Origin of the sequence: Streptococcus sp. SP1 (assembly GCF_030440005.1) — a bacterium.
Classification (GTDB): Bacteria; Bacillota; Bacilli; order Lactobacillales; family Streptococcaceae; genus Streptococcus; species Streptococcus parasanguinis.
On record NZ_JAQFJJ010000013.1, the window covers coordinates 1 to 57,671 of the forward strand.

The window sequence follows — 57,671 nt, forward strand, 5'->3', positions numbered from 1 at the left end:
AGTGGTTGAGTGGGCTCTACTACGCTGATTTCATCAGCTTTTACAGCCCTACTCAACTGTGCGGAGGTGGGACGACGAAATCGAATTCTAACGAATTACCGATTTCTGTCCCACTCTCTCTTTTCTTCGATGTTTTTTCAGATCGGTAACAACTTTTAAGTACTTGGTAGTTGGAGCAGATAGGACAATTACGATTTTATCATTTTTTGGGGACCCTTGGTTTACATAGAGTATTTGTTAGGATGTTTTGAGGTGTGCTTGGCATAGAAAAGAAGAGCTTTAGGAAATCCAACATTAAGAAAGAAATCTGAAGTGTAACAAAAAACCCCTATTGCTAGGGGAATTTTTAAAAGATAAAAGATGATAAAAATTTTATTATCAAGGCGGTAGACGGATTTGAACCGACGATCAAGCTTTTGCAGAGCCGTGCCTTACCACTTGGCTATACCGCCATAACAAATATTATTGTAACCTAAAAAATAAGATTGGTCAAGAAAAACTTTTTGGCTCAAATGATTGTAGAAGGAGGAAGTTGAAAAAATCTCTCAAATGGCTTGCGAATTCTAGGGATTTCTGCTATACTTATAGAGTTGTCTAAAACAACAAATACTCATCTCGGATCCATTGTGGCGCCGTTGCCCTTGTGGTCGTGCTGCAAGTTGACGTCTGAGAGAGGAGAAAAAAACAAAAAAGGAGAAACTACTCATGGCAGTAATTTCAATGAAACAACTTCTTGAGGCTGGTGTACACTTCGGTCACCAAACTCGTCGCTGGAACCCTAAGATGGCTAAGTACATCTTCACAGAACGTAACGGAATCCACGTTATCGACTTGCAACAAACTGTAAAATATGCAGACCAAGCATACGACTTCATGCGTGATGCAGCTGCAAACGATGCAGTGATCTTGTTCGTAGGTACTAAGAAACAAGCTGCTGATGCTGTTGCTGAAGAAGCTGTTCGTTCAGGTCAATACTTCATCAACCACCGTTGGTTGGGTGGAACTCTTACTAACTGGGGAACAATCCAAAAACGTATCGCTCGTTTGAAAGAAATCAAACGCATGGAAGAAGATGGAACTTTTGAAGTTCTTCCTAAGAAAGAAGTTGCATTGTTGAACAAACAACGTGCTCGTCTTGAAAAATTCTTGGGCGGTATCGAAGACATGCCTCGTATCCCAGACGTAATGTACGTTGTGGATCCACATAAAGAACAAATCGCTGTTAAAGAAGCTAAGAAATTGGGTATCCCAGTTGTAGCGATGGTCGACACAAACACTGACCCAGATGATATCGATGTTATTATCCCAGCGAACGATGACGCTATCCGCGCTGTTAAATTGATCACTGCGAAAATGGCTGATGCTGTTATCGAAGGACGTCAAGGTGAAGACAGTGTTGCTACAGTAGAAGCTGAATTGGCAGCTACTGAAGGTCAAGCTGATTCAATCGAAGAAATCGTTGAAGTTGTAGAAGGCGACAACGCTTAATTTCATTCAATAAGTAACGAACCTAAGAGGGCAGGGCTCAGCCCGACCCTCTTATTTTATTAAAAAATATAGGAGAATCAAAATGGCAGAAATTACAGCTAAGCTTGTAAAAGAATTGCGTGAAAAATCTGGTGCCGGTGTCATGGACGCTAAAAAGGCATTGGTTGAAGTTGAAGGTGATATCGAAAAAGCGATCGAATTGCTTCGCGAAAAAGGTATGGCTAAAGCAGCTAAGAAAGCTGACCGTGTTGCCGCTGAAGGTTTGACTGGTGTTTATGTTGATGGAAACGTTGCAGCAGTTGTTGAAGTGAATGCTGAAACAGACTTTGTTGCTAAAAACGCTCAATTCGTTGAATTGGTAAACGAAACTGCAAAAGTCATCGCTGAAGGGAAACCAGCTAACAACGAAGAAGCTCTTGCTTTGACAATGCCTTCAGGTGAAACTCTTGAAGCTGCATACGTATCTGCAACAGCTACAATCGGTGAAAAAATTTCATTCCGTCGTTTTGCTTTGCTTGAAAAAACAGATGCACAACACTTCGGTGCTTACCAACACAACGGTGGACGTATCGGTGTTATCTCTGTGATCGAAGGTGGAGATGAAGCACTTGCTAAACAAATCTCAATGCACATCGCTGCAATGAAACCAACTGTTCTTTCATACAAAGAATTGGATGAACAATTCGTGAAAGATGAATTGGCACAATTGAATCACGTTATCGACCAAGATAACGAAAGCCGTGCAATGGTTGGTAAACCAGCTCTTCCACACTTGAAATTCGGTTCAAAAGCACAATTGACTGACGAAGTGGTTGCTCAAGCTGAAGAAGATATCAAAGCTGAATTGGTAGCTGAAGGTAAACCAGAAAAAATTTGGGATAAAATCATCCCAGGTAAAATGGATCGCTTCTTCTTGGACAACACAAAAGTTGACCAAGCCTACACTCTTCTTGCACAAGTCTACATCATGGATGACAGCAAGACAGTGGAAGCTTACCTTGAATCAGTAAATGCTTCAGTTATCGAATTCGTTCGTTTTGAAGTTGGTGAAGGTATTGAAAAAGCTTCAAATGACTTTGAAGCAGAAGTTGCAGCTACAATGGCAGCAGCTCTTAACAACTAAGAATAAAAAAATAAGAGGTTTCGAAGGGAACCTCTTTTTTCTGTGGAAAATATCTTATATCATTGTTTAAGCTGTTTTATAATATTAAACAAACTTTGTTTTCAAAAATAACAGACGTTACCAGAGATTCATCCAAATATTTTCTGAAACTTTCCGCCGTGAGAAAAGTGCCTGAAACTTAATGTTTTCAGGCACTCGGGAGTTTTGAGAGTAAAATAGTTCGGGGAACTGTTTTAGCCTGAGCCTAAAAATTGAAGAGCGAAGGGGTTCAAAACTAATTGAACACGGGCTGCGGATTGTGTCAAAAAGATAAGTTTTCCTAGAATCTAAAGATTCTTCGTTAAACTTCCTATTTTGACTTTATCCGCGGACGCCCTTTGTATCTTGATTAGTCATAGAACTTCATAGAAGTTCGCTGACGTCCGTACTTACCTAAGGAAAGATTCAGAGAAAATATTATGTGAATTGATATCATGGGCTCATTCTTTTGCTTAATGTGCGAAGGTATCGATTCCTAAGAGCAGGGACAGGGTTCCCATGATGAGGCCGGCTAGGATCACTCCCAGCATGACTGCGAGGCTACTGCGTTTGAAGTCCCAGTCAAGGATAGAAGCTGCAAGGGCACCAGTCCAGGCACCAGTTCCCGGAAGAGGAATCCCCACAAAGAGCAATAAGGCCCAGAAGATTCCCTTGTCTCCTGCAGCTTTTTCTAATTTCTGTCCGCCTCTATGCCCTTTATTGAGACACCAGCTAAAAAAGCCTCCGATGATCGGTTTTTTTGCGCCCCAAGTGAGGATATGGCGGGCGAAGAAGAAGATCAGAGGGACAGGGAGAAGATTTCCGATCACTCCGATTAGGAGCGCTGTCCATAAGGGAATACCATTTGCAATGGCAAAAGGGATGGCCCCGCGCAATTCAACAAGGGGAACCATGGAGATTAGGAAGGTAAAGATATATTTCATTGGTCAAGCCTTTCGATTAGTCTTCTTCATTCTATCGTATCTTCTTTCAATTGGCAACAATTCCAGCTTTGGAATGATCTTTTTGAATCTTTTATCTTGACTTTCTGATGGAGGAAGCATATAATAAAGACATAGTTAATTAGAATCATTATAAAAAGGAGAAACGATATGACAACTATGAAACATGAAGCAGCTACTGATGTAGCAACTTTTGCACCTTCTAATAAAGAAACTCTTCCAGAAACAAAAGCCCTCTTGAACCAAGTCGTAGCAGATCTCTACGTCGCTCACATTGCCCTTCACCAAGTACACTGGTATATGCGTGGACGTGGCTTTATGGTTTGGCATCCAAAAATGGACGAATACATGGACAGCTTGGATGCAACCTTGGATGAAGTGAGCGAACGCTTGATCACTCTTGGTGGAGCTCCTTATTCTAGCATGACTGAATTTTTGGAACACAGCAATATTGAAGAACGCCGTGGAACATTTACGAAAAATGTAGAAGAAAGCTTAACACGTGTTCTTGAAATCTTCCATTACCTTGATGGCCTTTACCAAAAAGCTTTGGATGTTACCGACGCTGAAGGCGACGATGTAACTAACGATATCTTTGTTGGGGCTAAAGCAGAACTTGAAAAGAACATTTGGATGGTGGCTGCTGAACTTGGTCAAGAACCAGGATTATAAGAGAAACGATAAAAGAGAGTGGGACAGAAATCGGTAATTCGTTAGAATTCGATTTCGTCGTCCCACCTCCGCACAGTTGAGTAGGGCTGTAAAAGCTGATGAAATCAGCGTAGTGGAGCCCACACAACCACTGCGTCTTGCTCGACAATCCAAAAATAATTGAGAGGCTAGGACTTTTGTCCCAGCCTCTTTTTTGGGTTACGGAGATTTCCACTAATTAAAGGAGTTCTTAATCTAACTATAGTTGGAGCGAAATTGGGACCTATCGGTCCTCTTTTTTTGGTATAGTTAATATGTGATTTTTGGAAGCGTCTACGATTGTAAGAAAGCGCTTACAAATAAGAGTTTTAATCCTAAGAGGAGGTTTTTATGGGAAAGTCTTTTTTTGAAAAGCGTCCTGTTTTTAGTATTCGTAAGCTCTCAGTTGGAGCTTGTTCTGTTGTGATTGGGATTTCTGCCTTGGGTCTTTCAAGGGTCCATGCGGAAGAAAAGCCAACCCTCGAAAGTGAACCGACTTCGATTGAAACACCAAGTGTTGTGACGGAAAACTCAGAAACGGAAGTTCCTGAAGCTGGTGCAAGGGTTTCAGAAGCTCCAGCTGTCATCACCCCTACCAGAGCTGAGGAAAAGCCAGCGCCTCAAGGCGAAGGCCAGCCCGTTTCAGCTTCATCTGAGCGTGCTACAGGAACAGAAGAAACAGCTGCTCCAGATCAAAATCGTGTAGCGGAGGATATTGTGCAAGATCGAGAACGTGATTTTAATAAAGATTGGTATTTTAAATTGAATGCGGCTCCTGGTGCAGAAGGGCGTCAAATGGATGTCAAGGATTGGAAAAAATTAGATCTTCCTCATGACTGGTCTATTTTCTTTGATTTCGATCATAACTCTCCTGCTCAAAATGAAGGGGGGCAATTAAACGGTGGGGATGCTTGGTACCGTAAGACCTTCCGTTTGGACGACAAAGATCTAGATAAGAAGGTCCGCTTGGAATTTGGCGGGGTTTATATGGATTCCAAAGTCTATGTAAACGGACAATTCGTCGGTCATTATCCAAATGGCTACAATGCCTTTTCTTATGATATTACCCCTTATTTGAATGCGGATGGAAGCGAGAATACCATTGCTGTTCATGTGGTCAATCAACAACCAAGTAGCCGTTGGTATTCAGGTAGTGGGATTTACCGGGATGTTAAGCTGAGTGTAACGGACAAGGTTCATTTAGCGCAGTATGGGACTACGATTACGACCCCTCAGTTGGAAAAACAGCAAAATGGGGCAGTGGATACAGTGGTGAAGAGCCGCATTGTCAACCAGGATGATCAAGCCCATAGTATTTATGCGGAATATGAAATTGTCGATCAAAATGGCCAAGTGGTGAGCGAAAAAACGCGCAGTGAAGCACAAGCTGTTCTAGCAGGTCAAGAGATCAACCTTTCTCAAACCTTGCATGTTGAAAAACCAACCCTCTGGGATGTGAAAACGGATCATCCAGCTCTCTATACCTTGTATACGCGGGTTTATCGGGATTCGCAGTTGGTCGATGTGCAAAAGGAACGCTTTGGTTATCGCTATCTGAACTGGACGCCAGAAGGTGGCTTCTTCCTCAATGGGGTGGCGACGAAATTCCACGGGGTATCTCTTCACCATGACCACGGGGCTCTTGGAGCTGAGGAAAATTACAAGGCTGAATACCGTCGTCTCAAACAAATGAAGGATATGGGAGTCAACGCGATTCGGACGACCCACAACCCAGCGAGTGAACAAACTCTGCAAATTGCAGCTGAGTTGGGCTTGATGGTCCAAGAAGAAGCTTTTGATACCTGGTATGGTGGCAAGAAACAATACGATTACGGTCGTTTCTTTGAAAAAGATGCTACTCACCCAGAAGCTCGTAAAGGGGATACTTGGTCAGATTACGATCTACGGACCATGGTAGAGCGGGGCAAGAATAATCCAGCCATTGTCATGTGGTCGATCGGTAACGAAGTCGGTGAAGCAGATGGTTCAGACAAATCTGTCGCAACTGTTCGTCGGTTGGTCAAGACCATCAAGGAAGTGGATGCAACCCGCTATGTCACTATGGGAGCTGATAAATTCCGCTTTGGTGATGGATCAGGAGGCCATGAAAAAGTAGCAGCAGAGCTCGATGCGGTTGGATTTAACTATTCAGAGGCCAACTATGAAAGCTTACGGGCCAAACATCCAAACTGGCTCATTTATGGTTCTGAAACCTCTTCTGCAACGCGGACACGGGGTTCATACTATCATCCTGAAAGAGAATGGGTCGGCAGCAACCAAGAAGACCGCCATTATGAACAATCAGACTACGGCAATGACCGGGTTGGTTGGGGTCGGACAGCAACCGCCTCTTGGACCTTTGACCGCGATCATGCCGGCTATGCAGGACAATTTATCTGGACCGGTACCGACTATATCGGTGAGCCAACCCCATGGCATAACCAAAATGACACACCTGTGAAAAGTTCTTATTTCGGTATTGTCGATACTGCCGGCCTTCCAAAGAATGATTTTTACCTCTACCAAAGTCAATGGGTATCGGCTGAGAAACATCCGATGGTGCATCTCTTGCCACATTGGAACTGGGACAATCCAGAATTAGCCAATCGTGTCATGGATGAAGAAGGTCGGATTCCTGTTCGTGCCTTCTCCAATGCCCACAGTGTGGAATTGATTGTCAATGGGGAATCACAAGGAGTGAAGACCTTTACCAAGAAGACCACAGTTGATGGCCGGACTTACCAAGAAGGGGCAAATCCGGATGAACTCTATCTAGAGTGGTTGGTCCCTTATGTACCAGGTAAAGTGGAAGCCATTGCGCGCAACGAAGCAGGAGAAGTGATTGCCCGCGATCAGATCGAAACAGCCGGCAAGGCTGCGGGTGTTCGTTTGTTGAAAGAAGAACACGCGATCGCAGCGGACGGTAAGGATTTGACCTATATTACCTATGAAATCGTCGATGAAGAAGGTCGTGTCGTACCAACAGCCAATAATTTGGTGCATTTCCATTTGCATGGACAAGGCCAAATTGTCGGTGTCGATAATGGGGAACAAGCCAGCCGTGAACGCTACAAAGCGCAGGAAGATGGCTCATGGCAACGCAAAGCCTTCAATGGCAAAGGGGTTGTGATTGTCAAATCAACTGAGCAGGCGGGTGCCTTTACTCTGTATGCAGACTCAGATCGCTTGCAATCAGACCAAGTCAGCCTCTTTACAGGTAAGAAGGACCAAGCAGAACGCACTGTATTAGGTGTGGAACCTGTTCGACAAAGTGCTTATCTAGGAGAAGAACCAACCTTGCCAAGTAAGGTCAATGTGGTCTATAGCGATGGCAAAGCCCAAGAAGAAGCCGTTGAATGGGATGCGGCAGACTATAGCCGTGCTGGCCAAGTCCGTGTGACAGGTCATGTTCAAGGACGCACGGTTGAAGCTCTGGTCGATGTGATCGGCGTGGAACAAGTCCTTCCAGTCATCAAACAAATCCCACAGGGAGCAAATCTAGCGACGGTGGATAAGGCTGTGCAATTAGTCTTCACCGATGGGACCACTGCCCACTATGAGGTCGATCAATGGACCTTGGAAGCTGGTCAAGAAGATCAGTTGTCCACACCAGGAGCACGCTTGAAAGCGACAGGACTCCTAGGCAATGGGGAAACGGTCCAAGCGACACTAGTGGTTGCAGGAGGAGATGTAGCCGAGGCTAAGAAACCAACGGTTCAGCTAGATGGAGTAGCTCTTCCAAAATTTGGTAGTGGCAACCATACTATTTTCCGTTCCCTCGCTTATGGTCAAGAGCCAGGTCAAGTCACAGCAAGTGCAGAAAATGCCCAAGTGACGGTCCTACAAGCTAGCCGCGAAAATGGTTTGAAAGCTCAAATCTTTGTAACTGCTAAGGATACGGGAGCAGTACAGACCTATGTGGTACAATTCCAAGAAGAAAGTCCACGGATTGAGCGCCTAGAATTGCGTCTGCCAGAAGGGCAAGAACTCAAGGAAGACCAAACGGTACCACTTGAAGTCATTGCCCATTACCAAGATGGTAGTCTAGCGAGTCTGAAAGCAGATCAAATCGATGTGAAGACAAGAGCTGGTAGTCAAGGAAAAGCAGTTACGACTAAGAAAGGTTTGGAATTGCGGGAAGCAGGGCTGGTTCATTTAGAAGCCAACTTCCAAGGACAAACAGGAGAAGTCAGCTTTACCATCACGCCAAATCCAGAAGAAAAGACGGTTGTCAAGGTGCGTCCTGTACGAATCAGTACCGATCGAAACATGTTGCCAGCTCTTCCAGAAACCGTCTTGGTTGAGTATGACAAGGGATTCCCTAAAGAAAAACATGTGACCTGGGATGCTGTAACAGCGGATCAGGTTAGGGATTACCATAGCTTTACAGTCACCGGTCATGTAGAGGGTGTGGAGAAAGAAGCCCAAGCTCAAGTGACGGTTGAAGGCATTATCGCTGTAGAAGAAGTCAGCACTACCACTCCAGTCGGCGAAAAACCAGCTCTTCCAGAAAGCGTACGGACCTATCACTCTAATGGCAAGACCTATACTGCCAAGGTGGCATGGGATGCGGTCGATCCGCAACTCTTGGCCAAAGAAGGAGAAGTTATCCTCTCTGGTCGTGTAGAAGGAACCGATCTTTCAACGCGTCTTCATATTCGTGTTTCCGCAAACACAGTCAAGGGGGCCAACGTAGCAGAGCAATGGACAGGCTCTGTCTTGCCACTCGCTTTTGCAAGTGATTCTAACGATGCGGATCCAGTTGCTAAGGTCAATGATAAGGTCATCTCCTTTACCGATGCTCCAGCTAACCGTTGGACCAACTGGGGGCGTGATAATGCGGAAGATTCGGTTGGGATCTTGTTTGGGGATTCTGGTATCTTGACTAAGCGAGCAGTGGACAACCTCCATGTAGGTTTCCACGAAGACCACGGCGTTGGAGCTCCAAGTGAATATGTGATTGAGTACTATACAGGGGAACAAATCCCAACAGTTCCAAGCAATCCAAATCGTGTTAAAGACGAAACAGACCATCCATTTAACAATCCAGCTAACTGGAAAGAAGTCAGCAACCTAACCGTTGAAGAATCGGTAGCAGCTGGCAAGATGAATCATTTCAGTTTTGATAAGGTCAACACCTATGCCGTTCGTATCCGCATGAAGACACCAGAAGGCAAACGTGGAAGCTCTATTTCAGAGATTCAGATCTTTGCCAATAAGGTTGCGGCAGAAGAAAAGAGCCAGTTGACCATTCGCGTCAATGGCGATGTATTGCCAGGTGTCAACCCAAGTGTGACGGATTACTACATCGATGCGCGTGATCGGGCTTATCCACAAGTGGAAGCGACAGCCAGCCATCACGGCCTTGCAACGGTTGTGCCAAGCGTCCATGAAGGTGAGCCAATCCGTGTCATCCATAAAGCGGAAGATGGGACCATCTTACAAGAATACCGCCTCTATCTCACAAGTGATGCAGAAAAACTGAAACAAGCTGCCCCAGTAGTGGTGGAAGCAGGTAGCCGTTTTGTGAAAGTCGGTCAAGATCTGGTTCTACCATCTACCGTAGGCGTTTACTTCCAAGGGGATACAGGCTATGAACGCAAGGAACTTACGGTGGACTGGAAGCCTCTACCAGCTGATGCACTTTCTCACGAAGGCAGCTTCACGCTAGAAGGAAAAGTCCTCGGCTATGATCTGACAGCTCAGCTGACTGTCCGGGTATCAGAAAAGACAGGAGAAAACCTCTCTGTGAACCGTGACTACAATGCAGAAGATACCAGGGCATTTGCTAGTGAAACCAACGATCTCGATCCAAATCAAATCGACTATATCGATTACATCAATGATGGTGGCTACAATGAGTACTACCGTTGGACCAACTGGAAGAGAGAACCGGATCAAACTGAAGTGTTTGCTGGTCTCATCTTCAAGAAAAATGGTCAAGTAACAGAGCGTTTGGTCAATAAAGTAGCAGTCGACTTCTTTGCAGATCAGGAAACAGGCCTGCCAACGAAAACGGTTCTTGAACGCTATATTGGTCCAGACTTTGATGTTCCGGATGATTATGGCAATCTGAAGAATCTTCCAGATCATCCATTTAACCAGGCCTCTAACTGGGAAGAAATCCCGTATAGCTTGGATTATGCCTTTGAACCTGGTTATATCTCTAATCTCAGCTTCAACGAAACCAGAACTAAAGCCATCCGTTTAAGAATGGTCCGTGATGAACATCTAAAAGGAATCGGAATCATTGAATTGAGCGCCTATGCCCCAACGGAAGAGGCTCAGGCGACAACAGACGTCACCATTCAAGTGAATGGCAAAGAACTAGAAGGATTTAAACCAGATGTGACAGATTATCATCTAGAGTATGAGGGAGAACGTCCAATCGTTTCAGCACTAGGTAAGAATGGAACAGCTGTTACCGTCGTGGATGCTAAAGGAGCCAACGCCCCTGTTCTTGTCAAGGTTGTCTCAGAAGATGGCAAGCTAGAAAAAGTATATCAAATCTTACTCATAGCAAAAGCACCAACAGGAACAGCTATTCCTGAAGATGGTGTGAAGAATCTGGTCCATACCAAGCCAGAGTTGGTGATTGAGCCAGAAGAGATGGACTTTGAACGCCTAGAACGTCCAAATGCGGATCTTCCAAAAGGTAAGAAACGTGTGGTTCAAGAAGGTCAAAAAGGCCGCAAATTGCGCTTAGTGGAAGTCTCTCAAGAAAATGGTGTGGAAAGTCAGAAGGAACTGGATGCCTTTGTAGAGCTAGATCCAGTGGCAGAAATCACAGAGGTGGGCACGAAAGAAGTGCTTCCAGACACTCCACAACCAGACCCGCAACCAGAGCTACAGCCACAACCACAACTAGAGCCACAATCACTTCCGAACCCAGAACGTCCTCAGGTCTCAGAAAGACCAGAGCCAGCAGAAACTTCTAAGCCATCTGTTGGAGTGGAACCTGTCAGTCAGAAAGGAATCGTTTCAGAAGGAAAGGCAGTTGAGAAAATAGCTCAAGCGCCAGCAGTTTCGTCTGCTCCAGTTTCCGAAGGTACATTACCAAATACGGGAACGGAAGAAAGCGTCGCAAGCCTCGTTGCAGGAATCCTAGCGGCAGGCCTTGCCAGTGCTGTGCTGGATGATCAGAAAAAAAGAGCCAATAAGATCAAGTAAAACGGCTAGAGAAACTAGCAAAAAACGGTAAAAAGTTCACAGGTAACAGAAGGAGGATGGGGAAGGCTCCACCCTCTTTACCTGGTGACATAAAAGAATAGAATATGGAAAAAAGATAAGTTGATCAGAGAAATCGATTTGGCATTCGCAAACTTTCAGTAGGCGCCTGCTCGGTAGTCGTAGCGACTTGTTTTTTGGGAGTGACTACCAGTTACGCGGAGGAACAAGCTGAGAGGAGTGAGACTCGTGAAGAACGGGTTGAAACAAGTGATGTCGATCATCAAGGAAAGGAGGAGAAAACTGTGAACGAGCACCAAGAAGAATCAGAGCATTCCTCAGCTGCAACGAGTGAGAAAGAAAACCGCACAGTTAGTGAAGGGACAGAAGCCACCCAACCAGCTACTTCTCTAGATGAGGAGTCTGAGATTGCGGATTATGGACCGCTTCCAAGCAAGGCCCAAATGCAATACCACCGCGAAGAACTGGCGGCCTTCATCCACTTTGGGATGAATACCTACTATGATCGTGAGTGGGGAGATGGGCAAGAAGACCCTTATTATTTCTATCCAGAGCATCTGGATACCGACCAGTGGATCAAAATCCTGAAGGATGCTGGTTTCAAACGGACCATCATGGTCGTCAAGCACCACGATGGCTTCCTCTTGTACCCTTCTAAATACACAGACCATACCATTGCCAAAAGTGGTTGGAAGGAAGGAAAAGGCGATGTCCTAGCCGAAGTTTCTGCTTCTGCCAGCAAGTATGACATGGATATGGGGGTCTACCTCTCACCTTGGGATGCTCACAGCCCGCTCTACCATGTGGATACAGAGGACCAATACAACCAATACTATCTCAACCAGCTCAAAGAAATCCTTGAAGATCCAAAATATGGTAACAAGGGTAAATTTGTAGAAGTCTGGATGGATGGAGCGCGTGGCGATGGAGCTCAAAAGGTCACCTATACCTTTGACAAGTGGTTTGATGCCATTCGCAAGGCTCAAGGGGATATTGCCATCTTCTCAGCTGAGCCGACCAATGTTCGTTGGATTGGAAATGAAAAGGGGATTGCCGGAGATCCGGTTTGGCAAAAGGTCAATCCAGATAAGATCCGCAACAATCCATCCAACAGTTACCTCAATCACGGGGATCCAGAAGGGAAGCAATACTCAGTGGGAGAAGCCGATGTTTCTATTCGCTCCGGTTGGTTCTACCATGACAATCAAGAGCCTAAGTCCTTGCGCGAATTGATGGATATTTACTTCAAATCGGTTGGTCGTGGAACCCCGCTTTTGCTCAATATCCCACCGAACCAAGACGGAAAATTTGCGGATGCGGATGTGGCCCGTTTGAAAGAATTCCGCCAGATCTTGGACCAACTCTACAGCGTGGACTATGCGGCGAGCGCTTTGGTAGAAGCAGACTCGACACGGCGCAATGCTCTCTACAAGGCCAGCCATTTGACAGATAGCGATGAAAAAACTAGTTGGGCACCTGCCGATGATGCCAAGACCGGATCTTTTGTCCTCGATCTTGGAAAAGAGCAACATTTTGATGTGGTAGAGCTCAAAGAAACCATCGAGAAAGGCCAACGGATTTCCGGTTTCACAATCGATGTAGCGGTGAATGGGCAATGGGTTCCTTTTGGGGCTGGCTCAACCGTAGGATACCGCCGTTTGATCAAAGGCCAACCAGTTGATAGTCGCTATATCCGGGTGTCCATCACCGATGCCCAAGCCACTCCGATCTTGAACGGTGTCTCTGTCTATAAGACACCAGCTAGCATCGAAGAAACAGATGGCTACCCGCTTGGTTTGGCCTATCATTCTGACCGGACTGCTGAGCGGGCCAATAGCCAATGGAATGAAGAGGGAGAAGGCGTTCGAGGCACCTCTATGTGGACCAAGGAAAAGGGAGCTTCGGTGACCTATCAGTTCGAAGGCACCAAGGCCTATGTGGTCGCAACTGTAGACCCTGGTCATGGGGAAATAGATGTCTATGTTGATGGCCAAAAACTAGCGACGGTTAATACCCAAAGTCCAACCCGCAAACGCAGCCAAAAGGTTTATGAAACACCGGATTTGAAAGCAGGAGCCCATACTTTGGCCTTGGTCAATAGCAAGGGAGATGCGATCGCAACGGAAGGGATTTATGCCCTCAATAACCAAGAAAAGGGCCTCTTTGAGTTTGCTCAGCCAACTCTAGACATTAAGAAAGGCGACCCAGCGCAAATCGTCGTCAAGAGAAAAGGCGGTTCTAAAGGAAGTGCCAGTCTCAAATTGATTACGGAACCAGGAACAGGGGTACATGGCAAAGTCTACAAAGATACCAACGTTACCCTTGAGTTCGTAGATGGAGAGACCGAAAAAACAATCCAGGTCCCAACTCTTGATTTTGCAGGGAAAGTGACCGATGTCTATGACTTTCAGGTCAAATTGTTGCATCCGGATCAAGGAAGCTTGGTCGGCTTTATTCCAGAGCTGACAGTTCAGGTGATGGAAGAAGTAGTTCAACAGTCGAAATGGAAAGAAGCTTAAACCGATATTCAAAGAAGGATTTTGTGAATTTGGTGAGAAATTCTTGCTTTAGGTTGCTGAGGCGCGGCTGCAAAGAATAGTTCATTCTTCTCATAAGAGGTTAGTTCTCACTAGCCTCTTTTATTTTGCCTTCTTAAGAGATTCCTATTTCCATAGAGTCTTTGCTTTATTTACAGCCGTAAAAATTGTATAATAGTCAAATAAGGTCAATGATGAGAACGAACACTCCAAGGCCATTTTTTATGGGCCAAAAAGTAGAGCATCCATCTAGAAAAAAAGCCAGAAAGGAGCATCATGGCAAATAAGAACACATCTGATAGCATTGAAGCTTATATCAAGGCCTTGCTGGCTCAAGCTGGCATGGCAGAGCTCAAAAGAAGTGAGTTGGCAGATGTCTTTCAGGTCGTACCCAGTCAGATTAACTATGTCATTAAGACCCGTTTTACCGAAAGCCGAGGCTATATTGTAGAGAGCAAACGCGGTGGTGGCGGTTATATCCGCATTGGCAAGGTCCAGTTTTCAGATCACCATCAGATGCTTCAAGACTTGGCAGCCAATATTGGAGAGACCATCAGCCAGCAGGTCTTCAATGATATCCTCCAGATGCTCTATGAAGAAAAATTATTGACAAAACGTGAGACTCAGTTGTTCTTTGCGACGACCCCCGATGAGGTTCTAGGTCGAGATGCTCTCATCATACGAGCAAATATGCTGAAAAAAATCATTCAACAAGTAGATAGAAAAGGAAATACCGACTAGATGAACTATTCAACAGCACTGTTAGAAAGTATAGAAGCGGCCCAAATACTAGCAGGCCACTATCAAGGGAATACCTTAGATACTTGGCATCTTTTGACGGCCATGGCCAATAATCCCTATAGCGTGGCAGGTTCTGTACTCAACGATTATCCTATGCAGATTGACGAATTTCAGGATGCAGCGGAGCATATTACAGGCCAGGCTTTTCAAAGCGACAATCGGTATGAAATCTTCCCATTTTCTTATCGGATGGAAGCGATGATGAAGCACGCAAAGGAGATTGCCCAGGTTCTTCATGCCAAGACCTTGGGAACAGAGCATGTGCTCCTCTCTCTTCTAGCGGACCGTGGGACCTTGGCTAGCCAAGTTCTGGAGTTTTCCGGCTTTGCCTTTACAGAGCAAGACAAGGGTGTTCCCGTTGCTTCCCTTCGAAAGAATCTTGAAGACAAGGCAGGCTGGGACAAAAATGATCTCAAAGCCATTCGGAGTCTCTATCGGGTCCAAAACCCTAACCGCCAAACTATGGGGAATATGATGGGCATGCCCCCAAGTACAAGTGGAGGCCTTGAGGACTACACCCGCGATTTGACAGAAATGGCGCGTGCAGGCCAGCTCGAGCCTGTGATCGGCCGGGATGCAGAAATTTCACGCATGATTCAAATCCTCAGCCGCAAGACGAAGAACAATCCTGTATTGGTGGGAGAAGCAGGGGTCGGGAAAACCGCTCTTGCATTAGGTCTGGCCCAGCGTGTCGCTAGTGGCAATGTTCCAGCTGAAATCGCGCAAATGCGTGTTCTTGAATTGGATCTCATGAATGTAGTGGCAGGGACGCGCTTCCGTGGGGACTTTGAAGAGCGGATGAACAATATCATCCAGGACATTGAAGAAGACGGTCACGTGATTCTCTTTATCGATGAACTGCATACCATTATGGGGTCAGGATCCGGCATTGATTCGACTTTAGACGCAGCCAATATTCTAAAACCAGCCCTGGCACGAGGGACCTTGCGTACAGTTGGAGCAACGACTCAAGATGAGTACCAAAAGCATATCGAAAAAGATGCGGCTCTCTCTCGTCGTTTTGCGAAAGTCACTATTGAAGAGCCAAGTGTTGCAGATAGCATCCAAATTCTCCAAGGCTTGAAAGAGACCTACCAGGACCACCATCATGTGGTCATTACCGATGAAGCGATCGAAACAGCTGTTAAATATGCCCACCGCTATTTGACCAGCCGTCAATTGCCAGATTCAGCCATTGATCTCTTGGATGAAGCGGCAGCTACCGTACAAAACCGCGATTCCAACGGTCACGTAAAAGAAGAGTTGACCGCCTTGGACCGAGCCTTGATGGATGGCAAGTGGAAGAAAGCAGCCCAGCTCTTACAAGTAGAGGATGCTCCCATTGTCTACAAAAAAGAGGTCACTGACCAAGATGTCTTGGTGACCTTGAGCCAATTATCGGGTATTCCAACTCAAAAACTGACCCAAACCGATGCCAAGAAGTACCTAAACTTAGAAACAGAATTGCACAAGCGCGTGATTGGTCAAGACCAAGCGGTATCTAGTATCAGCCGGGCCATTCGTCGCAATCAATCGGGTATCCGTAGCAATAAACGTCCGATCGGTTCTTTCATGTTCCTAGGACCTACCGGAGTTGGAAAAACAGAGCTAGCCAAAGCCTTGGCGGAAGTTTTGTTTGATGATGAATCGGCCCTCATCCGTTTTGATATGAGTGAGTACATGGAAAAATTCGCGGCTAGCCGCCTCAACGGTGCCCCTCCAGGCTATGTTGGCTACGAAGAAGGAGGTGAGTTGACCGAGAAAGTCCGCAACAAACCGTATTCTGTCCTCTTATTTGATGAGGTGGAAAAAGCCCACCCAGATATTTTCAATGTCCTTTTGCAAGTCTTGGATGACGGAGTCTTAACCGATAGTAAAGGCCGGAAGATCGACTTCTCTAATACCATTATCATCATGACCTCAAACCTGGGGGCAACAGCCCTTCGGGATGATAAGACAGTTGGTTTTGGTGCCAAAGATATCCGCTTTGACCAGGCCAATATGGAAAAACGCATGTTTGAAGAGTTGAAGAAGACCTATCGTCCAGAGTTTATCAACCGGATTGATGAAAAGGTGGTCTTCCATAGTCTCTCAAGCGAGGACATGCAACAAGTGGTGAAAGTCATGGTCAAACCGCTCATTGCGACCTTGGCAGAACAAGGCATGACCCTCAAATTCCAGCCTTCAGCGCTCAAGTTGCTAGCAACCAAAGGCTACGATCCAGAAATGGGAGCTCGCCCACTCCGTCGCGTTTTGCAGACCGAAGTGGAAGATCAGTTAGCAGAGCTATTGCTGAAAGGTCAAGTCCAAGAAGGGCAAACCATCAAGGTTGGAACAACAGCCGGAACGATCAAGTTCGAGATTGTCTAGGAGGACGTCATGACGCTTCAGCGATTAACCCGTATTTCGCTTTTGGCGGCCCTTTGTGTCGCTCTACGTCAGGCTTTTGCACCTTTTCCAAATGTCCAACCTATCTCTGCCATCTTTTTTCTCTTGGTGATATTTGAAGGGTATAGCTTTGCCTTTCTTGTTATGATGATCACCATGTTTGTCTCCGCCTTTTTCCTGGGGATGAGCCTGATTGTGTTCTTTCAGATTGTCGCCTTCGGCTGCTTGATGCTCCTTTGGTGTATCGGTTACAAGTGGTTGCCCTTTGTCCTTCAGATCCTTTTTGTGGGGCTACTGTCCTTTGCTTATGGGGTCTTGATCGATAGTGTTTATGCCTTGATTTACCATATTCCTTGGTGGACCTATGCTTTGGTCAATGGTTTTAGTTTTAACCTGGCCCATGCTTTATCAACGATCGCTTTTTATCCCATTATCTATCATATCTTTAGGAGATTTTATGTTGAAAAAAATCATTTCTAGCTTGATGACCTTACTTGCAGCTCTTCTTTTAGCGAGTTGCGCTCCGTCTCATAGCACAAACAATCAAACACCTGCTTCTAGCACAGAAGTTGCCAAGAAAAACGAAATTTCGATTACAATTAGCGTGACGCCAGAAGGTCAAAAAGCGCAATCAAAAACCTTGAAAGTAGCAGAAGAGAGTAACCTCATGAAAGTGCTCAAAGCCAACTACAAGATTGAAGAAAAAAATGGCATGATCACCTCGATTGACGGTCACAGTCAAGACGAAGCCAAAGGCCTTTACTGGATGTACAAGATCAATGGCGAGATGGCTCCTAAAGGGGCGGCAGAAACCACTGTCAAAAAAGGGGACAAGATCGAATTCTATCAAGAAGTGTACAAATAATGAGTAGCCGGATTATGTGTCCGGCTCTTTTTAGTATAGGAACTTACCTAAAACTTCTTTCAAATTAGAAAAATATTTGAGAACTATTGACAACCTCATATAACAGTGTTACAATAATGTTACAAAATATTACAAATATTACAAAAAGAGGTTCGGTTATGAAAAACAAAAAAATCATTTCCCTAGCAGCGCTAGCTCTTACAGCTAGTCTTTTCCTAGGAGCTTGTGGCGGGAATAAAGAAGAAAAGACAACAGAAGCAAGCAGTTCAAAGACCAGTCAAGTCAAACAAACCAGCTCTTCTTCTAAGAAAAAAGTGATCACTAGCAAGGATCCGATTGCATCTTCATCCTCTGATAGCAAATCAGAAGAAAGTCATACCGTTGGTAGCAAAAATACCCAAGCTGCAGCTAGTCAAACACCTGCTCCAGCTAAAGCAGCGACTCCAGCAGCGCCAGTAACAAAAGAAGTGGCCGCTCCAGCAACACCAGCTAAAGAAAAATTGCCCAGTCTAGAAGACGGTCATGCTCATGCTAAGAAGCAAGCCTCTGCTACGGAGAATGCTCAATACAAGGGAGTCTATTCTGTAGCAGCAGGGGACTTCTCCGCAGCAGCAGGGAATTGGTCTGACAAACGCGACACTGGCGTCACTATTGGCCAAGGTGGTCAAGTGACCATCCAACTTCCTGGGGGTCAACCCGTAGCTTATGGCGTCAGTGGTTATAACTATACCTTGGATGACGGCCATTACCATGCTAATCTCTCAGCAGGCGATGGGTCTGCAGCGACTCTGGATATCGTAGTTGGAAAAGATGGCTCTGTATCCAGTGTGACTGTTCTGAAAGACGGGGTCAGCCACTCCCTCACTCGTGAATAAGATTCGAAAGATTTGAAAGGATAAGCTTATCTTTTCAGATCTTTTTTGTTGGTTCGAATAAAAATATATTTTTTTATAAAAAACTATTGACAGATAGAAAATATAGTTTATAATAAAAACATAAAGAAAATCTATTTATAAAAAACTATAAAAAGGAGTCGGTATGAATAAAGAAAGAATCGCTGTGGTATTTGGAACCTTTGCTCCTCTTCATCAAGGGCATATTGACCTGATCCAACGGGCCAAGCGTCAGTGTGATCGCGTTCGTGTCATCGTTTCTGGTTATGAAGGGGATCGTGGCGAAGAAGTGGGATTGACCTTACAAAAACGCTTCCGTTATATCCGCGAAGCCTTCTCTAATGATGAATTGACTCAAATCTATAAGCTAGATGAGACGAAACTTCCTCGTTATCCCTTGGGGTGGGAGCCTTGGTTACAGACAGCCCTAGACACCATCCAGTATCAAACAGAGACAGAAGAGTTGATCTTTTATGTGGGGGAGAAAGCTTACAAGGAAGAGTTGGAAGCGAGAGGGTTTGAAGTTCACTTAGAAGAGCGTCGCTTCGGGATCTCTGCCACCATGATCCGAGAAAATCCAAGCAAATACTGGAAATACATCGCTCAGCCCTTCCGTCGCCAGTTCACGAAAAAAGTTTTGATTATGGGGAGCGCCAGCAACGGGAAAACGACCCTTGCAAAGGACTTAGCCCGCTTTTACGATGCACCTGTTAGTCTTGAGTATGCCCGTGAATACCAGATCAAGAACAATGTTCGAGATGATGAGCTCACTCCAAAAGATTACTATTACCTACTCTTAGGACAGTATGATCAAACCTCCAAGCTCATCGATAGTAGTGCCAATCGAGGCCTGGTCATCGCAGATACCAATTCCCTGGTGACCAAGGGTTATTACGACTACTATATGGAAGTCGAAGGTCAGGATACCAGCATGACTGATACCTTCGACAACCTCTTTGTCAGTATTCTCTCCAAAGAAAAATGGGATTTGATCCTCTTTGTACAGCCGATCGGCTCTTATGTCAATGATGGTTTCCGAGACATGACCATGGCTGACGAAGAGATCCGTACCAGCTTTTCAAATTACCTAGACCAATTGCGCCAGCAATACCTAGGAAACATTCCGACCACTTTCCTCGCATCAGACTACCTCGGCAACTATGAAGAAGCTAAGAAGGTGATCGATGCCATTTACCAAGCCGACTAAGGAGCAGCTTATGAAAAACCTATCTGAAAAATTCGCAACTTTTATCCAAGACTTTAGAAATGTTCACCAAGAAGCGAAAAAGCAAGGCTTTGTCAATATTATGAAACTTCTATGGAAGGACCTTTTTGTAGGACGCACAGCCTTTCAATGGATCTATCTCCTCCTTCTTTCCAGCGTTCCCTTCTTCTTAGAATGGACCAATCGCACAGGTGAGCATGATTGGCTGGGACTGTTTGCTTCTTGGACAGGCATTGTCTGTGTTATCTTGGTTGCCGAAGGGCGTGCCAGTAACTACCTCTTTGGAGCAGTGAATTCAGCGATCTACCTTGTTTTAGCCCTCAATAAAAACTTCTACGGGGAAGTTCTGACAACTCTTTATTTCTTCATCATGCAACCGATCGGTCTTTATGTTTGGCTCTCTAATCGGATCAATGATCAAGGTAAGGTCGAAGAATCTCACTTTGAAGCCAAGAAATTGAACTTAATCGAGTGGATGCGCTATTTGGCCTTGTGTGCTGTGATTTGGATCGGTATGGGCTTCGCGTATCAAAGTATCCATAGCGCTCGCCCTTTCCGTGATAGTATCACCGATGCGACCAACGGGGTCGGCCAGCTTCTAATGACCCGCCTTTACCGGGAGCAATGGATCTTCTGGATTGCGACCAACGTCTTTAGTATCTATCTCTGGTGGGATCAGAGTCTTCACATTCAAGGGATGTACTGGGTTTACACGCTCAATAGTTTAGTGGGCTGGTACCAATGGACCAAAGCCCTCAAGAAGGAGGTGGCTTAGATGGAAACTCTTTCGATTCCAGCAGGAATGACGGAGAAAGAGTATTTTGAGACGGTCGCTAGTGAAGCAGACTTTCTCAAGTGGTATAAGGAGCAAGACCTGCCGACTTATGAAACTCCAAGTGTCACAGCGGACATGGTAGCTTACTGTTTTGTTGAAGGCAAGCTCAAGCTCTTAGCTATTCGCCGCAAAGCCCACCCTTATCAACACCGCCTCGCCTTGGTGGGGGGCTTTGTGAACAAGGATGAAGATGCGACTCATGCCTGTATCCGAGAAGTCAAAGAAGAAGTTGGGCTCGATCTGCCAGTGAATAAGGTGGAGCAGCTCATGACCGTTTCCACCCCTGGGCGGGACCCCAGAGGCTGGGTCATTACCATCGCCCATCTGGTCTATCTGCCAGCAGAAGCAGTAGACTTAGCCCATGCAGGTGACGATGCCAAGGAAGTCGTTTTTCTCGATGTCGATTTCAAAAAATCCCAGTGTTTGCTCGATGGAGAACCCTTAGCTGCTTCTGATTTTGCCTTTGACCACTATCAAATCATTCAAGAATCGATCAAGCGGATTCAGGGGCGTTTAGACTGGAATCCAACCTTCCTCTATCTGTTAGAGGAGCCTTTCACCGTTTATGAAGCAACCGAATTGGTCAATTTGATCAATCCAGGCCGTCCCATCGTTAGCAATAACTTCCTCGTAAAATTCGGAGAATTCGTGGAAGAAGTGGGTGTCAAGCGGGTACCTAAGAAAAAACCACGCAAGACCTATCGCTTAAAACAGTAGATCGAGCGGGGTTCATTCTACCAGCCCTCCCTTACTTTTAGTAACGGAAGGGCTTTTTCTGATTTTTCCTGCTCCACTTGTGTGCAAAGTGGTATAATAAACATAATTGAGATCAAAAGAGACAAGACGATGGAAGAAAAAATAATTTTACCACAAAATACACGACTGATGGGGGCTCTGCTTGGTTTTATCGGAGGAGGCCTCGATGTCTTTTGCCACATGCACTATCGGAGTTTGGTCGCGACCCAAACGGGAAACCTCCTGCTTCTCATCGCTGATTGGCACGATCCTCGTGTCGAAAATACCATCATGCGTTTTTCATCTATTCTATTTTTCTCGATCGGCTTTTTGGTTGCCCTCCATATCAAAGAGTATCGCAAGACAGCCTTTTGGCGGACCAAGATGTTGCTTCCTTTGTTTGTGGTGACACTCCTGATTCCCTTGGTGTCTGTCATACCACCTGTAGAAGTTCCCTTTATTGCTTTTGGGACAGGGATGATGATGTTGACCTTTACAGGAAGCCTCATCGAAAATCACCCTTATGTGATCTTTATGACTTCCGGAAATTATCGCAAGATGCTGACGGCCTTGTACCGAATCACTCGAGGAAAGGGAGATTTGGACGAGTATCGGCGTCAGGCCATGAATTACGGGATTGTTGTTGGAAGCTTTGTTGCAGGAGCTATTAGCGTAGCCATCCTCATGCATTTCATTCACCAATGGGCCATCTGGCTGATCACAGCCAACCTCTTTTTGATCATGAGCTACTACACCGCCAGAGTCAAACAACTCGGCCTGCAAACAGATAATCTATAAAAAGAGGCTGGGACAAAAGTCCTAGCCTCTCAATTATTTTTGGATTGTCGAGCAAGACGCAGTGGTTGAGTGGGCTCTACTACGCTGATTTCATCAGCTTTTACAGTCCTACTCAACTGTGCGGAGGTGGGACGACGAAATCGAATTCTAACGAATTACCGATTTCTGTCCCACTCTCTGCTTTTTGTGTTTCTATGCTTTTAATTGTAAGAGTTCTTCAATCTCTGCTAGGGTGCTGGCTTGGGAGATGGCGCCACGGAGTTTGGCTGCACCTGAGGTACCACGGAGGTAGTGAGGGGCGAGGCCACGGAATTCACGAACGGCAATGTGCTCACCTTTGAGATCGATCAAGCGTTTCAAGTGTTCGTAAGCAATCTTCATCTTGTCTTCAAAAGTCAAATCAGGCAGGATTTCACCTGTTTCAAAGTAGTGGTTGATTTGGTTGAAGAGATAAGGATTACCCATAGCAGCGCGACCAATCATGACCGCATCAGCACCGACTTCTTCGATCCGTTGTTTGGCATCTTGAACCGTACGGATATCTCCGTTTGCGATAAATGGAATCTTAGTCAGGGCTTGTGCAACCTTGTGAAGGGTCTCAAGATCCGCATGCCCCGTATACATTTGCTCCCGAGTCCGTCCATGCATGGCAAGGGCAGAGACACCCGCAGCTTCAGCAGCGAGGGCGTTCTCAACTGCTAGGGAAGGGTCCGACCAACCCGTCCGCATCTTGACCGTCAATGGAATATCTAGGACGGATTGAACCTTATTGATGATGGAGTAGATCTTGTCTGGGTCCTTGAGCCACATCGCACCAGCCTCGTTCTTGACGATTTTATTCACCGGGCAACCCATGTTGATATCGACGATATCGGTCTTGGTATTTTCTTGGATAAATTCAGCTGCGCGTGCGAGGCTGTCTTCGTCGCTTCCAAAGAGTTGGATCGATACAGGATTTTCGCCTTCATCGATATGGAGCATATGCAGTGTCTTTTCATTGTTGTACTGGATTCCCTTGTCAGAGACCATTTCCATGACAACGAGCCCTGCTCCCAGTTCTTTGGCAATGGTCCGGAAAGCCGAGTTGGTCACTCCAGCCATTGGGGCTAGGACAGTACGGTTAGGGATTTCGACATCCCCGATCATAAATGGCGTATTAAGATTTGTCACGAATGAGTTCCTCCAAGTCATTTTCGTCAAAGTGGTAGTGGGTTTGGCAGAATTGGCAGGTAATCTCTGCACCGTGATCTTCATCTTTCATCTCTTTTAAATCACTAGCTGGCAGACTTGCTAAAGCGTTCAAGAAACGCTCACGGCTGCAGTCGCACTGAAAGCGAAGTTCTTCTTCAGAGAGGCGTTTGAAAGGTTCATCCCCATAGATAGCGGCAAGAAGAGCTTCAATATGGTCTTCAGATTCCAAAAGTGTGGAGATGGCAGGCATTTCTTGGATGCGTTTTTCAAAGCGCGCGATTTCTTCTTCCTTGGCATTGGGTAAGACCTGGAGCAAGAAGCCACCAGCCACCTTGACCTTGTCTTCTTCATCCAAAAGAACATTGAGTCCAACTGCAGATGGTGTTTGTTGGCTTTCCGTCAGATAAAAGGCCAGGTCTTCTCCGATTTCACCGGTTACAAGAGGGGTCATGGAGTTATAAGGATTTCCCGTACCATAATCTGTGATGACCAAGAATTCTCCGTTTCCGACAAATGGTCCCACCAGAACTTCACCAGTCGCAGTCTTCTTGATATCCACTCCAGGATTTTGCACGTAGCCTTTAATATTTCCCTTGGTATCTGCCACGGTGATGATGGCTCCGAGTGAGCTAGTTCCAAGGACTTTGACCGTAATTTTAGTATCTCCTTTCTCGTTTGCTGCCAAGATTTGACTGGCAATGAGGGTACGGCCAAGTGCGACCGTGGAGCTAGCTTGTGTATGATGTTTTTCTTGGGCTGTTCGTACGGTTTCTGTACTGTCTAGTACATAAGCACGAAAAGCGCCACTTTCTGAGATAGTTTTAATAATTTTGTCCATACCTACTATTTTAGCACAAATCAAGCAAAGTGGGGACAAGGAGAATTCCGAAAATCAGTCGTTTCAGAAGAAGGGCAAGAAGAAAAGAAAATTCCGAACGTTATTTCTAGAAAGAAGCAATTTCCAAGTAAAAGACGAGTTTCATAGAGAAGTTGGTTTAAAAAGGAAGGAGAAAAATAAACGATAGCCGAGTGGATCTTGAAAAAACATCAAAAATTGCTTATAATAGAGTGTAAGACAAACTTGCAGGTGAGACTCCTGCCCTTAGTTTGAAGAAAGGCATAGATAGCATCCTATCTATGGTATATGAAAAAGAATTATGACATCAGTAGTTGTAGTAGGAACCCAATGGGGTGATGAAGGAAAAGGGAAGATTACTGACTTCCTATCAGCCAATGCAGAAGTCATTGCTCGCTACCAAGGTGGGGACAATGCCGGTCACACCATTGTGATCGACGGCAAAAAGTTCAAGTTGCACTTGATTCCTTCAGGTATCTTCTTCCCTGAAAAGATTTCTGTCATTGGGAATGGGGTTGTGATCAATCCTAAATCATTGGTCAAAGAGTTGGCTTATCTTCATGAAGAAGGTGTGACAACAGACAGTTTGCGCATTTCAGACCGCGCCCATGTCATCCTTCCTTACCATATCGAATTGGACCGTCTCCAAGAAGAATCTAAAGGAGACAACAAGATCGGAACGACGATTAAAGGGATTGGCCCAGCCTACATGGATAAGGCTGCGCGTGTGGGAATCCGGATTGCGGATCTATTGGATCGCGACGTCTTTGCAGAACGCCTTCGTATCAACTTGGAAGAAAAGAACCGTCAATTTACCAAACTCTATGATGCAGAGGCTCTGTCATTTGACGATATCTTCGAAGAATACTATGAATATGGTCAACAAATCAAGCAATATGTAACCGATACTTCTGTCATCTTGAACGATGCTTTGGATAACGGCAAGCGCGTGCTCTTTGAAGGAGCCCAAGGGGTTATGTTGGATATCGACCAAGGAACCTATCCATTTGTAACCTCTTCAAACCCAGTCGCAGGTGGGGTGACCATCGGATCAGGTGTCGGCCCAAGTAAGATCGACAAGGTTGTCGGTGTATGTAAAGCCTATACCAGCCGTGTTGGAGATGGCCCATTCCCTACAGAGCTCTTTGATGAAGTGGGTGACCGGATTCGTGAAGTCGGCCATGAGTATGGGACAACAACTGGTCGTCCTCGTCGTGTTGGTTGGTTTGACTCAGTTGTTATGCGCCATAGCCGTCGTGTCTCAGGAATTACCAACCTTAGCTTGAACTCGATCGACGTTCTGTCAGGCTTGGATACGGTGAAAATCTGTGTGGCCTACGACTTGGATGGAGAACGCATTGATCACTATCCAGCAAGCTTGGAGCAACTCAAACGTTGCAAACCAATCTATGAAGAATTACCAGGTTGGTCAGAAGACATTACCGGTGTGCGTCACTTGGATGAGCTTCCAGAAAATGCCCGCAACTATGTGCGCCGAATCGGTGAATTGGTTGGTGTGCGCATTTCAACCTTCTCAGTCGGACCAGACCGTGACCAAACCAATATCCTTGAAAGTGTGTGGTCTAGTTTATAAGCAAATGAAGATAAGAGAGTGGGACAGAAATCGGTCATTCGTTAGAATTCGATTTCATCGTCCCACCTCCGCACAGTTGAGTAGGGCTGTAAAAGCTGATGAAATCAGCGTAGTAGAGCCCACTCAACCACTGCGTCTTGCTCGACAATCCAAAGACAATTGAGAGGCTAGGACTTTTGTCCCAGCCTCTTTTTGAAAGCAGAAAGAGGAAAAAATGTATCAAACGATTTTATTTGACCTAGACGGCACCTTGACCAATTCAGAACTAGGGATTACCAACTCGGTGGCCTATGCCTTAGGAAAATATGGGATTCAAGTGCCAGACAAGAAAGCATTGAGAGTTTTCATCGGTCCGCCCTTGCAGGAGTCTTTTGAGCGCTTTTATGGATTTTCTAAGGAAGAATGTTTAAAGGCCATTGACTACTATCATGAGTATTTTTCCGAAAAAGGCCTTTATGAAAATGAGGTCTATCTAGGCGTTCCTGACTTGCTGGCTTCTCTCAAGCAGGCTGGCAAACAGTTGATTGTAGCTACGTCAAAGCCTGAAGAATTTTCCATTCAAATTCTCAAACACTTTGGTTTGTATGATTATTTTGACTTTGTCGCTGGTGCGACCATGGATAGAAAACGTAGTAAAAAAAGCGATGTTATCCAGTATGCCTTGGAGCAAAATGGGATTACAGATTTGGCGCATACCATCATGATTGGAGACAGGGAGCACGATGTGCTTGGCGCTCAAGCGCAAAAGCTTGATTCTATCGGTGTCCTTTATGGCTTTGGAAGCAGGGAAGAATTGGAAGAAGCCGGCGCCACCTATATTGCTCAAGAAGTTGGCGAAATTGCAGCTTTTATAGGATAACCTTTTCCAAAATATTAAAAGTTGGAACTTTTCTAATCTGCTGAATATTGCTTTATTTAATATTTCTATCGGTGTACACTTACTGTAGGTTAAGTCACACAGATTAAGAGGTGATAATATGAATTTGTCACGATATATATTAAAATATAGTACTGATGATGGTACGTTGTATTTTAATACTAAAACCAATCATTCATTTTTTCTTACGAATGAATTGAATAGAGTAGTCGACAGCAATGATGTGATTAGGAAAGAGTTTCATGCTTATCTTGATAAAAATAAATATTTAAGTGAGGGTGAGTATGAGGTCGAAAAGTATCTATCTAAAATAAGCGATACAGATGCTGAATTATTGGAACTAACAATTTTGACACATGGAGATTGTAATTTTCGGTGTAAGTATTGTTATGAAAAATTTGAAAATATTGCTATGTCAACAGAGACAGAAGATGCCATTGTCCAATTTTTGAAAGAAAAACTTCAGTCCGGGAAGTATAAGTATTTGTCAGTAGGCTGGTTTGGAGGAGAACCACTGTTGGGATATAAAACTATCAAGCGGTTGTCTCCTGTTTTTATAGATTTATGTGAGAAATATCAGATTCATTATCAAAGTGCAATCACTACGAATGGTTATTTATTGACTAAGAATAAGTTTCGATATTTGAATGAAAAATTTAAAGTGACTAGTTACCAGATAACTTTGGATGGAGATGAAGAAAGTCATAATAATCAGAGAGTATTGCAAAACGGTGGGTTGTCGTATAATCGTATATTCGATAATTTGAAAGCAATGCAAGAAAGTAAATTTGATTTTATTTGTGTGATTCGCTTTAATGTAAGTAAAGATAACTATCAAAATGTTAAAGAGTTTTTAACACATGATGGTATCTATTTCAAAGATGATTCCAGATTTAAGATTTCTTATCATAATATTGGAAATTGGGGCAAAGGAGATAGAGATATAAATTACTGCGTTACTTTACTGGATAAAGATGCAAGTTTTGAATTATCTAAGTTAGCTGTAACTTCAGGATATCATATCTCTTCCCCAGAAGTTGTAGTGAATAATAATTATACCTGCTATTCTAATCGAAAAAATCATTTTATGTTTAATGTAAGAGGAATTGTTCAATCATGTACAGTTGCTTTATATGAACCTCAAAATATTTTCGGTAACATTAATAAAGGTTTTGTGAATTACAGTAAACTGAATGATTGGGTTATTCGGCTTGATGCAAGTTGCAAAGAGTGCCCATTTGTTTTAATCTGTAAATCTGGCTATTGTCCGATGGCCAAGCGAATTACGAAGACAAATTCACGCTATCTATGTAAAAGTGTGAAGGAAAAAATTCGTAAAAATTTAGCACTTTTCGCTTTGTCAAAATCTTATAATGACATTTTAGATGTGGACTAGAAAGGAAGATATCATGAAGGTTAAAGTGAATAACAAATTCGATGACAAAATGAATGCTAAACCTAGAGTATTTAACTATAATTGTGATTGTAAATAATCACGATTTTAAATAAATTAGAGAAGAGAGTTGTGCTAGCCCTCTATTTTGATGGATGATAATTATGAGAAATATTTATAAGTACATTGATAAGAAGTATCTTTTTCCTATTTTTTTAGGGCGTATTGTGAATAGTGGTTTGGTGTTGGCGCAACCTCTGATTTTAACGAAGGCCTTGAAGTTAGATCAAGACGGCCTTTCTTATGGAAAAATTCTCAATTTTGTTTTATTTGGTTTGTCTGTCTATCTTGTTATTTATAGTCTGATGCTGTTTTCAAACCATTCGCACAATATATTCCGAAGAGAAATCAACAAAAGTGTCCGTGCCCTTTTATTTAAGAAAGTCATATTGAATCCTAAATTTTCCAATGATGAAAAAGTTAGTCTGCTAACTCAAGATATGGAATATGTGGGCGATAATTATTTGGAAAATATAAATGTTATGGTGAGTTGGGGATTTGTCGCCCTTGTTACAGCCATTTATATTGTTTCACAAAATTTTCTCTTAGGACTTATTTTTGTCATTTTTACGATTATGAGACCTATTCCTCAGTTCATCATGAATCGTCGTTTACAAGATTCGGGAGACAGCTGGTCCAAGCTTAGAACGAAATTACATGGGCTTGTCTCGGATAGTATGCAAGGCAGCCAAACCTTACGGATTAATCAGGCCATGAGGCTGAATGAAGAGCGCGTGAATGATTTAAACGGAGAATATCAAAAAGCCATCCAAAGATTTTGTTTCACACATAATATTATTTTTTTCTTTAATGGATTTATGGTCTTTTTTAGTCAGGTTGTTCCTCTTGCTTTAGGCTTTTATTTGAGTTTACAGGGAAATTCTATTTCTATTACAAGCCTCATCTCTATGTATGTTGCTGCGGGGATGCTGGTAGAACCGATCCAAACTCTGATGTACAGTGCAGCCAATCTCCAAGGTGCCTTGCCGACTGCGAACCGCCTGTTTAAGATTATCGAGGAAGAACCTGATTTCGAAGAGACAAAGGATCAATTTGTTGAAAATCTCGAATCGTTGCGCTTAAATCATATTTCAAAAAGTTTTGCTGAACGTCAGCTTTTTTCTGATTTGACGGCGACGATTTCAGTAGGTCAGAAGGTCTTAATCAAAGGACCGAGCGGGTCTGGAAAGACGACTCTTTTTCGCTTGATTTTAGGAGAAGAAGTATGTGATGAGGGTGACATTTTCGTTCAGTATGATGGAAATCAAATAACGAGTCATTTCCAAGGGAATATCGGTTTAATTAGCCAGCATCCCTTCCTGTTTAACGATACTATCCGCTATAATCTAACTTTTGGTCAGCCTTTTCAGGACCATGAATTATTGGAGGTATTGGACCGAGTTGGCTTAATAGATGAATTTCAGGATATTTTGAATGTAGAAATTCATAATAATGGTGAAAACATTTCAGGAGGTCAGCGTGTCAGATTAGAGTTGGCTCGTTTTCTCTTACGCGAGAAGGATATTTTATTAGCGGACGAAGTGACATCAGCTTTGGACGAAAAAAATAGTCGTCTGGTTAGAGACCTAATCTTTTCTTTGCCGATCACGGTACTAGAAATAGCCCATCATATTGATGAAGAAGAGCGCTATGACCAAATCCTTGAGTTACGTAAAGGATGAGCGATGCCACAATAGTTGGTTCTGCGACAAAGCGGATAGTAGTAAGCCAGCAATTTGTCAGATATTTTTGAGATTCTAAGTGGTGATATTTCCAAAATCATCAATACTCAGAGAACTTAAGCTTTATTTAAGATAGGCCAGCTATACTAGAAGCATAAACAAAGACCTCCTAACTTTGTTTAAACCTCCTAAACTTTTTCATAATAATCTCCCATAAGAGTCGCCCAATCGGCGGCTTTTTTTGTGAGTCGTAAGCTGCCTATGGTATAATGAACAAAGAAACTAAAAGGAAGAAGGAAGAGATGGACTACACGATAGAGGAAAAAGCGATGTTTATGAGGGAAGCCCTGAAGGAGGCGGAGATTGCCTTGGCCCATGAGGAAATACCCATTGGCTGTGTCATTGTCAAAGACGGTGAAATCATTGGACGTGGCCACAACGCGCGAGAGGAATTGCAGCGAGCGGTTATGCATGCAGAGGTGATGGCGATTGAAGAAGCCAATCAGCATGAAGAGAGCTGGCGTTTGCTGGATACGACTCTTTTTGTGACCATTGAACCCTGTGTTATGTGTAGTGGTGCCATTGGACTAGCCCGGATTCCTCAGGTAGTCTACGGAGCGACCAATCAGAAGTTCGGTGGAGCAGGAAGCCTCTATGACATTTTGACAGATGAGCGCCTCAATCACCGGGTGGAAGTGGAAACAGGAATTTTGGAAGCAGAATGTGCAGCCATCATGCAGACCTTCTTCCGCCAAGGTCGGGAACGAAAAAAACAAGCCAAGCTCGCAGCCAAGGCCGAAACAAAAGAATAAAAACCGGACCTTTGCAAATCGAACAAATTATGATATAATACCTATCGGAGCAACAGTTCTGCGTGAAGCGGGTCAGGGGAGGAATCCAGCAGCCCTAAGCGAAGTGAACTGTGTGCTCTTTTTTCTATAGCTCTTAGTGAGGTAAGCCTGTAAGGCGCAACCGAGCTTAGAGATATTGATCCTGAGGAGCGAAGCGACGTGAGGGCTATAGCGTAAATAAATTAAGCCTGTAAGGCGCAACCGAGCTTAGAGATATTGATCCTGAGGAGCGAAGCGACGTGAGGGCTATAGCGTAAAATGAAATTAGCCTGCAAGGCGTAGATGAATCCTAGAGCAATGGATGCAGTTTTTCCCGTTAGGGAAAAAGCTGTAAACCTATGAATGCTCTTAACGAAACAAGCCTGCAAGTCGCAGATGAGTTTAGAGATATTGACCCTGAGGAGCGAAGCGACGTGAGGGCTATTGCTCACCAGAGTCATGTAGAAATGACTTTGATATCCAAAGAATAAAAGAGAAAAAATAGAGTTCCGTGAGAAGCTTCTTTTTTTTATTTTCTAGCCAAAAATAGTGCAAATATGCAAACGATTGCTATTGCGTCGTTGCTTGATTTGTGAAAATAAAAAAATTAGCAAATGAAAACGTTTTATAGATTGGTTTCCCTTGATTAAATCCGTGTAAAGCGATATCATAGAGAAGAACAAAATTTGGAGGAATAACATGTCTCATATTAAATTTGACTACTCAAAAGTTTTGGGTAAATTTGTTGCCCCACATGAAGTGGACTACATGCAAGCACAAGTGACTGCAGCAGACGAATTGATCCGTAAAGGAACTGGTGCTGGTAGCGACTTCTTGGGTTGGTTGGACCTTCCTGAAAACTACGACCGCGAAGAATTTGACCGCATCTTGAAAGCTGCTGAACAAATCAAATCAGACAGCGATGTTTTGGTCGTGATCGGTATCGGTGGATCATACCTTGGTGCGAAAGCAGCCATTGACTTCTTGAACCACCACTTTGCAAACTTGCAAACAAAAGAAGAACGCAAAGCTCCACAAATCCTTTATGCTGGAAACTCAATCTCATCTACTTACCTTGCTGACTTGGTAGAGTACGTTGCAGATAAAGATTTCTCAGTCAACGTGATTTCTAAATCTGGTACAACAACTGAACCAGCGATCGCTTTCCGTGTCTTCAAAGAACTCTTGGTTAAGAAATACGGTCAAGAAGAAGCTAACAAACGGATCTACGCTACAACTGACCGCCAAAAAGGTGCTGTTAAGGTTGAAGCAGATGCCAACGGTTGGGAAACATTTGTAGTTCCAGATGACATCGGTGGACGCTTCTCAGTCTTGACAGCAGTTGGATTGCTTCCAATTGCTGCATCAGGTGCTGATATCAAAGCCCTTATGGAAGGTGCGAATGCAGCCCGTAAAGACTACACTTCAGACAAACTTTCTGAAAACGAAGCTTACCAATACGCAGCTGTTCGTAACATCCTTTACCGTAAAGGTTATGCAACTGAAATCTTGGTAAACTACGAGCCATCACTTCAATACTTCTCAGAATGGTGGAAACAATTGGCTGGTGAGTCTGAAGGGAAAGACCAAAAAGGTATTTACCCAACTTCAGCTAACTTCTCAACAGACTTGCACTCATTGGGTCAATTTATCCAAGAAGGAACTCGTATCATGTTTGAAACAGTTGTCCGTGTGGACAAACCACGTAAGAACGTGATCATCCCTACATTGGAAGAAGACCTTGATGGACTTGGTTACCTCCAAGGCAAAGACGTTGACTTCGTAAACAAAAAAGCAACTGACGGTGTTCTTCTTGCCCACACAGACGGTGATGTACCAAACATGTACGTGACTCTTCCTGAGCAAGATGCCTTCACTCTTGGTTATGCCATCTACTTCTTCGAATTGGCCATCGCCCTTTCAGGTTACTTGAACGCGATCAACCCATTTGACCAACCAGGTGTTGAAGCCTACAAGAAAAATATGTTTGCCCTTCTTGGTAAACCAGGATTTGAAGAACTTGGAGCAGAACTCAACGCTCGTCTTTAATCAATAGACAAAACGATCTCGCAAGAGGTCGTTTTTTTGAAAGCAAAATTTAAAAAAGTTCCCTCTTGGTTCGTTTTAAAAAAACACTACATAGTTAAAATTTCGGATCGCTTGTTGATTATTTCTACAGGATCGTTGATATAATCGTTTTTTCTCATGTAGTAAAACCAGTGAAGCACTGATATTTTACTCAAATTATTTAACATAAAAAATTATTTGACTCTAAAAGTTGTCATTTGATTAGGCGTATTATAAAATGTAAAAAAATGAAAATGATCTAAAAGGGAATAAAAATATGAAAAAGAATCTTGCAAAATTTTTATTGCTTTCATCTTTAGTTGGGGGAATGGCTATTGCCCATCCAGTGTCTGCTACGACGAAAGCTGCAATTTATGAATATAGAAATGGCAATCTCGATCTTGTGCAACAGCCGTCTTATGAAGATTATGAGTCTGATAAACTTGTTTTGAAATTGAAAACAGGTCGTGTCGATGTAGTGGGAGCGCGTGAAGGCAAGAAAGAAAGTGCGCATGACGCAGGAGCCTACCAATTTGCGTTAATTTACAAATCTGAGAGTGGCGAAGAGGAGACAGTTGCTCAAGGTCAGAATACAGAAAATGGCACGATCCAATTTAGCGACTTGGACCTATCAATGTATAGATCTGGAATTATTAAACTCTACATTCGACAAACGACAGTGGATGATGGTCGTTTTGAACAGTTGGATAATGGGGAAGGTGAAGTGACAGTGGTCGTTGATCGTAATGCACGAGGGCACTTGATTATTCGTTCGTTAGAAAGTTCCAATCCGATTTATCGTAATTTCATTGTAGGTTATAGAGATTCTGGAACTGGAACGACGACTTCACCAAGTACAACAGGTCCTTCTTCAAGTTCAAGCTCATCTTCAAGTAGTTCATCTTCAAGCTCAAGCTCTTCCTCAAGCTCAAGTAGTTCATCGAGCTCATCTTCAAGTAGCTCATCTTCAAGTTCTTCTAGTTCGACTTCTTCATCGAGCTCAAGCTCTTCTTCTAGTTCTTCCTCAAATTCAAGCGACTCAAGAAAATCTGTAGTTGGCCGCTTATTGCCAAAAACTGGGCAAGAAACAGGTGTTGTTTTGGCAACATTGGGCTTGCTCTCACTTGCAGGACTTGCCATTGTTACCCTTCGCAAGAAATTTTAAGATAAGCTTCTAAAAGGTCGGATATCTCTCCGATCTTTTTTAGTCTATCCAGACAGGAGTTGGTCCCTGCTTGGTTTTATGTTATAGTAGAAGAGAAGAATAAAAAGGAGAATTCGAAATGTCCGAGAAAGATCAAGAACAATTTATGAAACATACTCCCTTAGATGGAGCGCCTCATTTTGATGTGGCTGCGCCAATTTTTGTCCCAAAAGAAGAAGCCGAAGACTTGAAGGTTCCAGAATCTGAGGGAACTCCAGAGGTAGAGGCAACAGATGGTAAGGAGGAATTAAAGGAAGCAGCCATTTCAGAAACGGTGGAACTTCCAAAGATGGCTGAAACGACTGTTGGAGAAAATTCAGATGTAGTTGCTGCTCCCCAACCGACTCCTCTTTTCCAGCCTGCGCCACAAGCTCCTCAAAACACAGTATCTGAACCAGTTAGTCCGCAAACAGTGCCTGTTCCTGAGACACCTATTCCACAAGCTCCTCTTCCTCCCGTTGGAAAACCAATGGATACTGCGGACAAGAAGGCGATTCGTTTTGCCCTTGGGATTTTAGTGGGTCTCCTCATCGGTGGAGTCAGTGGCTATTTGATTGGTCATGCCAGCCCTAGCACGTCACCATCTAGAAAGCACACTTCTTGGTCAGGCAACCAGTCTGGTTCTTCATCCAATATTGATTTGGACCAGTTGACCGCAGAAGATGCGGAAGCCGATTTTAGCTGGGAGCAGTCTGATATCGAGCAACTTCAATTTTTGACTGAAAAGGATGATGGGGAAACTCCTGAGGAAATGGTCGACGCTTATGGAAAGGCTAGTTCTGTTCAATTTGATAGTGGAGAATTGAAATTATTCTGGGATGATAACTCTTATAATAAGGAGGTTAAAGCGACCTTCTCTAAGAAGGGAAAACAATTACAGCTTGTCAAATTTGAATTTAATCAATTTGGGAAAAATCTTACGGTTGAGGATAACTTTGCAGATGGATTCAAAGTTGGAAATAGTGAGACCGGTGCTGGAGGAACCTCTTACAAAGAGCTTTTAGAAAAATACGGTGATGCAGTCAATCTGACGGTGAGTTCATCTGATTATTCAGACAAGGTGGAAATGCTCATGGACTTCCAAAAGAAAAATGGGGACTATGTGGACTTGACCTTTATTCGCCAAGAAAATGGAGATTTCCTCTTGAGTAGTAAAGACAGCTACTAAATCAATGAATAAAAGAAAGAGGCAAGGGCCTCTTTCTTTCGGATAAGACGAGACAAATACGCTAATTTTCTATACAATAGAAAGAGTTTGAATAGAAAGAGCATAAAGGATGGAAGAAATTAAAAAGTGGATCAGAGATCATAAGAAAATCCTCCAAACACTTGCAAGTGCTTTGCTAGCTTTTGTCGTTGGTGCTAGCTTGGTTTTTATGATTCATCCAGTGAAAACCTTGCCAAAAGATCACTTGTTGAGTTTGTCTCAAATGAAAGAAAATAGTCAGCGATTTGTCGCTTCTTCTTCCAAAGAGCCGGATCTAGAAAATTTGCTTTCACTGGATCTTGCATGGGGAGAAGGAAAGACACAAAAAAATTGGGTGACTTTATCTGCATTCGTCAAAAAAATTGGAAAAGCAGCGAGTTTTACACAAGAAGATACGAGTTTTGGAGCGCAAGTCCAGCTAGGCTATGGGACTCCTGTGAAAGGAATCTATCCTTATAAAATAGAATTTCATGAGCAGGATGGTGTCTTTTATCTAAGTGCAGTTCAAGGATTTGTCCCTCATTCGTCTCTCTACAAGAAGGAAAAGGATTTGAAGTTGGCAGATTTTACGGGCTATCAGACACTAGATGGGAAAAAGGAAAAAGGAACAATGGTAGAGGAAGTCTTGAAAAAATCAGGGCTTCCTAACTCACTTAGTTTAACGCGAACTCAGGATAAACACCTTTTGGCCCTGTCTTACCAGGTGACAGATGGATTGGTATCTTTGACTTTTGAGCGTGATCAGAGTGGCCAGTATCGTTTGAGTAAGAAGGGGTAAAGCGAATGCTAGAGTGGATCAAAAAGAACAGAAAAGAACTCTTACTACCTTCTTTGTGTTTTGTTTTAGGTCTTTTACTGTCGATTTCGACTATCCAGGTGCAAGAACAGGATACTGATATCAAGGAAGATAGAACCCTCACCAGTTTCCAGCCCAAAAACTACCAAAATCTGGTGGCAGGCGAACAAAAAGCCAAGCGGTTTCAGTGGACGATCGAAGCTGTGGTGAATTTGAAGGTTCGTTTAAAACAGAGCCGACAAGCGGGGACACGCTTGGAAACGGTTGTGACTAAATGGGGAAAGGCTCAAAAAGTTCGTTACACTAAAACAGCCAATAGCTCTAAAACGGTTCTCGTTTTGACCTATGTAGCCAATCAGACAGATCAAGAGAAGAAAAATGTCAGTCTGTGGTTTGAACAAGAGAAAGACCAGGGGTATCGCTTAACGATGGTTGATGCGACGAATTTATTAGAAGCAAAAGAGAAGGCAACCAGTAAGAAAGAAATCACTATTGAAAAAGGAAAAAAAGGTACAGAATTCGCCCAGCTCATTAAGAAACTAGGAAATCCCCAACATTTGGTTTGGGGCGAGCTTCTAGATGGTGGAGAAGGTTTTCAAGCGACTTATCAAATGCCAGGAGAGCCAGAAGTAGTTATGGAATTGAAGAAAAAGGGAAGTAAACTGGTGCTAAAATAACAGAAAGTGAATGACAATGGGAAACAGAGATGGAGTGTATTTCGAAATGAACACACGAGTCTATTTGCGAAGGATAACTAGTAGAGCCCTGAGTCCATTCAAAGGAAGCCAATTCAGAATGCTTACATCGCCATCGGTTTCAACGATAGCCAAGGTGTTCATCTCTTTGGGTTTGTGATATAATATGGATACCTTTAATTGAAATGAATGGAGAATCTTATGACAGCACAAAAAATGTCTGCTCAAGAAATTATCGCTTTTATTGGAAATGCAGAAAAGAAAACAAATGTGAAAGTAACCTTTGAAGGGGAATTGGCAACGGCTGTTCCTGATTCTGTTACCAAGCTTGGCAATGTTTTGTTCGGTGACTGGAAAGATATCGAGCCCCTTCTTGCCAACTTGACAGAGAACAAGGATTATGTGGTGGAACAAGATGGCCGGAATTCAGCTGTTCCCTTGCTGGATAAGCGCTATCTAAATGCGCGTATCGAACCAGGTGCTATTATTCGTGACCAAGTGACCATCGAAGACAATGCGGTTGTTATGATGGGTGCTGTCATCAATATTGGCGCTGAAATCGGTGCAGGAACTATGATTGATATGGGGGCTATCCTTGGTGGTCGTGCTACTGTTGGTAAAAACAGCCACATCGGTGCAGGTGCCGTTCTTGCGGGTGTTATTGAGCCAGCTTCTGCTGAGCCTGTTCGGATCGGTGACAATGTCTTGGTCGGTGCCAATGCAGTTGTGATTGAAGGGGTTCAAGTAGGAAACGGATCCGTCGTTGCCGCTGGAGCTATCGTTACTCAAGATGTTCCTGAAAATGTGGTCGTAGCGGGTGTCCCAGCTCGCATCATCAAGGAAATCGACGAAAAAACACAACAAAAAACAGCGTTGGAAGACGCCTTGCGTAATTTGTAAGATAGGAATGGTAGAGGCCGCAAGGCCTCTATTCTAATAGAAAGAAGACGACTATGACATTGGATTTAATCAAAATCAGACGGGATTTGCACCAAATCCCTGAAATTGGCTTGGAAGAATTTGAAACCCAAGCCTACCTCTTAGAGCGAATCGCAGAGATCACAGCGGGCAAGGACTTTGTAGAGCAACGGACTTGGCGGACCGGGATCCTGGTTTATCTCCATGGGGCTGCACCTGAAAAAACGATCGGCTGGCGGACGGATATCGATGGCTTACCTATTGTGGAACAAACGGGCCTTGATTTTGCCTCTAAGCACGAAGGACGGATGCATGCTTGTGGTCATGATATGCACATGACGACAGCCCTTGGACTTTTGGATCAACTGGTCCAAGTACAACCCAAAAATAACCTTCTCTTTTTATTCCAACCAGCTGAAGAAAATGAGGCTGGTGGGATGCTCATGTATAAGGACAATGCTTTTGGCGACTGGCTCCCTGATGAATTTTATGGTCTGCATGTACGCCCTGATTTGAAGGTGGGGGACATTGCGACCAATACGGGTACCCTTTTTGCGGGTACCTGTGAAGTCAAGATTACCTTTACAGGTAAGGGAGGACATGCTGCCTTTCCACATGAGGCCAATGACGCTCTTGTAGCAGCCTCTTACTTCATTACCCAAGTCCAATCGGTCGTGAGTCGAAATGTTGATCCGATTGAAGGTGCTGTGGTGACCTTTGGTTCCATGCATGCAGGAACAACCAATAATGTGATTGCTGAGACAGCCTTCCTTCATGGGACCATTCGGACCTTGACCATGGAGATGAACCTTTTGACTCAAAAACGGGTCAAAGCTATTGCAGAAGGAGTTGCAGCAGCCTTTGATGTGAAATTGGACCTGGAACTCAAGCAAGGGGGCTACCTGCCTGTGGAAAATCAACCAGAATTGGCCAAAGAACTCATGGACTTTTTCACAGCTGAGGAAGACGTGAACCTGATTGATATTCTGCCTGCGATGACAGGAGAAGACTTCGGCTTTCTCTTGAGTAAGGTCCCGGGTGTCATGTTCTGGTTGGGGATTGATACCCCTTATGCCCTGCACCATCCGAAGATGAGCCCAAATGAAGCAGCCCTTCCCTTTGCTGTGGAAAACATTGGTAAATTTTTGAAAATGAAGGCTAACCAATAAATGAATGATTCAACTCCATCTGGAGTTGGATTTTTTCTTTGTTTTATAAAAACTGTTCGGATCTTTCCTAAAAAATGATACAATAAAAGCTAGACAAAAGGAGTAGGTATGAAGAAAACACTACGAAAAGAAACTATAGCAGCCATGAAACGGTTGCCAGAATCCGTGAAAACTCAAGCAGATGAAGAGCTGACTCAACGCCTCTTGGAGCTACCAGCTTTTCAGGAGGCAAAGACCCTTGCGACCTATCTGTCTTTTGATCATGAAGTTTCCACAGCTGGCTTGATCCAAGCTGCTCTTCAACTTGGAAAACGCGTCTGTGTTCCCCGTACCTATCCACAAGGGCGGATGGAATTTGTGGAATACGATCCTGACATTTTGGAAAAGACACGCTTTGGTTTGCTGGAGCCCAATGAAAAAGGAAAGCTTGTGGATAAGTCAGAGATTGATCTGATCCATGTACCAGGCTTGGTCTTCCAGTCAAAAGGCTACCGAATTGGCTATGGTGGTGGCTATTATGATCGTTTTTTAGCAGATTTTGCTGGAAAAACGGTTAGTACGATTTATTCCATCCAGCAGAAGGAGTTCCAGCCAGCTGCTTTTGATCAGGCAGTTCAGGAGGTGCTAGTCTATGAAGTTACTCTTTGATCGTCGTTATCCTGTGACCAGCCTCTTGCTGCTCGTCACAACGGCAGTCTTTCTTTCCATGTTTATCCGATTTGGAGGCGACTACCAAACAGGTGCTGCTGTTTACTATAGCGGTGGGATTATTGGAGAGGTGGTGAAAGTCGATCCTAGCCAATTTTGGCGAATAGTAACAGCTACATTTGTTCATATCGGCCTAGAACATTTTGTGCTCAATATGATCACCCTCTATTATTTGGGACGTTTGGCAGAAGATCTCTTTGGATCGAAAGCTTTCTTAGCTCTTTATCTCTTATCAGGCATGATGGGCAATGTCTTTGTTGCTATTTTTACGCCAGGTGTGATTGCAGCAGGAGCTTCTACAGCCCTCTTTGGACTGTTTGGGACCATTGGTGCTCTGCGCTTTATTGTCCAAAGTCCCTATATTCGCCACTTGAGTCAGTCCTATACCAGCTTGATTGTGGTCAATTTGATCTTTAGCTTCATGCCAGGAATCAGCATGGCGGGGCACATCGGTGGCTTAGTAGCTGGGATCATGTTGGCCTATGTCTTTCCAGTAAGAGGGGAAGCTCGTTTTATGAACCGAACCTATCAGATTAGTGCAGCCCTATCTTATCTCTTGCTTTTACTTTATTTCTTAGGTAAAATCTTGAATCTATTTTAAGAGAGAGTGGGACAGAAATCGGTAATTCGTTAGAATTCGATTTCGTCGTCCCACCTCCGCACAGTTGAGTAGGGCAGTAAAAGCTGATGAAATTAGCGTAGTAGAGCCCACTCAACCACTGCGTCTTGCTCGACAATCCAAAAATAATTGAGAGGCTAGGACTTTTGCCCCAGCCTCCTTTTTTTTCTAAAAAATGTAGTCAAACTGTAAACTGACAGAAAATTGATTGAATTATAATAAATTCTATGTTTTTATAATAACATAATTAAGAAATTCAAATAAATAGTGAGCTAGTTTGGGAGTATATGGCTTGTCAGTCCTAAGATAGGTATAAAAATTCACTTTAGAAAGCGCTTGCAATAACTTGGAAAAAGGTGTAGACTGGAGGTATAAAAATCAAAAATGTACTCTTATGTTAAGAAGAGTACAAAAAATGAAGGAGATTTGCCATGAAAAAATGGTTGTTAAAACTCTCATTGGTAGCGATGACACTCTTACTCCTACCAATTCAAGCTGTTCAAGCCTGTTGTGGTTTTATCATTGGTCGCCAATTGACCAAGGATGGGACCACTCTCTTTGGTCGGACAGAAGACTACCCTTACTATCCAAATGGTGGAAAGCACAACAAAAACTTTGTGGTTGTTGATGCGAAGAACTATAAGGAAGGGGATCAACTGGAAGACGAATCCAATGGTTTTACCTATCCACATGCTGCTAGTGAAATGAAATACACAGCGACTTATGACTCTGCTCGTGGAGATGGTAGTAACGGTGCCTTTGGTGAACACGGATTTAACGAAGCCGGCGTCTCTATGACATCAACTGTTACAGCAATTCCAAACAAAAAAGTCTTGAAGACCGACCCATTGACAGAAAACGGAATTCCAGAAGCTGCCATGTTGGACGTGGTTTTACCGCGCGTTAAGTCTGCTCGTGAAGGGGTTGAATTCCTAGCTAAAGTCATTGAAGAAAAAGGATCAGCAGAAGGGAATGTTGTCGTTTTTGCAGACCAAAAAGAAACTTGGTATATGGAAATTCTTTCTGGTCACCAATATGTAGCTGTTAAAGTCCCAGAAGACAAATACGCAGTCTTTGCAAATACCTATTACCTTGGTCATGTGGATTTGAATGACAAGGAAAATGTAATCGCTTCGAAAGATGTCGAAAAAGTAGCTAAAGAATCTGGTAACTACAAGACAGATAAAGACGGTAACTTCCATATCGCTAAATCTTATGGACCAGAAAAATATGCTGAAGGAGACCGTTCACGTACTTACGCAGGAATCACTCTTTTGGATCCAAAATCGAAAGTGACCTATGAAGATGATGAGTATGAACTCTTCCGCTCACCAACAGATCCTAACAAGAAATTTACTTTGGAAGATGCTTTTGCTTTCCAACGGAACCGTTTTGAACATTTGAATGGTCGTTTTGTACCAGATGATCAAATTGGTGTCAAGAAACAAGGAGACAATGGTAGTAACGATACTGTTCGGAAAGACCAATACAAGTATGCTTTAGGAAATGAAAACGTCATCGATGCCCATGTCTACCAAATCAATCCAAACCTTCCAAAATCATTTGGTGGTACTTTATGGCTTGGTATGGGACCATCTCGGAACACTCCGTATGTTCCATTCTATGGAAATGTAAAAGATACCTATAAGGCTTTTAAACCTCAAACTGCTACCTATGATCCGAATTCATGGTATTGGACAGTATGGCATATTGACAACATGGCGATCAATAATCAAGATATCTTTGGTAAAACTGTTCAAGATCACTGGAAAGCATTGGAAAAACAATTGATTATTGAACAAGAAGCTAGTGATGCGAAATATAAAGCTCTGAAAGACAATCCAGAAGCTGCTAAAGCAGTAGAAGATGAAGTTACAGCAAATGCTCTTGCACTATCTAAGAAGATGTTTGAACACTTCAAATCTTATGAAGCAGACATGCATGCTCGTTTAGTTGAAGCTGGACGCAAGGATGACCCATATCGTGCATCATTGCCAGATAATTACAAAGATCCAGAAAATCCTGTGACACCAGAAAAACCGGATCCTGGAACAAAACCAGAAGTGAATCCAAACAATCCGGTAGTAGAACCTAAAAAACCACTTCCAATTCAAACAAAAGTCAATGCGGAAGGCAATCCAAATAACCGCTTTGGTTATGCAGCTACAAAAGATAAGGAATCTTATGTTTCTACAAGCGTTGAAACATTTGTGAAACCTGAAGAAAAGGTTCAAGATCCATCTGAAGCTGTATCTGCAGGTAATGGTGGCAATGAAAATAATCGTTTTGGTTCTTCTTATGATGTAGCAAGTGCTGGTACATTCCAAAATACAAACTACTCATATAATGTACATCCTTAAAAATAAGGATTAGAAAAATTAAATAGACGAAGTCCTATTAATGGAAGAGGCTGGGCGAAAAGTCCGGCTTCTTTTTTATAACAAAAAAGAGATTGGCTGTTTGTAAGGTAGCAAGACCCTTACATCTGTTGGCCAGTCTCTTTAGTATTCTTTGGATTTGTGAATGATTAGTCTGCAGTTTTTTCAGACGCTTCTAATTCTTTTCCGAGTTCGATAATATATTGTTTGAGATCATCTTTGACTTGAGGGTGTTTCAAGGCATAGTCGATCGAAGTTTTCATAAAGCCGAATTTATCACCGACGTCATAGCGATCTCCAGTGAATTCACGAGCAAAGACGCGCTGTGTTTTATTGAGCGTGTCAATCGCATCCGTCAATTGAATTTCATTTCCAGCGCCTGGTTCTTGATTTTCAAGGATCGCAAAGATCTCAGGAGTTAAGAGGTAGCGTCCAATGATAGCGAGATTACTTGGCGCATCCTCTGGGTTTGGTTTTTCGACAAAAGTTTCAACGCTATAAAGACCGTTAATCCCTTCGCCTTGAGGTGCGATCACACCGTAAGAAGAAACCTCTTCGTGAGGGACTTCCATCACAGCGATAGTTGACGCATGGGTTTCATCGTAGTCGTTCATCAATTGTTTGGTAAGTGGCAAGGCATCATCATTAGTGATGTCCATGAGGTCATCTCCCAGCATGACGACAAAAGGCTCGTTTCCAACAAAGGCCTTCGCTTGAAGAACCGCGTCTCCTAAACCTCGAGGGTGACTTTGGCGGATGAAGTGAAGATTGATCGCTGTTGTATCATTGACCAACTTGAGTAAGTCAGTCTTGCCTTTTTGCTCGAGATTGTATTCTAATTCGAAGTTAGAATCGAAATGGTCTTCGATCGAACGTTTAGCCTTCCCTGTTACGACAAGGATTTCCTCAATCCCAGATTTCAGAGCCTCTTCTACGATAAATTGGATCGTAGGTTTGTCAACGATTGGCAACATTTCCTTGGCCAAGGCTTTAGTAGCCGGGAGGAAGCGTGTCCCCAAACCAGCCGCAGGAATGACTGCTTTTCTAACTTTAGTCATATAGTTTCCTTTCTAAAAGGTAGGATTGATGTTAGGGTGGTTGACTTATTTCCACTCGTTTTCTTCTTTAAATTCATTGCTCATCATGTGGTGAATGGCTTCGCGGATATCTTTTCCTTCATAGATGACTTGGTAAATAGCTTGTGTAATCGGCATATAGACATCCAATTCTTGCGCCAGCTCATAGGCGACTTTTGTCGTAGAGATCCCTTCAATAATCATGCCCATGTTGGCTTCGATATCTTCTAATTTTCCCCCACGTCCGAGAGCATCCCCAGCTCGCCAGTTACGGGAGTGAACAGAAGTTCCGGTTACGATCAAGTCACCGACCCCAGATAAACCGCTATAAGTCAATGGGCTAGCTCCGAGTTTAACGCCAAGGCGCGTGATTTCAGCGAGACCGCGCGTGATGATGGCTGCTTTGGCATTGTCACCATAACCAAGACCGTGCAGGGCCCCAGCTCCGACAGCGATGATATTTTTCAAGGCTCCAGCAGTTTCCACTCCGATGACATCTGTATTGGTATACAGGCGGAAGTAGTGATTGCTAAAGAGTTCTTGAACATAGCGTGCAGCCTCTAAATCTTTTGAAGCTGCTGTAATGAGGGTGATATCCCGTACGATGGTCTCCTCTGCATGACTCGGTCCAGAGACGACCACTACCTCACTGCGAAGAGAAGCAGGAATTTCTTCTTCAAGGATTTGAGAAATCCGATCGTGTGTACCAGGTTCTAGCCCTTTAGAAGCGTGCATCACTGTTACAGGGTGATCTAGTGTTTCAGCGACTTGTTTTGCGACCAAGCGGGTCACCTTTGTAGGAACTACAAAAAGGATAGCGTCTACTCCGTCCAAGGCAGCTTTCAGATCAGTCGTAGCGGTAATTTGATCGCTAATAACGATGTCTTTAAAATAGCGTTGATTGGTATGAGCGGTATTGATTTCATCGATTTGTTCTTGGATATTTCCCCAGAGACGGACTTCATGGCCGTTATCATTGAGGACTTGTGAAAGGGCTGTTCCCCATGAACCAGGACCCAATACTGCAACGGTTTGTTTTTCCATTGTATCTTCCATTTCTATGTCTATTTTTCAACAAGGCTAGGAATCTAGCGCTTGCGCCTTCGAAACGGCCTAATGTGTGCCTTGAAGGACGATTCTATTTTCCTCTCTATTTTAACATAATATAGGTAAAAAAACTTGTATGATCATCAATTGTTTTGTGAGGAAGGTGAGGGTGATAAATAAAATTTATCACGGTTTTAAAAAATACATATTAGACACTATCACTAATGGGTGGTAAGATAAGTAGTAGTTAAAATGAAGGAGGAATGAATATGTGTAGAACAATTGTTGGAGTATCCGCTAATCTCTGTCCGGTTGACCCGGAAGGGAAAAACCTTCATTCCTCCGTGTCTAGTCAATTTGCGGAAGGGATCCGTCAAGCGGGTGGGCTTCCAATGGTCATCCCGATGGGAGATCCTTCCTTGGTTAAGGACTATGTTGAAACGATTGACAAATTGATCTTAAGTGGAGGCCAAAATGTCGATCCTAGTCTCTATGGCGAAGAAAAAACCATCGAGAGCGATGATTACAATATCGAACGGGATCAATTTGAGCTTGCCCTACTGAAGGAAGCAGTACGCCAAAACAAACCGGTTCTAGGAATCTGCCGTGGGGTTCAGTTGATCAATGTGGCTTTTGGAGGAACACTCAACCAAGAGATCGAAGGTCATTGGCAAGGTCTTCCATTTGGGACTTTCCATTCTATCGAGACTAAAAAAGGCAGTGTGGTGGAGCAGCTCTTTGGTCGGGCTAGTCGAATCAATTCTGTGCACCGTCAAAGTATCAAGGATCTTGCACCAAATTTCCGTGCAACTGCCTTTGATCCGCGTGATCACACCATCGAAGCCATTGAAGCAGTAGACGGTCATCGGATTATGGGATTACAATGGCATCCAGAATACTTGGTCAATGAAGAAGAAGGGAATTTAGAACTCTTCCGTTATTTATTACAGGAATTGTAATGCGCACACGAAGTTCTATAACGGAAGGACCTTTTATCAAGTAGAAAATGAATGTATAAAAGATTGAGCAACGGCCTTGTTCCTCGTTTTAAGAGGGACAAGGCCGTTGTTGCATTTTTGTAGGCTATCAAAAGATGAGTACTCTCCTCATAGTTTGATAGAAATGATTCACTGCTCATTACAAGATGAGAAAGGACTTAACGAAAATACTGTGGTTTATATGTGAAAAAAATGGCACACGAGAAATTGATGGGAAAAAGATCGTTTTTTGAAAATTTTGTTTGGAATGTTCATAAATTACTATGTAGTGAAAATAGACCAAAGGGAGAGTTTTCCTGAAGGAAATGTGGGAAAATGATATCGTTTTATCTCTCATCTGATTTTCTAATAATGTAGAAAGTTTAAAATAATCGTCGAAAGTTCTTATAAGATATGGGTAAAAAGCGAATGTAGAGGAGATGGAAATGCAAATGGAAGGAGGATTAAAAATAGTAGGAATAAAAAAACAAAGATCTATGATAGTATAAAATACATGTTTAAAAAAGTGAACCAATAGTTCTTAAAAATTATAATTTTTTAAAAACATTCGGTTTTTACTTTATATTTTTAAACAAATTTTAGAAAAAATGGTCAAAACCATATGATTTTGACAGAAGTTGTCACACATAGAATTATATCATGATATTTATGCTAGAATTAGTTTGAGTTTTAAATACTTAAATTTCAAAATGAAAAGGAGTTTTATGGACATGAAGGATATATTCAATCGACGCCAAAGGTTTTCCCTTCGGAAATATTCTGTTGGCGTTTGTTCCGTATTGTTGGGAACGGCCTTGTTTGCAGCTGGTACTCAGACGGTTTTGGCTGATGAAGTTGAAAATCCTGCTGACTCGTCTTCAGATGTAATTTCTAGTGAAGCGACATCGGACAAAGAGATTGCTCTTTCAAAACCGGTCACAGGGGAATCGTCTGCACCAACTTCGTACAATGTTGCAGCAGTTGTGCAACCTTCTGTAGCTACTGATTCGCAACATGAGGGTGATAAAGAAGCAGGGAAGGAAGCTACAGCTGAGCCAACTGAAACTGTATCTCGTGAAGCTACAGGTACAAGTGGTTTTCGTAATAGTGGTGAAGTAACTTCACGTGTAGTTTCAAACTGGAATGGTTTTGTTTCTGCATTGAATGATAATTCTATTCAGAATATCACCATTTCAGGAAACGTCGTAGCGACTGGAGACAATGGTAATACTGATAATGGTCGTGTGAATTCGGTTGACCGTACAGTTGCGATCAACTCACAAGGCCGTAATGTAGTTATCCAAGGTCGAAATGATCAAGCAAGCTTGGATCTATTATCAAATAGCTTGAAGTTTACAGGTTCAAGTGCATGGAATTTGGTCTTCAAGAATCTTCAACTTGCTACAGGTAACTCAAAAGGTGCTGTTGATCTTTCTTCAACAACAGGTGCCAATACCGTTACATTTGAAAATGTAAAAAGTCAAGGTTCTTCCCTTTATGGTGGTGGCGGGAATACCGACGTCATTGTAAAAGGGGAAACAAGTTCGACTGTTAGTGATAGCTACCGTTCTGCAAACGGTCAGACTCAGTATGTGCAACGGAATGTTGGATCTGCTGGGCACTCAGTATTGCGACGTGAAGCAAATATTCACGATGCTAAATCTGTCACAGTTGCTGACGGAGCGAGTTTGACCTTGAATCGTTCTTCACAAGGGGACGGTATCAACCTTGCAGGTGGTTCAACTGTTCGTGTGAATGATGGAGCAAGCCTCACTATTAACATGAATACGAACAATGGAACGGAAAGTGCTCGTTACCATAATGCTGGTATCTTCATGGAACATGGAGGAACGGTCGTAACTGGTAAAGATTCGAAACTTACTCTAAATACAAGCATTGGTCAGGCTATCTCACTTGGAATGGAACGTCCAGCAGATGGTTTAACCCACCTAGACCGTTGGGGAGGCTACGGAACAGGAAATGCCTTCCGTCGAAATGGAAAGAGTAGCCTTACCATTGGAGAACATGCAAGCTTCAATTTCACTGGTCGTGATGGATTGGTTTTTGGAAATAACGCAACCTTCACAACTGGAGAGAACTCACGCGTTCGTTTTGAAAACAAGGGGCGTGGAACAGCTATTGATTTTGGAGACAATTCACGTGTTGTATTTGGTAAGAAATCAACGAATACCTTCCACTCTGTAGGAAAAGGTCCTAAGAGTGGTGGAGGACCTTCAGGAAGTTACAATGCCTACAACTATATTGGTTTGAATGAAAATGGCTCTATTTTAGTAGATGATTATGCAACTTTCCGTGTTCAAATGGATAATCGTGGAGCCAATCCTTGGGATGATGTCATCAACTTGGATTCAAAACATGGTCGGAAAGATCAGCCGTTATTCCAAGCGAATAAAGGTTCAATTGTTGACGTTCGCGATGATAATACGGACTATTATGCAGAGCTCATTTCGGTGCCACTTGGTGCAAGTACGAATGTAGTCTTCCAATTCAATAATCCACTCTATGTTTCCTTTATGCGTTACACAAATTCTGAAGGACGCTCGGCTGGAGAGATTACAGGTAAGCTTCCATTTGGAATTGCCCAAGGAAACAATCCAGAACAAATTGGCCATGGTAACATTCTTTATATTTCCAATGGTTCAAGAGAATCTGGTAACCATATTGAATTTAATGGACCAACTGGTACTCGTGTAAACCGTGGTGCTGGTACTTATACAGTATACTCACTGAACCGTGATGGTCGAGATGTTGTGAGCAAAAACAGGATGAGTTCAGTTTGGACAGATATCCAAGGTGGGGCAATGAGTATTGCCGGCTTTAAACCTGGTGGAAAACCAGAAATCAATCCTAGCTCATCCACCTCTGTTCAAACAGGTTCTTCTTCAGGTGGGGTTCTTGCAACGGATAAGACATATGGAATTGATCCAGTCACAGCAAACCGCCAAAATATCTGGGTATCAAATGGAACAAGTATTAATCCACATGCGACTCATACAAATACGATTCGTTACGTTTACGAAGATGGTTCACCTGTATTAGATGCAAGTGGAAAACCAAAAGTTGTTGTTCAAACATCGGATTGGAAACGTCTATTAGAAGTTGCAATTGATCAAGATCAATTCAAGAAGGTGCTGAAGAGTTCCAGCGTAGCGAATGGGGATGAATTCTTAGCTGCCTATGGTAAGACAGAATATATCGTCCGTGATATTGATGGGGATGGCATTGGAGACACTGGCTGGCAACTTGCGGGTACTACAAATAGTAAGGCAACCTATGATACTGTTGTCTCGCCTGAAGTTGAAGGCTATAAAGCTGAAATTCTATCTACGAACGTACCAGGTTTGGCAGTGGGAACGAAAGCTAGCCGTGTAACGGTGACATTTAATCCTGCAAATATTAAAGATGATGTTGTTGTGACTCAAGGTGGTCGTCGCACAGTCTCAGAAACATATTGGCGGAACATTGTAGACAATGTCCAATTGACGAATTATGAGACAGTTGTCGTTTATAAGCAAGATAAGCAAAAAGCAAGTGTTAAATATGTTAACGTCACTTCAAATATCGAACTTGCAAAAGATGAGATGGAAGGCCGTGGTGGAGCTCTGATTGAGTACAGTACTGCTGATAGAATTACTGCTTATAAGAAAGCAGGTTATCGACTTCTTGAAGATGGCTTTACGAATGCTACGGACAAGCATTATGATACAAATGTGTCTGTTGACCAAGAATTTGTCGTTACTCTTGAAGAACGGATTGAACCGGTAACACCACAAGATCCGAAACCAGTTCCAGGTATTCCAGTAACTCCAGAGGATCCAGCTAGTTGGCCAAAAGAAGTCAAGGATATGAAAGAGCTGGAACGTACAGCGACGCAAACAATCCGCTTCAGAGAAGAAGAGAGTGGAAAAGAAGTCTTTAAGACGATTATTCGCAAGGTGACATTCGAAAGAACAGCTTATGTCAACTTAGTGACAGGACATATCGATTACTCTAATTGGCGTATTGGTAAAGTTGTGAATGAGGAGGGGCCGGTTCAACCTGTTGGGAATTCTTCGTCTGAAGTATCTCGCCCTCATGCGGTTGCACCTAAACCAAGTGTAAGAAGTTTGAAAGCTAATGCTCATTCTGTAGCACCTTCAAGCGCACCTACCACTTCAAAACTAGAAGTTTCAGAGGTTGTAGCAACTCCAGCGCCTGAAAAAGCAAGTGTTAGTCCGAAGGTTGTTTCACCGGCTCCGACTAAAGTTGTGAAGCCGACAGAGACAAAAGCTGTTGAGAGTCCAGCACCACTTGTACCAAGTGAATCACCAGCTGTTGAAAAACGGACAGTGGTTGGTCCGTCTCGTAAAGCACCTGTTACTGCGAATAAGCATGTTTATGTTGCGAAACCAGTGTTGACACGTGGTAGAAGCTCGCGTCGTCCACCAAAAGTTTAGGAAACATCAAGGAGGATTGGTTGTGCAGTTTTAAAAAGCTAGCACAGCCAATACTCAATTTGAAAAAAAGGAGAAAAAAATGAATTTTGATAGGAAACAACGATTTTCAATTCGGAAATACTCTATAGGTGTTGCTTCTGTTTTGATTGGATCAGTTTTAGCAGGGACAACTATTGCTTCAGCAGATACAGAAGTGAAAATTGATGATGCCTCAAAAGCACCTGTGACTTCGACTCAAGAAGCACCAAAGGTGTCGGCAGTTTCTGCTCAAGAAGCATCTACGCAAGAAGCACCTACTTATTCTGCTAATGCGGCTTTGGTATCTACTGAAAAAGCGGAAGCACCAAAGGTAGAAGCAAAAACAGAAACACCTGCTAAAGAACAAGCTTCTCAGGCAGAAGTGAAAGAAAATGCCAAGGATAGCAAGAACGAAGCGAAAACGGAAGAAACAGTATCAGAAGTAAAAGCACCTGAAACTGAAGTGAAATCTGAAGAGTCAGAAGTGAAGGAAGCTGAGAAAAAAGCAGATTCTACCGATAAAAAATCTGAAGATAAACCAGTTGATCTTAAGAAAGAGCAATTGGATGTAGATAAAAAAGTTCCTGGTCTTGATCTTAAGAATGCTACAGAAAATCCTGACGGCGGTTTTAATATTGCATTTTCAAAAGAAGCTCAAGAACAATATCGTTCTTCATTGGAAGCGTATATTGCAAGACGTCGTAACTACAATAGACGTAGTAGCTTCCGTGAAGCGGGGGCTGGAACGTCAGAAAATCCAGATTATGAGTTTAAGAAGGTCATGACACCAATCCTTCCTGGATTTTATGCAGATAAAGCCAGTATTGAGGCCCTAGTAGTCGATCCAGATCATTTGGAAGATTTCAACTTCGCAGTATGGTACAAGAAACTCGGATCAGTTGTATTGGTTGATGAGCAAGGAAACTATATCACCCCGACGGGAGAAATTGCTACAAACCAGGCTGATGTAGCACACAAACAATATGAGAATGATCCATCAGATCCAACTCGTGCCTGGTTTACAAAAGTTCCTACTGCCCCAACTGGCTGGGAAGTGAAACCGGGTCAAAATGTGTATGGTTATGATGCGGCGCGCCAAACGGTGAATCCAAACCAAAAAGATGACTTAGATGCGATCGGTAGAGATACAAAAATTGTCATTGTAAAACAAGCTCAAAAAGCGATCATCAAATATGTGAACGAAAATGGCAATGTAGAATTGAGCCGTGATGAAGTAGTCGGTAAATCCGGTGAAGCGATTGATTATAGCACAAACGAAAAAGTGAGCTCCTATCGTCGTCGTGGTTTTGAATTAGTAAGCGATGGTTTCTATGATGCAGCTAATAAGAACTTCGACTTCGATGCATCAGTGGATCAAGAATTTACTGTCGTTCTTCGTGAACGTATCGAACCAATCGATCCAGACAAACCAACTCCAACTCCAGATCAGCCGGTCGATCCAAAAGATCCAGATACACCAAAATGGCCAGATCCAGTCAAAGACGTTGTTAACAAAGATGATGTCACTCGTACTGTGAAATATGTCTACGAAGATGGCTCAAAAGCGAAAGAAGATGTGTCAGAAACACTTCGCTTCAAACGCTTCGCTTATGTCAACTTGGTAACAGGTCACATTGATTACCGTCCTTGGACAACAACAGATGACACCTTTGATGCCGTTACATCACCAGTGATTAAAGGTTACACAGCAGATAAATTGGTTGTGCCAGCTGTGTCAGGTGTACAAGCCGGAGCTGCAGATACTGTAGAAGTTGTAACCTACGTTAAAGATGCACAAAAAGCAATCATCAAGTATGTCAATGAAAAAGGCAATGTAGAGTTGAGTCGTGATGCAGTTGCTGGTAAATCCGGTGAAGCAATTGACTACAGCACAGCAGCTAAGATTTCATCATACAAACGTCAAGGTTACGAATTGGTAAGCGATGGCTTCACAAGTGCTTCAAGCAAGAACTTCGACTTCGATGCATCAGTGGATCAAGAATTCACCGTTGTTTTTCGTGAACGTATCGAACCAATCGATCCAGACAAACCAACTCCAACCCCAGACAAACCAGTTGATCCAAAAGATCCAGATACACCAAAATGGCCAGATCCAGTCAAAGACGTTGTTAACAAAGATGATGTCACTCGTACTGTGAAATATGTCTACGAAGATGGCTCAAAAGCGAAGAATGATGTTACTGAAACACTTCACTTCAAACGCTTCTCCTATGTCAACTTGGTAACAGGTCACATTGATTACCGTCCTTGGACAACAACAGATGACACCTTTGATGCCGTTACATCACCAGTGATTAAAGGTTACACAGCAGATAAATTGGTTGTGCCAGCTGTGTCAGGTGTACAAGCTGGAACTGCAGATACTGTAGAAGTTGTAACCTACGTTAAAGATGCACAAAAAGCAATCATCAAGTATGTTAATGAAAAAGGCAATGTTGAGTTGAGTCGTGATGCAGTTGCTGGTAAATCCGGTGAAGCAATTGACTACAGCACAGCAGCTAAGATTTCATCATACAAACGCCAAGGTTATGAATTGGTGAATGATGGTTTCACAAATTCTGTCAATAAGAACTTTGACTTTGATGCATCAGTGGATCAAGAATTTGTCGTAACGCTTCGTGAACGTATCGAACCAATCGATCCAGATAAACCAACCCCAACCCCAGACAAACCAGTTGATCCAAACGATCCAGATACACCAAAATGGCCAGATCCAGTCAAGGATATTGTCAATAAAGAAACTGTAACTCGGACAATCCATTATGTTTATGAAGATGGTTCAAAAGCGAAGGACGATGTTACTGAAACACTTTACTTTAAACGTTTCGCTTATGTTAACTTGGTAACAGGTCATGTAGAATATCGTCAATGGACTTCAAATGATCGAACATTTGACTCTGTGCTTACACCAACTATCAAAGGATATACGGCTGATAAAAATATGATCCCTGCTGTAACAGGGGTTGAACCTACTGCGCCTGATATTGAAGAAACTGTAACCTACGTCAAAGATGCACAAAAAGCGATCGTCAAATATGTCAATGAAAAAGGCAATGTTGAGTTGAGTCGTGATGAGGTTCTTGGTAAATCAGGTGATGCTATCAACTATAGTACAGCAACTAAGATTTCATCATACAAACGTCAAGGTTACGAATTGGTAAGTGATGGCTTCACAAGTGCTTCAAACAAGAACTTTGACTTTGATACAGCATTTGACCAAGAATTCACCGTTGTTCTTCGTGAACGTATCGAACCAATCGATCCAGACAAACCAACTCCAACTCCAGACAAACCAGTTGATCCAAACGATCCAGATACACCAAAATGGCCAGATCCAGTCAAAGACATTGTTAACAAAGATGATGTCACTCGTACTGTGAAATATATCTACGAAGATGGCTCAAAAGCGAAAGAAGATGTGTCAGAAACACTTCACTTCAAACGCTTCGCTTATGTCAACTTGGTAACAGGTCACATTGATTACCGTCCTTGGACAACAACAGATGACACCTTTGATGCCGTTACATCACCAGTGATCCCAGGTTACACAGCAGATAAATTGGTTGTCCCAGCTGTGTCAGGAGTACAAGCCGGAGCTGCAGATACTGTAGAAGTTGTAACCTATGTTAAAGATGCACAAAAAGCGATCATCAAGTATGTCAATGAAAAAGGCAATGTTGAGTTGAGTCGTGATGCAGTTGCTGGTAAATCCGGTGAAGCAATTGACTACAGCACAGCAGCTAAGATTTCATCATACAAACGTCAAGGTTATGAATTAGTGAATGATGGCTTCACAAGTGCTTCAAGCAAGAACTTCGACTTCGATGCATCAGTGGATCAAGAATTTACCGTCGTTCTTCGTGAACGTATCGAACCAATCGATCCAGACAAACCAACTCCAACCCCAGACAAACCAGTTGATCCAAAAGATCCAGATACACCAAAATGGCCAGATCCAGTCAAAGACATTGTTAACAAAGATGATGTCACTCGTACTGTGAAATATGTCTACGAAGATGGCTCAAAAGCGAAGAATGATGTTACTGAAACGCTTCACTTCAAGCGCTTCTCCTATGTCAACTTGGTAACAGGTCACATTGATTACCGCCCTTGGACAACAACAGATAATACCTTTGATGCCGTTACATCACCAGTGATTAAAGGTTACACAGCAGATAAATTGGTTGTGCCAGCTGTGTCAGGTGTACAAGCCGGAGCTGCAGATACTGTAGAAGTTGTAACCTACGTTAAAGATGCACAAAAAGCGATCATCAAGTATGTCAATGAAAAAGGCAATGTAGAGTTGAGTCGTGATGCAGTTGCTGGTAAATCCGGTGAAGCAATTGACTACAGCACAGCGGCTAAGATTTCATCATACAAACGCCAAGGTTATGAATTGGTAAGTGATGGCTTTACAAGTGCTTCAAGCAAGAACTTCGACTTCGATGCATCAGTGGATCAAGAATTCACCGTTGTTCTTCGTGAACGTATCGAACCAATCGATCCAGACAAACCAACTCCAACCCCAGACAAACCAGTTGATCCAAACGATCCAGATACACCAAAATGGCCAGATCCAGTTAAAGACGTTGTTAACAAAGATGATGTCACTCGTACTGTGAAATATGTCTACGAAGATGGCTCAAAAGCGAAAGAAGATGTGTCAGAAACACTTCACTTCAAACGCTTCTCCTATGTCAACTTGGTAACCGGTCACATTGATTACCGTCCTTGGACAACAACAGATGACACCTTTGATGCTGTTACATCACCAGTGATTAAGGGTTATACAGCAGATAAATTGGTTGTGCCAGCTGTGTCAGGTGTACAAGCCGGAGCTGCAGATACTGTAGAAGTTGTAACCTACGTTAAAGATGCACAAAAAGCGATCATCAAGTATGTCAATGAAAAAGGCAATGTAGAGTTGAGTCGTGATGCAGTTGCTGGTAAATCCGGTGAAGCAATTGACTACAGCACAGCGGCTAAGATTTCATCATACAAACGCCAAGGTTATGAATTGGTAAGTGATGGCTTTACAAGTGCTTCAAGCAAGAACTTCGACTTCGATGCATCAGTGGATCAAGAATTCACCGTTGTTCTTCGTGAACGTATCGAACCAATCGATCCAGACAAACCAACTCCAACCCCAGACAAACCAGTTGATCCAAACGATCCAGATACACCAAAATGGCCAGATCCAGTTAAAGACGTTGTTAACAAAGATGATGTCACTCGTACTGTGAAATATGTCTACGAAGATGGCTCAAAAGCGAAAGAAGATGTGTCAGAAACACTTCACTTCAAACGCTTCTCCTATGTCAACTTGGTAACCGGTCACATTGATTACCGTCCTTGGACAACAACAGATGACACCTTTGATGCTGTTACATCACCAGTGATTAAGGGTTATACAGCAGATAAATTGGTTGTGCCAGCTGTGTCAGGAGTACAAGCCGGAGCTGCAGATACTATAGAAGTTGTAACCTATGTCAAAGATGCACAAAAAGCGATCATCAAGTATATCAATGAAAAAGGTAATGTAGAGGTAGCTCGTGATACTGTTAATGGTAAATCGGGTGAAGTGATTGCCTACACCACTACTGATAAGATTAACGAACTCCATCGTAAAGGTTACGAGTTGGTAAGTGATGGCTTCACAAGTGCTTCAAGCAAGAACTTCGACTTTGATGCATCAGTGGATCAAGAATTCACGGTAGTTGTACGTGAACGTGTGGTACCAGTGGGGCCAGAGGATCCAGACCCAACTCCTGATACTCCTTACGATCCAACAGATCCAAATACACCAAATTGGCCGAAGAACGTCGATAAGATCCAAAATCGTCGGGCTATTGGAACACGTACAGTAACTTACTATGTGGAAGGAAATGATGGTGTAAAAGTACCGAAACCAGTCCGTGAACGAGTGGTCTTCGAGCGGATTGTCCTTGTCAACTTGGTAACAGGAGAAATGTCTGCACAACGTTGGAAGTTTGTTAGTGCAACTCCAATTTCAGATAATGAGCCAAATGCCTCACGAGCACGCTCACGTCGTTCCTTGGCAGACGCTCCTGTATCTCATACAGAAGTAGCAAGTTTGGCAAGAGCTACAGTGCGGACACGCTCGCGTCGCTCCTTGGTAGACGCTCCTGTATCTCATACAGAGGTAGCAAGTTTGGAAAGTGTAGCACCGCGGACACGTTCACGTCGTGCCTTAGCAGATGTACCTGAAACTAGTTCCGGTGATACTTACGAGTATAAACCAGTACCTACAAAAGTTCTCCCTGGATATTACGCAGATAAAGAAAGTATCCCATCATCAGTTACAGATGGAGACCATGTTGGTGACTTGCATTACGGTGTTCATTATAACAAACTGGGTCATATTCAATTAGTAGATCGAAATGGGAAAGTACTGTCAGAAGTTATCTATAGTAATGATACATCTAATCCGACAAGAGCTGCTGCGACTGAACTTCCTGCAATCCCAGCTGGTTACAAGATCAAAGAAGGCCAAACAGTCTATGGGTACGATGCAACTGCAGGAACTGTAGATCCAAATAATCCAACAGATCCAGATGCGATTGGTCGCAACACCACCATTCTTTTGGAACTTCAAGCTGTCCCTCGTCAAGAAACCAAAGTAGTTAATGAAACTATTCACTATAAAGATGCTATTACGGGAGAAACTCTGGCTCCAGATCATACAGACCAAGTAACTTTCCGTCGTGTGGTGATGGTAAATCCAGCAACCAATGAAGTCCTTAGTGCTACTTCTTGGGTTGCAGATAATGGAGACACAACTTTTGATGCAGTAACATCTCCTGTTATTGAAGGTTATGAAGCAAGTCCACTGGTGGTGGATGCCATCACTGGTTTAACAGCTGAAAGCAAAGATTTTGTGACAACTGTCTTGTATAGAAAGAAAGCTGTCCCAACTCCTCAACCAGATCCAGTGAAACCAGATCCAGTGAAACCAGATCCGGTTAAACCAGAACCAGTGAAGCCAGAACCAACAAAACCAGCAACACCTGATGCTCCAAAAGCACCAGCTTTACCAGAAACAGGTGTGACTGATGCAAGCACAGTAACTCTGTTAGGTGCTGCACTTGGTTTAGTAGGTTTAGCAGGTCTTGCAAAACGCAAAAGAGATGAAAATGAATAATTGATTGCCCAACCAAATTTCGGTTGAAGGGTATTATGCAATTATTAAGGAGAGAGTGGGACAGAAATCGGTAATTCGTTAGAATTCGATTTCGTTGTCCCACCTCCGCACAGTTGAGTAGGG

General features: G+C 43.3%; 36 protein-coding genes, 1 tRNA gene, 1 other RNA gene and 1 pseudogene. 33 read left to right on the top strand and 6 right to left on the bottom strand.

Annotated features, from left to right (window positions below; genetic code table 11):
* Positions 1-381: 381 nt before the first annotated feature.
* Positions 382-452 (bottom strand) — tRNA-Cys (locus tag PCY07_RS07600).
* A gap of 253 nt (positions 453-705) precedes the next feature.
* Here PCY07_RS07600 and rpsB point away from each other — a divergent pair.
* Both rpsB and tsf read left to right on the top strand, forming a co-directional pair.
* The gene (gene rpsB, locus PCY07_RS07605; protein WP_003016971.1) at positions 706-1,488 is read left to right on the top strand and encodes a 30S ribosomal protein S2; all 783 of its coding nucleotides are present in this window, start codon (positions 706-708) and stop codon (positions 1,486-1,488) included.
* An 82-nt stretch (positions 1,489-1,570) separates the two neighbouring features.
* Positions 1,571-2,611: a translation elongation factor Ts gene (gene tsf, locus PCY07_RS07610; RefSeq protein ID WP_215195228.1), complete on the top strand. Its 1,041-nt coding sequence runs from the start codon at positions 1,571-1,573 to the stop codon at positions 2,609-2,611.
* Positions 2,612-3,102: 491 nt separating this feature from the next.
* Here the strand turns inward: tsf and PCY07_RS07615 are convergent, their stop codons facing one another.
* A complete protein-coding gene (locus PCY07_RS07615; protein WP_003002130.1) occupies positions 3,103-3,573 on the bottom strand; it encodes a small multi-drug export protein in 471 nt (156 codons plus the stop codon).
* 168 nt (positions 3,574-3,741) lie between these two features.
* Here PCY07_RS07615 and PCY07_RS07620 point away from each other — a divergent pair, with 168 nt between their 5' ends.
* The 12 genes and pseudogenes from PCY07_RS07620 (at position 3,742) to PCY07_RS07680 (ending at position 22,546) form a co-directional block, all read left to right on the top strand.
* Entirely contained in the window at positions 3,742-4,263 is a 522-nt protein-coding gene (locus tag PCY07_RS07620) for a DNA starvation/stationary phase protection protein (RefSeq protein ID WP_003001978.1), read from the top strand.
* Between the two features lie 369 nt (positions 4,264-4,632).
* The gene (locus PCY07_RS07625) at positions 4,633-11,451 is read left to right on the top strand and encodes an Ig-like domain-containing protein (RefSeq protein WP_301356537.1); all 6,819 of its coding nucleotides are present in this window, start codon (positions 4,633-4,635) and stop codon (positions 11,449-11,451) included.
* 134 nt (positions 11,452-11,585) lie between these two features.
* Positions 11,586-13,988: pseudogene (locus PCY07_RS07635) on the top strand (alpha-L-fucosidase); the annotation flags it as partial.
* A 294-nt stretch (positions 13,989-14,282) separates the two neighbouring features.
* A complete protein-coding gene (locus tag PCY07_RS07640) occupies positions 14,283-14,747 on the top strand; it encodes a CtsR family transcriptional regulator (protein ID WP_301356538.1) in 465 nt (154 codons plus the stop codon).
* Entirely contained in the window at positions 14,748-17,177 is a 2,430-nt protein-coding gene (locus tag PCY07_RS07645; protein WP_301356539.1) for an ATP-dependent Clp protease ATP-binding subunit, read from the top strand.
* A 9-nt stretch (positions 17,178-17,186) separates the two neighbouring features.
* Complete coding sequence (locus PCY07_RS07650) at positions 17,187-17,675, top strand: ECF transporter S component (RefSeq protein WP_301356540.1); 489 nt, start codon at positions 17,187-17,189, stop codon at positions 17,673-17,675.
* Positions 17,653-18,060 carry a DUF4430 domain-containing protein gene (locus tag PCY07_RS07655; protein ID WP_195915801.1) on the top strand — a complete coding sequence of 136 codons (408 nt, stop codon included), beginning with the start codon at positions 17,653-17,655 and terminating at the stop codon, positions 18,058-18,060. Before PCY07_RS07650 ends, PCY07_RS07655 begins: the two co-directional genes overlap by 23 nt.
* A gap of 158 nt (positions 18,061-18,218) precedes the next feature.
* Positions 18,219-18,935 carry a hypothetical protein gene (locus PCY07_RS07660; RefSeq protein ID WP_301356541.1) on the top strand — a complete coding sequence of 239 codons (717 nt, stop codon included), beginning with the start codon at positions 18,219-18,221 and terminating at the stop codon, positions 18,933-18,935.
* Positions 18,936-19,098: 163 nt separating this feature from the next.
* A complete protein-coding gene (locus PCY07_RS07665; RefSeq protein WP_301356542.1) occupies positions 19,099-20,160 on the top strand; it encodes an AAA family ATPase in 1,062 nt (353 codons plus the stop codon).
* Positions 20,161-20,170: 10 nt separating this feature from the next.
* Entirely contained in the window at positions 20,171-20,953 is a 783-nt protein-coding gene (pnuC, locus tag PCY07_RS07670; RefSeq protein ID WP_215195123.1) for a nicotinamide riboside transporter PnuC, read from the top strand.
* Positions 20,954-21,730, top strand: a complete 777-nt coding sequence (locus PCY07_RS07675; protein WP_003015125.1) for an NUDIX hydrolase — start codon at positions 20,954-20,956, stop codon at positions 21,728-21,730.
* A 129-nt stretch (positions 21,731-21,859) separates the two neighbouring features.
* The gene (locus PCY07_RS07680; RefSeq protein WP_195228116.1) at positions 21,860-22,546 is read left to right on the top strand and encodes a YoaK family protein; all 687 of its coding nucleotides are present in this window, start codon (positions 21,860-21,862) and stop codon (positions 22,544-22,546) included.
* A gap of 192 nt (positions 22,547-22,738) precedes the next feature.
* Here the strand turns inward: PCY07_RS07680 and dusB are convergent, their stop codons facing one another.
* Positions 22,739-23,716: a tRNA dihydrouridine synthase DusB gene (gene dusB / locus PCY07_RS07685; RefSeq protein ID WP_003012894.1), complete on the bottom strand. Its 978-nt coding sequence runs from the start codon at positions 23,714-23,716 to the stop codon at positions 22,739-22,741.
* Positions 23,703-24,575, bottom strand: coding sequence for an Hsp33 family molecular chaperone HslO (gene hslO / locus PCY07_RS07690; protein WP_013904278.1), 873 nt, complete (start codon positions 24,573-24,575; stop codon positions 23,703-23,705). Before hslO ends, dusB begins: the two co-directional genes overlap by 14 nt.
* A gap of 319 nt (positions 24,576-24,894) precedes the next feature.
* Between hslO and PCY07_RS07695 the strand changes: the two genes are divergently transcribed.
* From PCY07_RS07695 to PCY07_RS07770, 16 genes are all read left to right on the top strand, one after another.
* Positions 24,895-26,187 carry an adenylosuccinate synthase gene (locus PCY07_RS07695; RefSeq protein ID WP_155172699.1) on the top strand — a complete coding sequence of 431 codons (1,293 nt, stop codon included), beginning with the start codon at positions 24,895-24,897 and terminating at the stop codon, positions 26,185-26,187.
* Between the two features lie 214 nt (positions 26,188-26,401).
* On the top strand, positions 26,402-27,046 hold the full coding sequence (locus tag PCY07_RS07700; RefSeq protein WP_003002091.1) for an HAD family hydrolase: 645 nt from the start codon (positions 26,402-26,404) through the stop codon (positions 27,044-27,046).
* Positions 27,047-27,164: 118 nt separating this feature from the next.
* Positions 27,165-28,460, top strand: coding sequence for a radical SAM protein (locus tag PCY07_RS07705; protein WP_003016815.1), 1,296 nt, complete (start codon positions 27,165-27,167; stop codon positions 28,458-28,460).
* A 161-nt stretch (positions 28,461-28,621) separates the two neighbouring features.
* Complete coding sequence (locus tag PCY07_RS07710) at positions 28,622-30,199, top strand: ABC transporter ATP-binding protein (RefSeq protein ID WP_049498605.1); 1,578 nt, start codon at positions 28,622-28,624, stop codon at positions 30,197-30,199.
* Positions 30,200-30,501: 302 nt separating this feature from the next.
* Positions 30,502-31,011, top strand: coding sequence for a tRNA adenosine(34) deaminase TadA (tadA, locus tag PCY07_RS07715; RefSeq protein ID WP_215195126.1), 510 nt, complete (start codon positions 30,502-30,504; stop codon positions 31,009-31,011).
* Between the two features lie 39 nt (positions 31,012-31,050).
* Positions 31,051-31,146: signal recognition particle sRNA small type (gene ffs / locus PCY07_RS07720), an RNA gene on the top strand.
* Between the two features lie 582 nt (positions 31,147-31,728).
* Positions 31,729-33,078 carry a glucose-6-phosphate isomerase gene (locus PCY07_RS07725; RefSeq protein WP_215195166.1) on the top strand — a complete coding sequence of 450 codons (1,350 nt, stop codon included), beginning with the start codon at positions 31,729-31,731 and terminating at the stop codon, positions 33,076-33,078.
* 295 nt (positions 33,079-33,373) lie between these two features.
* Positions 33,374-34,261 (top strand): LPXTG cell wall anchor domain-containing protein, encoded by an 888-nt coding sequence (locus PCY07_RS07730; RefSeq protein ID WP_301356545.1) that lies wholly within the window; start codon positions 33,374-33,376, stop codon positions 34,259-34,261.
* 118 nt (positions 34,262-34,379) lie between these two features.
* Positions 34,380-35,468 (top strand): hypothetical protein, encoded by a 1,089-nt coding sequence (locus PCY07_RS07735; protein ID WP_301556730.1) that lies wholly within the window; start codon positions 34,380-34,382, stop codon positions 35,466-35,468.
* A gap of 109 nt (positions 35,469-35,577) precedes the next feature.
* On the top strand, positions 35,578-36,285 hold the full coding sequence (locus PCY07_RS07740) for a hypothetical protein (RefSeq protein ID WP_301356611.1): 708 nt from the start codon (positions 35,578-35,580) through the stop codon (positions 36,283-36,285).
* 5 nt (positions 36,286-36,290) lie between these two features.
* Positions 36,291-36,980, top strand: a complete 690-nt coding sequence (locus tag PCY07_RS07745; RefSeq protein ID WP_301356612.1) for a hypothetical protein — start codon at positions 36,291-36,293, stop codon at positions 36,978-36,980.
* A 219-nt stretch (positions 36,981-37,199) separates the two neighbouring features.
* Positions 37,200-37,898, top strand: coding sequence for a 2,3,4,5-tetrahydropyridine-2,6-dicarboxylate N-acetyltransferase (gene dapD / locus PCY07_RS07750; protein WP_215195170.1), 699 nt, complete (start codon positions 37,200-37,202; stop codon positions 37,896-37,898).
* A gap of 53 nt (positions 37,899-37,951) precedes the next feature.
* On the top strand, positions 37,952-39,085 hold the full coding sequence (locus tag PCY07_RS07755; protein ID WP_049523271.1) for an N-acetyldiaminopimelate deacetylase: 1,134 nt from the start codon (positions 37,952-37,954) through the stop codon (positions 39,083-39,085).
* 108 nt (positions 39,086-39,193) lie between these two features.
* Positions 39,194-39,733, top strand: a complete 540-nt coding sequence (locus PCY07_RS07760; protein ID WP_215195171.1) for a 5-formyltetrahydrofolate cyclo-ligase — start codon at positions 39,194-39,196, stop codon at positions 39,731-39,733.
* The gene (locus PCY07_RS07765) at positions 39,717-40,394 is read left to right on the top strand and encodes a rhomboid family intramembrane serine protease (protein WP_215195172.1); all 678 of its coding nucleotides are present in this window, start codon (positions 39,717-39,719) and stop codon (positions 40,392-40,394) included. The genes PCY07_RS07760 and PCY07_RS07765 overlap by 17 nt, the downstream gene beginning before the upstream one ends.
* 449 nt (positions 40,395-40,843) lie before the next feature.
* The gene (locus tag PCY07_RS07770) at positions 40,844-42,772 is read left to right on the top strand and encodes a C69 family dipeptidase (RefSeq protein WP_301356614.1); all 1,929 of its coding nucleotides are present in this window, start codon (positions 40,844-40,846) and stop codon (positions 42,770-42,772) included.
* A 167-nt stretch (positions 42,773-42,939) separates the two neighbouring features.
* Here PCY07_RS07770 and galU read toward each other — a convergent pair whose 3' ends face one another.
* Complete coding sequence (gene galU / locus PCY07_RS07775; protein WP_003017488.1) at positions 42,940-43,848, bottom strand: UTP--glucose-1-phosphate uridylyltransferase GalU; 909 nt, start codon at positions 43,846-43,848, stop codon at positions 42,940-42,942.
* A 45-nt stretch (positions 43,849-43,893) separates the two neighbouring features.
* The gene (locus PCY07_RS07780) at positions 43,894-44,910 is read right to left on the bottom strand and encodes an NAD(P)H-dependent glycerol-3-phosphate dehydrogenase (RefSeq protein ID WP_003017482.1); all 1,017 of its coding nucleotides are present in this window, start codon (positions 44,908-44,910) and stop codon (positions 43,894-43,896) included.
* A 272-nt stretch (positions 44,911-45,182) separates the two neighbouring features.
* Here PCY07_RS07780 and PCY07_RS07785 point away from each other — a divergent pair, with 272 nt between their 5' ends.
* From PCY07_RS07785 to PCY07_RS07795, 3 genes are all read left to right on the top strand, one after another.
* On the top strand, positions 45,183-45,872 hold the full coding sequence (locus PCY07_RS07785) for a gamma-glutamyl-gamma-aminobutyrate hydrolase family protein (RefSeq protein WP_049487584.1): 690 nt from the start codon (positions 45,183-45,185) through the stop codon (positions 45,870-45,872).
* A gap of 749 nt (positions 45,873-46,621) precedes the next feature.
* Positions 46,622-50,347 carry a YSIRK-type signal peptide-containing protein gene (locus PCY07_RS07790; protein ID WP_225901486.1) on the top strand — a complete coding sequence of 1,242 codons (3,726 nt, stop codon included), beginning with the start codon at positions 46,622-46,624 and terminating at the stop codon, positions 50,345-50,347.
* 79 nt (positions 50,348-50,426) lie between these two features.
* Positions 50,427-57,548, top strand: a complete 7,122-nt coding sequence (locus PCY07_RS07795; protein WP_301356615.1) for a MucBP domain-containing protein — start codon at positions 50,427-50,429, stop codon at positions 57,546-57,548.
* Positions 57,549-57,671 lie beyond the last annotated feature (123 nt).

Excerpts from the sequence above, each read along its gene's own strand:
- rpsB (WP_003016971.1), top strand. The coding sequence starts at position 706 with ATGGCAGTAATTTCAATGAAACAACTTCTTGAGGCTGGTGTACACTTC.
- tsf (WP_215195228.1), top strand. The coding sequence starts at position 1,571 with ATGGCAGAAATTACAGCTAAGCTTGTAAAAGAATTGCGTGAAAAATCT.
- PCY07_RS07615 (WP_003002130.1), bottom strand. The coding sequence starts at position 3,573 with ATGAAATATATCTTTACCTTCCTAATCTCCATGGTTCCCCTTGTTGAA.
- PCY07_RS07620 (WP_003001978.1), top strand. The coding sequence starts at position 3,742 with ATGACAACTATGAAACATGAAGCAGCTACTGATGTAGCAACTTTTGCA.
- PCY07_RS07625 (WP_301356537.1), top strand. The coding sequence starts at position 4,633 with ATGGGAAAGTCTTTTTTTGAAAAGCGTCCTGTTTTTAGTATTCGTAAG.
- PCY07_RS07640 (WP_301356538.1), top strand. The coding sequence starts at position 14,283 with ATGGCAAATAAGAACACATCTGATAGCATTGAAGCTTATATCAAGGCC.
- PCY07_RS07645 (WP_301356539.1), top strand. The coding sequence starts at position 14,748 with ATGAACTATTCAACAGCACTGTTAGAAAGTATAGAAGCGGCCCAAATA.
- PCY07_RS07650 (WP_301356540.1), top strand. The coding sequence starts at position 17,187 with ATGACGCTTCAGCGATTAACCCGTATTTCGCTTTTGGCGGCCCTTTGT.
- PCY07_RS07655 (WP_195915801.1), top strand. The coding sequence starts at position 17,653 with ATGTTGAAAAAAATCATTTCTAGCTTGATGACCTTACTTGCAGCTCTT.
- PCY07_RS07660 (WP_301356541.1), top strand. The coding sequence starts at position 18,219 with ATGAAAAACAAAAAAATCATTTCCCTAGCAGCGCTAGCTCTTACAGCT.
- PCY07_RS07665 (WP_301356542.1), top strand. The coding sequence starts at position 19,099 with ATGAATAAAGAAAGAATCGCTGTGGTATTTGGAACCTTTGCTCCTCTT.
- pnuC (WP_215195123.1), top strand. The coding sequence starts at position 20,171 with ATGAAAAACCTATCTGAAAAATTCGCAACTTTTATCCAAGACTTTAGA.
- PCY07_RS07675 (WP_003015125.1), top strand. The coding sequence starts at position 20,954 with ATGGAAACTCTTTCGATTCCAGCAGGAATGACGGAGAAAGAGTATTTT.
- PCY07_RS07680 (WP_195228116.1), top strand. The coding sequence starts at position 21,860 with ATGGAAGAAAAAATAATTTTACCACAAAATACACGACTGATGGGGGCT.
- hslO (WP_013904278.1), bottom strand. The coding sequence starts at position 24,575 with ATGGACAAAATTATTAAAACTATCTCAGAAAGTGGCGCTTTTCGTGCT.
- PCY07_RS07695 (WP_155172699.1), top strand. The coding sequence starts at position 24,895 with ATGACATCAGTAGTTGTAGTAGGAACCCAATGGGGTGATGAAGGAAAA.
- PCY07_RS07700 (WP_003002091.1), top strand. The coding sequence starts at position 26,402 with ATGTATCAAACGATTTTATTTGACCTAGACGGCACCTTGACCAATTCA.
- PCY07_RS07705 (WP_003016815.1), top strand. The coding sequence starts at position 27,165 with ATGAATTTGTCACGATATATATTAAAATATAGTACTGATGATGGTACG.
- PCY07_RS07710 (WP_049498605.1), top strand. The coding sequence starts at position 28,622 with ATGAGAAATATTTATAAGTACATTGATAAGAAGTATCTTTTTCCTATT.
- tadA (WP_215195126.1), top strand. The coding sequence starts at position 30,502 with ATGGACTACACGATAGAGGAAAAAGCGATGTTTATGAGGGAAGCCCTG.
- PCY07_RS07725 (WP_215195166.1), top strand. The coding sequence starts at position 31,729 with ATGTCTCATATTAAATTTGACTACTCAAAAGTTTTGGGTAAATTTGTT.
- PCY07_RS07730 (WP_301356545.1), top strand. The coding sequence starts at position 33,374 with ATGAAAAAGAATCTTGCAAAATTTTTATTGCTTTCATCTTTAGTTGGG.
- PCY07_RS07735 (WP_301556730.1), top strand. The coding sequence starts at position 34,380 with ATGTCCGAGAAAGATCAAGAACAATTTATGAAACATACTCCCTTAGAT.
- PCY07_RS07740 (WP_301356611.1), top strand. The coding sequence starts at position 35,578 with ATGGAAGAAATTAAAAAGTGGATCAGAGATCATAAGAAAATCCTCCAA.
- PCY07_RS07745 (WP_301356612.1), top strand. The coding sequence starts at position 36,291 with ATGCTAGAGTGGATCAAAAAGAACAGAAAAGAACTCTTACTACCTTCT.
- dapD (WP_215195170.1), top strand. The coding sequence starts at position 37,200 with ATGACAGCACAAAAAATGTCTGCTCAAGAAATTATCGCTTTTATTGGA.
- PCY07_RS07755 (WP_049523271.1), top strand. The coding sequence starts at position 37,952 with ATGACATTGGATTTAATCAAAATCAGACGGGATTTGCACCAAATCCCT.
- PCY07_RS07760 (WP_215195171.1), top strand. The coding sequence starts at position 39,194 with ATGAAGAAAACACTACGAAAAGAAACTATAGCAGCCATGAAACGGTTG.
- PCY07_RS07765 (WP_215195172.1), top strand. The coding sequence starts at position 39,717 with ATGAAGTTACTCTTTGATCGTCGTTATCCTGTGACCAGCCTCTTGCTG.
- PCY07_RS07770 (WP_301356614.1), top strand. The coding sequence starts at position 40,844 with ATGAAAAAATGGTTGTTAAAACTCTCATTGGTAGCGATGACACTCTTA.
- galU (WP_003017488.1), bottom strand. The coding sequence starts at position 43,848 with ATGACTAAAGTTAGAAAAGCAGTCATTCCTGCGGCTGGTTTGGGGACA.
- PCY07_RS07780 (WP_003017482.1), bottom strand. The coding sequence starts at position 44,910 with ATGGAAAAACAAACCGTTGCAGTATTGGGTCCTGGTTCATGGGGAACA.
- PCY07_RS07785 (WP_049487584.1), top strand. The coding sequence starts at position 45,183 with ATGTGTAGAACAATTGTTGGAGTATCCGCTAATCTCTGTCCGGTTGAC.
- PCY07_RS07790 (WP_225901486.1), top strand. The coding sequence starts at position 46,622 with ATGAAGGATATATTCAATCGACGCCAAAGGTTTTCCCTTCGGAAATAT.
- PCY07_RS07795 (WP_301356615.1), top strand. The coding sequence starts at position 50,427 with ATGAATTTTGATAGGAAACAACGATTTTCAATTCGGAAATACTCTATA.